Consider the following 57,362-nt stretch of genomic DNA (forward strand, 5'->3'; position numbering starts at 1 on the left):
AAGCCGTTGTAGTCGGGCGGGTTGTGGCTGCCCGTGACGACGATGCACGAATCGACGCGGCGCTCGCCGCCCTTCAGCGCGAGCGGGACGTTCGCCGCGAAATAGCCGACCGGTGTGGGCACCATACCGACGTCGACGACGTCGACGCCCGCCGCACGCAGGCCGTCGGCCAGTGCGCCGACGAGGTCCGGCCCGGACAGGCGGCCGTCGCGCGCGACGACGACCGCATCGCCGCCCTGCGCACGCACTTCGCTGCCGAATGCCCGGCCGATCGCGCGCGCGGTGTCGGTGTCGAGCGTCTTGCCGACCACGCCACGAATGTCATATGCCTTGAAGATGGATTGGGAGATCATCGATTCTCTCTGGTTTGTGTGCACCGAAACGGGCGGACTGTCACGTGATCGCGCACTGCGTTCGAATTCGGGATGCCGTCACGGAGCACGTGCGTGCATGCGTCCTGATGATGGAGCTGTCCCGATGTCATGGCGAATCGTTGCGGGCGGCTTCACGCACAGCCCGGCGCAAACTCGTCGCGAAACTCGCAAAACAGCTTGCCGCGCGACGCGAGGTGGTCGATCTGCGCCAGTGTCAGCGACGCGATACGCGATGCCGTCGTGTCCGAAATGCCGAGTTGTCGCGTGGCCTCGTCGCGGTTGACGAGGAGTAGCCACTTCGCAAGCATGAGATACGATCGATTGAACTCCGCGATCGCATCGGAAATGTCGAGTTGTTCGGCCATGGTCAGTCTTGAAGTGCCAGCGCATGCGCTTTGCCGGTCGATTCGCTTGGACCCGATGGTTCGGCACTCGCCGGATGTTCGATGACACACTGTACGTCTCGAACGCACCGCCGGACCGACAAAGCTCTGAACGGATCCGCCAGCACGCTCGGGCGCGCATCCAGCGGTGCGCACGTCGATCCGCGTGACATCGCCGTCGCGCCAGGCGGATCCGTTCAGTCGGCTTCGGCGAGATACGGCGACGTGAACGCGCGTGGCGGGAACGCCGACAGGCCGCCTTGCGGCGTAAAGCTGTAGCGCAGATAGACGGCCGCCGTCCACTCGCGGTACTGATATGCGTTGCCGAACGAAGCCGCGCCGCCGACGGCAAGCTGCGGCGCGAGCTGGTATTCGCTGCGCGCGGCGAGCGCATATGCGACGCCCGTCTTGCTGCGGGCCGGATACACTGCCCCGGCGTCCAGCCCGACCGCCTGACTGGCGGCGACGTTCGCGGCCGCCTGCGCCTGCATGCCGGGGTCGAGGGGGAAATACGGCACCGCGTTCTGCCGGTAATGCTGCACACCGAACGAACCGCTCAAATCGTACGCAAACGCGCCCGTTCGTCCCGCGTACTCGACCGGAATATTGAGGATCACGTACTGCTGGGGACTGAAATAGCCGCCCTGGCCGTACGTGAAATACGACTGGTTCTTGCTGAAGCGCATCCACGTCGCATTGATGCCCACGGTGAGCGTCCGGTCGGCGTCCCGCATCAGGCGCGTATAGGCGCCGCCGCTGCCCTTGCCGGAAAAGTTGCGTTCGACATGATGACCGTCGTAGTAGTCGAACGCGCCCGCGACGTACGCACCGCTGGTTCCGTCATCCCAGTTCAGCGAGCCGCGCGCGCCGCTGCGCGTCACACCGCCCCATTTGAGGCCCGCGCTCGCATCGCGTGCGCCCGCGAACGAAAGCAGGCTGTCGGTCACCGCACGGCGCGTGACGGCCAGCGAATAGGCCGCCCGATCAGTGATGGTGCCGTTGTAGCGCACGCCGCCGACCACATCCTGGTACGAGAATCCGACCGGTGTTGCGCCGATGTCGGCCTTCAATTGCTTGCCTTCGTAACCAACGGACAGGCCGACGCCGCTCGCCGTCTGGGAACCCGGCGAGCTGCCGCCGGCCGCCGTCGCGAGCCCCGCGCCGAACCGGGCGAGGGTCGGCACGTCGGTCGCCGAATTGCCGCCGTCGAGCATGACGGGCGTGGCGGTCACGACGACGTGACCGTTGCCCGCCTTGATACGCCCTTCCATCGGTGCCTCGATGTCGGTGAGGCCGGACAGCCCCGCTTCGCCCGTCCGGTTTCGGAACACGAGACCGCCGGTCGCGGTGCTGGTCCGCTCGCTGTTCACCTGGGCCAGCTCCGACGCGACGTCGAGCATCTGGCCATTGGCGTCGGCAGCCGCATCCCGCTGCGGCGCGCGGGCCACGGCCTCGCTTCTCGCATAGCCGGCCGGCGGCTGCGGGATGTAGCGAGGCGACGCATCGCGCTGCTCGTATGCCGACGAAAGAACGGGCGACCGCGCAGCTGCGACCTTCGTGCCGCCGCGGGTCGGCCGGCCCGGCCCGGAACTGGACGCGGCCGACGTCGTCCGCGTCGTCGCCGCGGCCCGCGACGCGGGCGACATCGGCCACGGCGTGGCAACGTAGCCCGCACAATCGTCGTTCGAGTCGGACTGCGACACACATCCTGCAAACGCTCCCGGCGGTGATGCGTCAGCGGCAGGCGCGCGATAGGGCCGATAGCGCCGCGCGGTCGCTGGCCCACCCGATTCGTCGGCACCGGCGGCCTCCTGGCCGTAGCCGCCGGGATCACGCGCGGCTGCCTGAAGCGGCATGTCGGACGGCGCCATCCGCGCGGCCGGTGCGGCGGACGGTGTGACGTAGGTCGCGGGAGGCGCGGGAGGCATCGTATAAGGCACGGCGGGCGCAGAAGAAGAGGGAATGAACCACGAAGGTCCGCCTGGCGACGGCGATACCGTCGCGCCCGAAGCGGTCGACGGGCGCACGACGTCTACGGCGGTCTTGCCTTCGAACGGATTGGTACCGGGCAGCGGGTTCTGGCCGATGTGCCGCATCGCGTCTTCCCAGCTGCGGGCAACGTTCGGCTGGCGCGGCTTCCCGCTCGCCGGCGGCGTGTTCGCGGCCAGCAGCGCACGCTGCAGATACTGCGCGGCGAGCGAAAGATTTCCCTCCGCGCGATACAGTCGGCCGGTCGCGGCAAGCAGCCCCGCGTCGTCGGGCGCAACGCGCAACGCGGCGGCCACGAACGCTTCGCCGTCTCGCCACGCCTTCGCGCTGCTCGCCGCATAGATCGCCGCGACCAGCAGGCCCGTATCGTCGGGCCGGCGGGCCAGCGCGATCCGATAGCATTTCAGTGCGTTCGGTGCGTCGCCGGCCGACGTGTACAGCCGCGCGAGCGCGGCCTGCAGTTCGGGACTGTCGGGCATCGCGGCCAGCCAGGGCGCGATGACGGCGTAGCCGCCGGCTAGGTCGCCTGCCTCGCGTACCGCATCGGCCTGACGCACGACGAGTTCGAGGTTCAGGCGTTCGAAGTCGCCACGCTGCGCGGGTGACAGCGGCATCGCGGCGAGCCGGCGCATCGCATCGCCCAGCAGTGCATCGTTGCGCACGGCCAGCAGCGTCCGCGCATATTGCAGCAGCAAATCCGCGTTGCCGGGCTCCCGGGCCAGCCCGCGCTGCACGATCCAGAGCGCACGCGACGTGTCCCCGGCCGACGCATAGCCTGCCGACAGCTGCGCCGCGAGCGACGGCACCGATTGACCGATGCCGTCCGCGTCGTGCAGCACGCCGAGCGCCTGCGCACGGCGGCCCTCGCGCGCCATCCGTGTCGCGAGTGCAACCTGCTGGCCGACCCACAGGCGGTGCTGCAGCGTCGTCATTGCCGCCGTGCGTTGCGCGGGCGGGATGCGCTCCAGCCGCTGCAGCCCGATGCTCCAGTCCTGCGTCTGCTCGGCCAGCAGCGCGCCGGCATAGAGCGCGTCCGGCAGGTCGGGGCGCTCGGCCAGCAATCCGTCCATCATGCTGCGGGCCGATGCGATCGCGCCTTGCCGCACGTACACGCGCGCCAGGTCCAGCCGCAACCACGGATCGCCCGGGTTGCCGGCGAGCGCATCCTCGAACAGGCTGCGCGCCGCGCCCAGATCGCCGCGCGCCTCGGCCTGCCGCGCCTGCGCAGCCTCGGCCGTACGACGCAACCGGTCAAGACCGCCCGCCTTCGATTGCTGCTCGGCGCTCAGTTGCGTGGCGAACTGCAATGCTTCGTCGCCGCGCCCCTGCGCGGCCAGGGCCCCGACCAGGCCGCGGATCGCGTCCGGGTGGTCGGACTGGCGCCGCAACGCCATCCGGTACGCCTGCTCGGCGCCACGCGCGTCGCGATTCTCCAGCAGCGCGTCGCCGAGCAGCACCTGCGCGGTGACGTTCGACGGATCCGCGAGAATCGCGCGCTCGAACAGTGCTTTCGCTCGCGCGAAATCGCCGTTGCTTTGCGCGCCAAGCGCGTCGCTCGTGTAAGACCAGTAAGTCGCACTGCCGAGCGCCGAGCGCCAGCGTGCCGCATTCCCGCCGCGCGATGCGCGTTCGAGATCGCTTCGCGCCTGCGCGAAGCGCTCCTGCTTCAGCTCGACGATGCCGCGACCGCCGAGCGCGTCGCTGTCGTTCGGCGACGTGGCGAGCACGGCGTCGAAGCGGGCGCGCGCCGTGTCGAGATCGCCGCGCTCGAGTGCCGCGAAGCCGTCGCCGATCGCATGGCCGCGCGCTTCGTTCGACGCGTCCCGCCGATCGTCGCCGCCCGCGGCTGGATCCTGTCGCACCATGCTGTCGTAGCGAGCCTTGACCGGCGGATCGTCGGGCGCCACCTTCAGATAAGCGAGATAGCGCGCCTGGTCCGACGGCCGTGCCGCGAGCCAGAGCAGCGCCTGGCGCCAGCTCTGGCGCGCGTCCTTCCCGACTTTCCCGTCCGTGGACAACTGCTCGAGCCGCGCGATGCCGTCGCGGCGCGTCGCGTCACGATAGGTCAGGTGCTGCGCATACGCGAGCGCATAGTGCGGATCGTCGGGGTTGTCGCGCGCGAGACGTTCCAGGCCGCGCCGCGCTTCGCTCCATCCGCTCGGCGTGGCCGCGAGCGCCTGGAAATATTCGAGCTGCAGCGCGGGCGACGACGGCGCGCCTTGCAGCGCGTGCTGATACTGTTGCGCGGCCTGGGCGTTCTGCCCCGTTTGCGCAAGACGGCGAGCGTCGTCGATCTCTCTGTCCCGCACGCTCGCGTCGCCCAGACGCCGGCCAAGCTCATCGATCCGCGCAAATCCCGGCGCGATCTGGCGCAACTGCGCCAGGTAGCGGCGCGCGCCGTCAAGGTCCTTGCGATCGGCGAGCACCGTGCCCATGCCGAACAACGCGTCGGGCTGATTCGGATCGACGCCGAGCACCTTCTTCCAGGCCTGCGCCGCGAGGTCGCCTCGGCCGTGTGTCTGCCAGTATCGCCCCTGATCGACGAGCGCCTTCAGCGGGTCGCTGCCGGCCGCGACTGCATGCGGCAGTGCCAGCGCGAACAGCAGACTCGCGACACCGCCCGCGCGGGCGGCACCGCGCCCGCGTAACCGTCGGTTTCGCATGTCACTCCTTCAGCCGGCGCGCCGCACGCGCACGCAGCAGACGATAAAAGAGCGCCGCCGCGACGAACGCGGCCAGCACGCTGAACAGCGCAAGGAACAGCGGACGCCCCGACAGCAGCCAGCGCAGGTACGTGAGCGGCGGCAGCGCACCGACGTGGTACGACGTTTCGTCCGACGTCACCGTCACGGTGCGGTCGCGAACCACGACCATCGCGCCGTGGATCGACGTGAGCATGTCGTCATCGAGCAGCGCGCGACCGAGCGCCTCGTCCGCATGCCCGGTCGCGCTGATCAGCGCGACGGCGCTGCGTGACTCGCGCAACGGCGACTCGAAGCCGGCAATCAACGCGCGCGTGCCGTCCGAGACGATCGAGAGCCCGGCGCGCATGCGTTCGCGCTCGGTGCGTGGCGACGGCGCCGCCTCCGCGCGGCCGAACAATTCGCCGTCGCGATCCTCGCGGAACGGCATGTGCGCCGCCCAGCGGACCAGCAGAGGCTGAGTGTCCGGCGCGCCGAGAATCAGCAGATCCTTCGACGCGAATGCGCCGACCCCCGTTGCGTCCGTCACCGTCACATCGCTGACCGGATAGCCCGTCGACGCGCCCATGCGCCCCATCGCGAGCAGGTACAGGCTGTAGACGTCCGCGGTCGGTTCCGCAGGCAGGACGACGGCCGTGTCCGACAGGTCGGCCATCCGCGTGAACGGGAAGCCGCTGTTCGCAAATGCGGCGAGATCGGGCAGCGCCTTGTAGTGCGGAAACGACGACACGTCGATCGTCGAGTCCGGGTCGATCGCACCCGCAACGTTCTGCAGCAGCCGCCCCGTGCATCTGCCCATATCCGGGATCTCGTAGAAGAAGTGCAACTGCAATGGCGTGCGCGGCGTGAGCAGCAGCGGCGGCACGTGCAGCGTCGCGCGGTCGATACCGTTGGCGACGAACGGCAGGTAGCGACCCAGGCTCCAGCGGGATGTTTCCCGTGCCGGGATCGGCAGCGCCTTCACGAACGTGTCGCCGACGCTCACATTGAGCGACGAGCGGTCGGCGCGCAGCGTCGGCGTGTATCGATAACGCAGGTCGATCGGTGCCCCGCGCGTCTCCCATGTGAACAGATCGGGGGCGACGCGAAGATCGATCCGGACGGCGCCTGCGTCGTATCCGGACACGCTGAGCGCGCGTTCGTCAGCCAGTTCGCCGAGCCGCACCGGACGCGTCGACGACAGCCAGTTCGGCGCGTCGTACGGCACGCGCGGCGCGACGTTCTCGAGCCGGCTCACCGTGGCATGGACACCCGCAAGCGTCTTGCTGCCGAGCGCGAGCGTGAGCGCCGCGACCTTCACTTCATCCGGCGTGCGGCCCAGCACCAGCAACAATTGGCCATGAGCAGGCGCCTGCCGCTCGACGACAGCCAGCGTCGGCCCGTCGATGGCCGGCAGCGTCACGCCGGCCAGACGATCGTCGGCCGTCGCGAACACCACCGCGTCGCCCGATTCAGGCAGGCCGCCGGGCCGGACCGGAAACCGCGCGCCGCGATACGACGCCAGCGCGCCGAACCACGAAGCGACGACGCCCGCCGCTTCCAGTGTCTCCCGCGCCGGTCGCGCCGCGAATGCGAAAGGCAGTTCGAGCCGCCGCACGTCCCGCGAATCGAAGAACGGTGCGGGCAGGATCCCGAGTTCGGGCCGCTCCGGCAACGACGCATAGGTCAGGTCGAGCCGGCTCGCGTTGCTCACCGTTGCCCACAGCGACGAGCTGGCGGGATCCTCGCAGCCATTCGTGTAATGACCGATCAATTGAATGTTGAGATGGTTGTATTCGGTGACGAAGCGCGGATCGATCGACACATCGCGCGCAACCATCATCCCGGCTTGAGCGGCCGGCAACGGCAGCGTTGCCGCCACTTCGCCGTTCACGAGCACCTTGAGCTGCGACAGATTCGGCAGCAGCGCAGGCGAGTAGCTGTAGACCAGATGCAGCGTCGCGCCCGTGACGACCTCGTCGCGACGAACCGAGAACGCGATGCCGTTCTGGCCGTCCGTCCCTCGCAGCTGCAGCGGATCGCGCGCCCCAAGATCCGCAAACGTCAATGCCTGTCGCCGTCCGCCGGGCACGAGCGTGCCGGGCTCGGCGGTGGTCGGGAGCGTGCCGGCGCGGCGCCGTTCGCCGGCGGCCGCGGGCACGGGCTCGGCGAGTAGCGGCGGTCGCGCCGTCACGGGCCCGACGGTCACGGCCGGCGACGGCGGAGCCGCGTCGCCCGACGACAACGCGTTACCCGCTGCCCGCACCGCGCCCGGTGCCTGCATCTCGGTGGCCGCGGCCCCGTTGCCCGATGCGATGCCACTCGCGATTGCCCAGAGCAGGACCGACAGCATCCCGCGCGGCACGCACGCATGCCAGCCGGAACGTGCAGAAACCGCGACAACCGCGCCCTGCGAATTGCACGCCTTGCGGCGCGTGCTGCCGCGCTGTCGCGACGACCACGTCATTCTTTCCGCCTCTCGCTATTTCTTGTCGTTGCCGCGGCCGCCGCGCCCGTACACGCGCATGTCCGCGTACAGGCGCGCGATCACGCGAAGTAAGCCTTGTACGCCGACGGTCGACAGATGCAGGAACGCTCGCGACGGCGCATCGGGCCGGCGGCCGTCCGTCCAGTCGACCCATGCATCCGCGCGGGCGAAGGTCGAACTGACGAGATCGAACTCCTGCTGTTGCGACAGGCTCTCGAACCGGATGCCGAGGCGGCCCGGTTCGGCGTATTCGATCGTTCCGGGAAATGCGTACTCCTCGACACCGCGAAACAGCGACACCGTCACCGTTTCGCCGCGCGGAATGCGTGCATCGTCGGGAACCGCCACACCGATACCGCCCTCCGAGTAATCAAGCGTCTCGCATGCCAGCGTTCGGCCGTTCGCAAAGCTCAGCATGACTGGAATCCGCGCCGCGACGCGATGGGTTTCGCGTATCTGCTTGTGTTCGTTCGACGCCGCGACGGCAAGACCCAGAATCAGGATGTTGTAGGCCGTCCACGCCAGGTTGAACGCCATCGTCTGGACTTCGCTGCCGACGTGGCGGTTGAGCAACAGGTTCAGGATGCCGATCGCGAGGCCGACCGCATTCAGGATCACCAGGGTCAGATACGGCCTCGACACGGCCCAATCGAAGTAGCCCCGATCGATACGTCCGCCCTTGGCCGTCACGTTGAACTTGCCCAGCCGGGGATTGATCAACGCGAGCATCGTCGGCAGCGCGATGTACGACGCCAGCACGGCTTCGTAGACTTCGGCCCAGAACGAATGCCGGAACCGCCCCTGCATCCGCGAGTTCGTCACGTTCGCGTGGATGACATGGGGCAGCGCATAGAGCGCGAGCAGCGTGGCCGGTGCGTGGATCACGTGTGCGTCGAAGAGCAGGAACGACAACGGTGCGGTCAGGAACACGAGCCGCGGGATTCCGTAGAAAAAATGCATCATTGCGTTCAGGTAGCACAGCCGCTGGCTCAGCGTCAGTCCGCGCCCGAACAACGGGTTGTCGATACGGAATATTTGCGTCATGCCGCGTGCCCAGCGGATTCGCTGGCCGATGTGCCCGGCCAGACTCTCGGTGGCCAGGCCCGCCGCCTGAGGGATCGCAAGATATGCCGTCGTATAGCCGCGGCGATGCAGCTTGAGCGCGGTGTGCGCATCCTCGGTGACCGTCTCCGTCGCGATGCCGCCGACCTCCTCCACCATCGAGCGGCGCATCAACGCGCACGATCCGCAGAAAAACGTCGCGTTCCAGAGATCGTTGCCGTCCTGTACCAGTCCGTAGAACAATTCGCCTTCGTTCGGCACCGCTCGGAAAATGCCGAGGTTGCGCTCGAGCGGATCCGGCGAAAAGAAGTGATGCGGCGTCTGCAGCATCGACAGCTTCGGGTCCCGAATGAACCATCCCAAGCAGATCTGCAGGAACGAACGCGTCGGCATATGATCGCAATCGAAGATCGCGACGAACTCGCCGTCGGTAATCTTCAAGGCTTCGTTGAGATTGCCGGCCTTGGCATGGCGATTGTGATCACGAATCGTCCAGTGCACGCCGACCGACTCGCAGAACGCGCGGAATTCCGGGCGACGTCCGTCGTCCAGCACGTGGATCGACAGCTTGTCGGCAGGGTAATCCAGCGCGAGCGCCGCGTAGATGGTCGGTTTGACGACGCTCAACGGTTCGTTGTACGTCGGAATGAACACGTCGACGCTCGGCCAATCCGCGCGCGACGCGGGCAACGGCAGCGGTTTGCGCCCGAGCGGCCACGCGGTCTGGAAGTAGCCAAGGACCAGCACCGCCGCCGCATAGACTTCCGCCGCCACGAGCAGCGCGCCCCATACCGCGTCGAGCGGATGCAACCACACGAGCGTGTCGGACAATCGCCAATACATATACCGGCTCGTGGCCACCACCGACAGCATGATCATGACCAGCGTCGCATAGCGGCCGTCCAGGCGACGGACCACCAGCGAACAGGCGACACAGCAGGTCGCGAACACGAGTTGCCCGGTCGGGTCGAGCGGCACGGTACACACGAAATAGAGCGCCAGCAGCGTGCATGCAGCCACCGGCAGCGCGACGAACCAGCCGCTTGCGGGCAACGCATCGACGAACCGGTCGATCGCCGAGGGCCGCGCGACCTCCGCGCGGGCGCTCACGCGATGCTCCGCGCGGTGTCGCGCCGATCGAGCACGCGTTCGAGCCATGCACCGCACGCGTTCAGGTCGGCGGCGGCCTGCGAACGCGGGTCGTAGCGATTCACGGTCGTCCGGGACGCAAGCGATTCCGCAACCCCCTCGTCCCGATGAATCACGCCGCCGAGCCGGGCCGCGCCGAGGCTGTCGCACAGCACGCGCAGCACATCGCGGCCCAGCTCGCGCGACTGATCGACCTGATTGACCACGTAGCCGTCGCCCACGAAATCCGCGCGGCTCGCGGCATAGGCGTCCAGCATCCGCCGCATCTGCGGAATCGTTGCGTACGACGCCGCATCGGCAAGCACGACCTTGAGCACGAAATGCGCGGCCGTGAGCGCGGCGCGCATATACACCGACGTGCCCGGCGGCGTGTCGATGATCACGATGTCGTCATCGCCGAGCCCGAGCGCGACAAGCCCGTGTGCGAGCCACGACGGTTCGCGATCCAGCAGGCGCTCGAAGCGGCGCTGATCCGTTTCGCTGACCAGGCCAAACGGAAACACCGTGATCCCGTCGACGACCACGGCCGGCCAGTTCAGTCTGTCGAGCGCGGCATGCGCGAGCCCGTCGGTCATATCGAGCGGCACGCCGAAATGCAGCTTCAGTGCATTCTGCGGATCGAGATCGACCACGCTCACGCGCCGGCGTCGCGACGCCGCCATCACGGCCGCGAGGTTCGCCGCCAGCGTCGTCTTTCCGACGCCGCCCTTTGCCGAAGCGATCGCGACGATTTTCATGAGCGGCTCGTCCACACCGATTGCATCGCCTGCGCCTCTCCCGTCGCGTTCGTTCGCAGCCGCTCGAACAGCCGAACGAGCGGCTGCGACGAACCTTGCGCATCCGGGCCCTCCGATGACGCCGGCCTGCTGACCAGCTTCTTCAGCGCACCGGGCGCCTGATGCCGCGTGCCGGCGTCCGGCGCAGACACGGGCGACGCACGCTTGTCGGCCAGGACGATCTTGCGCAGCGTATCCGCGCCATCCGGCGACCCGGCCCCCGGCTGACCCTGCGACTCGCGCTCGCGCAACTCGACACCACCGAGCAGCGGCCAGCGCGTGCGGGCCGCGTCGGCATCCGCTTCGGCACGTACTTCGTGATAGCGCCCGGCATCGCCGCCAAAGCGCTTGAACAACGATTCGATATCTCGTGAGGTCGGTCGTGAGGTCGGCATAGCGTGCCCATTTGTTGTCGAGGAAGTTCCGGTCGGCCCGGCGCCTCAGTTCTGTGCGCGCGCAACACGCAGTTCGATCCGCGAGTCATCCGTCGGCACACCCTCTTGCGTCACTCGCAAACCGGTTGCGCCGACGCTATCGAACCAGCCCTGATAAACGCCTTCCAGGAAGGCGGAGGACCATGCGAGACGGTCTTCGCCGAACGCGCGCAACGGTGCGGCGTAGTGAATCACGCGCAGGAAATCGTGTTCGTCGGACAGTTCGGCGTAGCCCCACTGCCTGTCGCGCCAGTGGGCATTCAGTGCATTCGCGAGGTCGTCTGTCGACTCGCAAGGGCCAAGCGGATGGGCGGCTGCGAAGCGCATGCCGATGCGCGCCATCAATTGCCGCAGCTCGTCTCGATCAAGCTGATCGGCGAATTCACCCGCCAATGCCTCCAGGAAGCCGCGCCATTGGATCGACACATGGCGCTCGAGTAAATGAGCCAACATTCCCTGCATGGACCACGAATCCCCGGAAAAAATAATTGTCGGCGTGGCCGCATCGAGTGCTTCGCGTGCGGACATCGTTGCTACAGCGTATTGGCACATCGTATCGAATCCGATTGAACGAATGGGATTCGACATCTAGCCGAAAAGCGCCAAATTACCGACCACCGCCGACAATTGCCGGGTGCGGCCACGGTGGCAGCCCGCTGCGACCGGTCGCACGGACAGGCAAGGCGATATTCGGCGAAGAACGTGCGCGACGCGACACAGCAAACGTTGGAAACGATCGCAATATCAGGCGCGGCCGGGCGAGGATTCCGCGCGGAATTCGCAGAACAATTCGCGACGCTCCGCGAGTTCGTCGATCTGTGCCGGCGTCAATGCGGCGACGATGTCGGCCGTCTCATCCGACATGCCGAGTTGTTGTTTCGCCTCTTCGCGATCCACTTGCAGCAAGCGCTGGGCAAGCGTCAGATACGAACGGTTGAATTCCGCAATCGCGTCGAAGATGTCGTCCTGTTCGGGCATGGGCGTTCCTGAGCTCGGACGGCGATTGCATTCAGCCGACCGCAGGGCGCGTATTGGCAATACGCGGAGTTTTAGCCGCCCACTTTAATTGTCCGACGCATCGATGAGCAGACAAAACCTAGCAGCAATCCGCCACATCGCGGGTTGCCGATCATTGCGTCAAAGACGACGGTAAATACACATCGGCGGAGGAGCCGTCGACGCGACAAGGCCAATGCGGTCGGATATAGACGGTGCGGCGCGACTGCCGCGGCCTGCAGATGCCTGCTATGCCGGCCGTATCGCGCGCTCGCGCCAGAAATCGCCGCGGGCGCCGAAAATCTTGCTGCACCATTGAGTGCCGTCCCAATACACGGGAAAGCCGTGAATATGTCCGGGCCATCTGCCCTCGCACCACATCGGTTCCGCGGGAGGCTCGGTGCATGGCAGCCAGACACCGGCCCAGCGGGGGCGTTGCCGTTGTTCGGATATCGTCATGGGGTCTACGGTCGAATTCGTCACGATGGCTCCACTTTCACGCTTCACTTTTTAAATTTCATTTCAACGCCAAATATATTTCGTTCAGTTCCTTTTCTTGCTTCGCATATGACAGGACCGGCGGGCAGCGCCAGCCGTCCCGGCTAAGGCTGCGACCGGCGGCCGACGAGCGCTTCGATCTCGGTTGGCGTCAGCGCGATGATCCGTGACGCGATCTGATTCGATATGCCCAACTCGCGTGCCGCGACCTCGCAATCGATCTTCAACATCTGCTGCATCAGTTCGAGATAAGCAGGATCGAGCGCGTCCAACGCGCTGCAACCATCATCCTCTTGCGTCATCATGCTCTCCTAATGACATTGCCTTGAACGGGATGCATCGGCCTGAACACGTATCCGCAGAATCCGTCCGACATCCCTGGCTTCCGCGTCGAACCGGATCCGAGCCGAGCAAACGCCTGTCGAAAAACGGCGGCCGCCATCCGCTATATAACGCCGAGCCGGCCGCTTGCATACCGTTTTCAAAATAATTCTTGCGCCAATACAGGGTCTCGCAATCAGCCTGTCGGATTTGCCCAGGATTCAGTCGCCGCTTTATTCCTGAACACACTAGGATTTCCGGAATCGCAGGTGTGCGCCGCAGCAATTGCGCGCTGTGCGACTTCGCATCTTTTGTTGTTCCCGGACACCGCCATCGGACATCGACGTTGTCTCCACTTCATTCCGAACCCATGGAATTACCACTATGTTGAAAGTGACAAAAGCCGTCTTTCCGGTCGCCGGCCTGGGCACGCGGTTCCTGCCGGCTACCAAGGCCAGTCCCAAGGAAATGCTGCCGGTCGTGGACAAACCGTTGATCCAGTATGCGGTCGAGGAAGCGATCGAAGCCGGCATCACGGAGATGATTTTCGTGACCGGGCGCAGCAAGCGCGCGATCGAAGATCATTTCGACAAATCGTACGAGATCGAGGCGGAACTCGAGGCGCGCGGCAAGGACAAGCTGCTGTCGCTGGTGCGCAGCATCAAGCCAAGCCATGTCGATTGCTTTTATGTGCGCCAGGCCGAAGCGCTCGGGCTCGGTCATGCCGTGCTGTGCGCGGAGAAACTCGTCGGCGACAATCCGTTCGCGGTGATCCTCGCCGACGATTTGCTCGATGGCCCGACACCGGTGCTGCGACAGATGATCAACGTGTTCGATCACTATCATGCGTCGGTGATCGGGGTCGAGGAAATCGCTCCTCAAGATTCGAAATCCTATGGCGTGATCGACGGCAAGCGCTGGGAAGATGACCTGTTCAAGCTATCCGGGATCGTCGAGAAGCCTGAACCGGCGAATGCGCCGTCGAACTTCGGCGTCGTCGGCCGCTATGTGTTGAAACCCAAAATCTTCGAACATCTTCGCGGGCTCAAACCCGGCGCGGGAGGCGAATTGCAACTGACCGACGCGATCCAGTCGCTGCTCGCCGACGAACAGGTGCTCGCGTACCGCTACGACGGCACGCGGTTCGATTGCGGCAGCAAGCTCGGGTATCTGAAGGCCACGGTCGAGTTCGCGCTGCGGCACCCGGAGGTTGCGGGGGACTTCGAAAGGTATTTGCTGGCGCGCCTCTCCGAGGCGATGGTCAGCATGACATGAGCGCGAGACGACCATCGGCCACCATTACGCTACCGACGCGGTCGTTACAGCGCGTGACGGCGCCTGTCCTGCCCACCCGAACAGGCGGCGCCCGACATGTGGACGTCGATTAGTCGCCTTGGCGACGCGGCACTGACTATCCCGCTCGCAGCAGTTTGCGGCGCATGGCTTGCGACGTCGATGCACGGCTGGCGGATCACCGCATCATGGTTGATGCTGCTTGGCGGCGGCATGTTGGCGGTCGGCGTAACCAAGGTTCTGTATGCGGGCTGCGGCATCGAGATCCGTGCGATCCATTTCCGCATGATCAGCGGGCACACGATGCTCGCCGCATCGGTATGGCCAATGGCCTTCCTGCTCGCGCTTCACGACGGCTGGCATGTACGCGCCCGTATCGCATTGCTTCCCGGCTCGGCGCTCGCGGCGGCCATCGCGACAGCCCGCGTACTCGATCATGCGCATACGGTATCCGAGGTGGCCGTCGGCTGGATCGTCGGCATGCTCGTCATGCTGACCCTGCTACGCTGGAAAGCCGCGCCGTTGCTGCTTCCCTGGCGCCGGTTCCCGGCGGCCGCGTCGATGCTCGTCGTCTCGAGCATCGCCTACGGATACTGCTCGCCCATCCAGGCCGCGATCGAGACTTACTCCCCGTTCCTGTGCACCGCATTTCGATGAGGTGCCGGCGCACCCGCGCGCCGATATCGGGATTGGGCGGCTGTCGTCCTATCGGCTCGCCGCGTACGTGTCGCGCCCGACGCGCGCGCGTGGCGGCACGCGCCAACATTCTGTCGGACCGATTGGCCGAGCATTCCGCACAATGCTGCCATTGCGCACCGCACCATTTCTCTCGAAAGCACGCGTCGATTCGATGAAAATCCTTGTCTACGGAATCAACTATGCCCCCGAACTGACCGGTATCGGCAAATACACGGCGGAAATGGCCGAAACGCTAGCCGCCAAAGGCCATGCCGTGCGCGTTGTCTGTGCGCCGCCGTATTACCCCGAATGGCGGGTCGCAAACGGCTATCACTCGGCACGGTATGCGACCGAGCAGCGCAACGGCGTCAGGCTTTGGCGAGCGCCGCTGTGGGTTCCGCGCCGGCCACGCGGCGCCCTGCGCATCGTGCATCTCGCAAGCTTCGCGCTGACGAGTTTTCCGCTCGTGCTGCGCCATGCCTTCTGGAGACCGGACGCCGTCATCTGTGTCGCGCCCAGCTTGATGAACGCTCCCGCGGGATGGCTCACGGCCAGACTAAGCGGCGCACATGCGTGGCTTCATATTCAGGATTACGAAGTCGATGCCGCATTCAATCTCGGCATGCTCGACGGCTCGCTGTTGCGACGCGCGGCGCTCACATTCGAGCGGATGCTGATGAAGCGCTTCGATACCGTCTCGACGATCTCCGGAAAGATGGTCGAACGCGCGCTGCATAAAGGCATTTCTCCCGCCAAGCTCGTGCGTTTCTCCAACTGGGCCGACACACGCTCGATCTACCCGCTTGAGCGTCCAAGCGAGCTGCGCGCCTCGCTCAGTATTGCTCTCGACGCGACTGTCGTGCTTTATTCCGGCAACATGGGAGCGAAGCAGGGGCTCGACGTACTGGCGGATGCCGCACAACGTCTTGAATCACGCGACAACCTCGTATTCGTGTTCTGCGGCAACGGCCCGGCGCGTGACGATCTCGTCGCGCGCTGCGGCGCGCTGCGAAACTGCAGATTCATCAATCTCCAGCCCGCCAACAGACTGAACGAACTGCTGAATCTGGCGGACATACACGTACTGCCCCAACGCGCGGACGCCGCGGACCTCGTCATGCCCTCGAAGCTGACCGGCATGTTCGCGAGCGGCCGGGCAGTCATCGCGATGGCCAGTGCGGGTACCGAATTGCACGACGTAGTGTGCCGCCGCGGGGTACTGGTCGCGCCGGGCAACCCGGAAGCACTGGCAAGCGCCATCGATGCGCTCGCTGCCGATACAACCCGCCGCATGCATCTCGGACGCGCAGGGCGGGATTTCGCGGAAGCCGTCCTGTCACGCGAAGCGGTATTGCGCGAATTCGAGGCGAGATTGTCCGCATTGTGTCGAACGCCGCCCGGTACCTGAGGGCGTGGACGGAAACGACGGTCCAGCCCGCGCCGCCCCGGCAGCCGGCCACCCTGCCGCCGGCCGCTCACGGTATCCGTCTTCCGGTTCACCACGCTGCAGGATGTTCAACGACGGCCGTCGGACCGCTGAAGTTCGACGGCTTTTACCGATATCAAATATTCGTAGACGCATTGCAGGAATGTGTAGTGCCACCCTGCGCGCCCGTCTAGAAACGACCGGCGAACGGCCATCATGTAGAAAAACTTGAACACCGGCCGACACGGCATCCTGTAGAACAGCGCCTTCTGATGAAATCGTCGAACATTGAAGTCGCGAGCGAAAAGCGCCTTGGTGATCGAAAAATCGGCCTGCCGCCGGCGCAGCAACTCGCCTGCTTCCATCGACGAATAGACGTTGTGCTTGCCGATCCAGTGAGCCATGCCTTTCGAGAAAGGAAAGTGATCCAGCGGGCCGGCCAGTTCATGAATTTCGCCGTCGACGATCAGAACCTCGTTGACTTCGCGTTCGTAATGCACGCGCGACGGACGCACGAACCGAATGAAGTATGGCGAGATTTGCGCATGCTTCAACCAGCGACCCAGGAAGTAGTCTCTACGCCGCATCCTGGCTGCCCCGATTTCGTCGGGCGCATCGGAAGCAAAGCGGCGGAGTTCATCCAGCAGTTCCGGCGACGGTCGCTCATCCGCATCCAGGATCAACAGCCATTCGTGCCTGAAGCCGAAATTCCGTAACGCGTGGTTACGTTGCGCGGCGAAACCGTCGAATTCCCGCGCCACGACATGCGCGCCGAACGCGTTCGCGATCTGCACGGTGTTGTCTTCGCTGATCGAGTCGAGGACCCAGATGTCATCCACGCCATCGATACTCTTCAGGCATCCCGGCAGGTCCGCTTCCTCGTTCTTCGTCAGGATCAGGACCGAGAATCCGTAAGTCATTGCACCCCTCTGCGCACGCGCGAGTTGATTCGGCGGGCAGGCATACCGGCATACACCGCCCACGGCTCTTCGAGCGGCCGCGAAACAACGGCCCTCGCCCCCACCACGGCCCCCTCGGGTACGACCGCACCGGGCGCGAGAAAAGCCTCGGCACAGACCCATGCGTGATCACCCACTGCAATCGGACGCGTCACGAGCTGGAAATTAGCGGAATGGATATCGTGCGAGCCGGCGCAGAGGTGCGCGCCTTGCGAAATCACGGCATAGCTTCCGATCTTGATCGTGGCCATGCTGTAGAGCGTCACGCCATCCGCTATGCCGACATGCGAACCGATTTCGAGCATCCACGGCGCCCAGATCCTGACGCGCGGATACACATGGACATGCGGGCCCAGTTTTGCGCCGAACGACCTGAGCAACAGCGCACGCCATCCATGCAGCGGCCTCGGACTGAATCTGAACAACAGGACATAAGCCACGCCCCAGACAGCGCGACGCAGCCGATTCGATAAATTGAATGACGGCTCGGTGAAGGGATCATTACCGTCGATAATCATGCGATCGAAAAATGAGCGAGAGGCGAATCCGCGCCGATCGGCACGGGCACACATCACGTCGGCGCTCTGTTGCAGCCAATAGCGACCGATACGAACATGCGAGCCGTAAGTCTACCGCCCCGCGTGCCCGTTCAAGTCGCATCATTCCGCCAAAATCTAGTTGTTCGCGCACATTGCTCCCGGTCCTCCCGGGCTGCGAGGCTATCATCGAATCGGTCGAATTACGTTTCGACGCGCTTCAATTTTACCGAGAGCCGAATCATGAAGGTTAGCGTTGCGGTGTGCGGCCGGTTTCATTTTCACAACTATATCGATCGACTCGACGAACTCGGAATCCTGGACACCTTCTACTATTCTCACAGGGCGCGTGCCTCATCGTTCTCGCTGGCGCACGGCCGGGCAGTCAATATCTGGGCGAAGGAATATGCGGTTCGGGCCCACGCGAAACTGTTGAAGGGCCGGCTGAGCGACCAGCTCTTCCCGGCCTACCACGATCTGTGGCAGTTCGGCGTGCAACTCAACTGGCGGCCGACACCGCTTCTGCATGTCATGGCCCATGGCACTTCACGACACATCGTTGCCAGGGCAAAGCGCGAAGGTTCGATCGTGGTTGGGGAGGTCGTCAACACGCATCCACTCTATCGCGACCGGCTCCTGTCGGAAGAGGAGGACAGGCGCGGACTGCCGCGCATTCGGCGTATCAATCGGCAACAAAGGCGGTTGATCGATGAAGTCGGTCTCTACGACTACGTCCTGGCACCGTCGTCGATCGTGCGGGAATCGTTCATTCAGCACGGCGTTCCCGCCAGCATCATCAAGTTGATTCCGTATGCCGCCAATGTGAAGCGATTTCGTCCGCTGGAACAGCGCGGGTTGAATTCAAATCGCTTTGGGATCCTTTGCGTCGGACAGATCAGTCTGCGCAAGGGGCAGCTCTATCTCCTGGAAGCCGTCGAGCGCCTCGGCGACGAGCGCGTCCATGTCACGTTGATCGGACAGATCGATCCGACGGTGGAGCCGTTGCTCGCTCCGTACCGCCACCTCTTCACGCACATTCCTCGCGTCGACAACGCGCAGCTCAACGCCTACTACAACGCGGCGGACCTTTTCGTCCTGCCGTCTCTCGAAGAGGGGCTCGCCGTCGTTCTATGCGAGGCGCTCGCGACCGGCCTGCCAATCGTCGCGACCAGGGAATCCGGCGCCGCCGAGATCATCGAGCATGATCGCAGTGGCACGATCGTCCCATCCGGCTCCGTCGAACGTCTGACCGATGCCATCGGCGAGATGATCGCGTTGCCGGACAAGCGCGCGGAGTTCTCCCGTCACGCGCGCATCGCGGCAGCCGGCACGCACAATTGGACCCAGTATGTCGACAAGTTGCAGCAAGTCTATGCCGGCTGCCTCCGGTCGGTGCGCGATGTGCATACACGCACGTGAGGGCTGCGCCCGGTGCGCATTGAGAGGGTCTATCGACTGATCCGCGGAGCGACGCCGGGAATCCCGACCGACAAGCCCTGCACACCCGGAAGCACGCCGAGGGCCGATCTTCCCATCCCCGCACCCCGCGCGGAGCGCAGGCTCGATACCGAACCGGCGCTCATTCCCGAGTACATACTGCCGTGAACGTATCCCATCCGCTCCACGTCGTCGGCGTACGGATTCTTCGCGCCGGCGGCCGCCATCGCGAAAGTCCGCAGCTCGCTCGTGTCCGATCCGGATTTCCGATACGTTCCCGCGTTGCCTGCCAACGTGTTTCCAGCCGGTTCGCCGTAGATCACGCTTGCCTGCTTCGCGGCCGTGCTGGATCTGGACTGCCCGTGACACCCAGGCAATGCACAGGCGGCGAACGACGTTGCCGGCGCCATGATCGCCGCCGCGGTCGACACGACGCAGAGAAGCGGTATTGCTTGACGTACATTGAACATCCCACGTGGCTCGTCCATCTCATTTCACCTCATCGGTCAGTCGAATTTTCACTTTCACGTGTGTCGCCGGTGCAGAATGGTCGGCGTTACATACGACTCTCAATCGCATGATGCGAACGTTCGGCAAAGCAGCCAGCTGATCACGTGGCATCCCCGATACCTCCTGCTCACCGATCGTCCGTCTACCTGGCGTCGACATGTCGATGACACCGCGCCACGCCGGGCGACCGGTGTAATCCAGTCCCGTCAACACGAGCGTTTCGCCGGGTTCGCGTCCGGGCGTCGCACGCGCGTCGGCGATCTCGATGGTCAATTCACGCGCTCCACGATGGATCGTGAGGTCGAACGGACGTTGACGCGCGCCGCCGCCGAAGTCGAAACCGGCGTCGATGGCGTCATCGTTGTGGTGAGCGTCACGAATGTGCGCGTCGTCGACGTTCAATTGAACGGCAACATCGAACGATGCTTCCGAATTACTCCGTGGGCTCGAGAACCGGGCTTCCATATCGGATTGCGCCCCGGCGATCACCGGATCGACGATCGTCAAGTTCTTGCAGATATTGGCGATCAATATCTGGTTGACACGGGCCGTAACCGTGGAGTCTCGCGCCTTGACGCCGATTGCCGTGCGTCCGTTCTCGAGCCATATTCCCGTCACATCGAATTGCGGTTGACCGCTTTCGTTTCGAAGCACGGAGCCCATCGTCAATCCACGGGGCACCGGGTCGTTGATTCCGGAGAAATCGGTATACAAGACGCCCGATCTCGCTCCGGTCACCTTGACCCTCACGACGCCACCTCCCGTCGTCAACGGCATGAGGGTGCCCTGAGCGCGAACCAGCCTGGGTCGATTGAACACGACCGACTCCATCGGTGTCGAAAAACTCAGCGTCACGAACGCGCTCGCTGCCCGTCTCGCTCCAACGAACGTGACGTCATTGAACTCGACGTTTCGGCAACTGATGATCGGAATCGGTTCTTCAATCGTCGAATCGTTCACGACGATTCGGTTGACCGCCGGACCGTTCGAAAAGAAACCGATCCGGCAGCGGTTGTATTCGATGCTGTCAACGAGCTTGTCGTTCTCGACGAAGCGGATGTATGAGTCGTTGACGACGATGGTTCCACTCGCGGACGGATAAAAATAACCATTGACCCGAACGCGATTGCATACGATCAGGTCTGAAGAGAATGCGTACAGGCTGCCGTCGAGGGAGCTGACATCGGCGTCACGACGATCACGTGACGACACGAATTCCAGATCGTCGAGCACGATGCGTTTCGCGACGCGAAAACCGGCCCGATCCAGGCTAAGGATGCGGGCGGCGCCCGTCGCACCGGCCACACGATCCGTCTCGGCGCCGTTCTGCACGATATCGGCCCAGCGTGCGTCGTAGGCGTTCCGCAGCGGCGCGGCGAGCTCGACGGAGTCGGCGCTGACTTTCGCCACCACGTTCCGCTCAAAATATCGAATCGACGGCGGATAGCCCTGCGAGTCCTGGTTGAAGCCATAGACCAATACCGGCATGCCCGCGCGATACTTCGATGCGGCACCGGCGCTCGACAACCGAACATGGGATGCGCCGGCGGCTACCGATCCGATACGGTCGCCGTTCACAAACTCTCCGAAGCCGGGTATCGAGCCGGCGTGATCAAGAAAGTAGTCCTGGTTGACAATGAGCGGCACGCGTTCGGTCGTCGATTGCGAAGTCCCGACGTTGCACAATTGCGTGCCTCTTCCGCCTCGTACGTGCACGTCCGCGACGCCTTGCAGCCACCTTCCGGTCAGGATATTCAGCCTCCCGTCCGGCAAGATGAGATCGAAGGCAGCGTCTGCGCCCCGCATCTTCTCGCGAATCGTCAATAGTCCGCGGGAGTTCTGTTCCGCGGATGCATCTGCCGATACGCCATATGCTGCGGCTTCGATCACTTCACGGGCCGATGGCGCCGGGCCCCGGTCGAATGTACCTGCGTCACTTGGAAACGCTTCGGCACCCGCGGCGGAGGCAATCAGCTTCAGGAACGCGCGTCTGGATTGCTTCACGATGTCGACTCCGGTATGGGATTCGTGGTCATGCCCGGAACGACTCGCCGGCGCGACGCTTCTCGCGATTCATACCGATCGTTCGCGTCATGCCACCGAACCGACCGTACCCGAACGTACCGAGCCCGTATTGGCCGCCGGCGCCTGGATCCGTGCCATCCTGATCTTGCCGGCGGTCACCAGAATATAAACGGCGACGAACGAGAACCCGAAGAAATATGCCATCGGCACGCCGCCATCGCGAAACAGCGTCGAGATGTAGCCGTTGAAAATCCAGTACGACGCAAACAGTTTCGGGCTCGCCGTCCACGTGACGCGGTGATGAAACCGGTACAGGAACAGGCCAACCATGAACATTCCGCCCACCAGTGACGGGAATCCGAATATCGAATACAGATCCGCATGCAACGACCAGGTCAGCGCAAAGAAATTCCCGTATTTCAACAGGTTGATCCTTTGCGTCGTCGTCGGCTTGTCAGGCCAGATCGCGCGGGGGATTGGCCATACGAGCAGCCGCAGGTACTGCGTTCCCCAGTTGAACCCCGTTCTTTCCGGTACCAGCTCGTAAATTGCCGACGACACGTCGAACTCCTGGAAGTCGCTCGTTCCGGCGCCGACCGCTCGTGACTTCTGGTACCGATCCACGATCTCCGAAATGCTCGTGTCGCCGGTCAGCATCTTTCGTGCCGCGAGACGATCCGACCCGACGACATCGAATACGAGGATCAGGCAAACGCCGATAATGATCGTCTTCATTGCGAAGCTGCGGCGACCACGCCGCATCAACCCGATGGTCAATGCGCTCAGCACGACGATGACGAACGACAGCCGCTGCGCGCCAACCAGTATGCGCAACAGCACGAATGCACCGATCCCTGCAGCCATCGGCGGCGTCACGCCATAAGCGAGGATCAGGATCAGCAGCGCGGCCGGAATGAATTCCGCAAACGCCATCAGATAGCCGGACACCCCCACCAGGCGTTGGCCGCCATTCGAATCGACCTGCACCTCGAACGACTGGACCGAGTCGATACCGGCAGTCCCGTACGCGACATGCGTCGAATACAAGCCGAGCGCGACGAGCACGATCAGGGCCGCGAAAAATCGTACCTTGTCGGTGATGACGAGGCGGGTCGGTGGAATCCTGAGCTGCCGAAGATTGCGCGGCTCCACAAGTGCCGGCAGGATAACCGCGGCGAGCAGCGCGCAGTTGATATTGAGGCACGTCAGCCAGAGCGTTCCGTCCGATGGAGTCAACCCGATCGTGTTCCACAGCAGGGATCTGCCGATCAGGTAAATGTTGATCGGGCGTATGACGTATCCCAGGAAGTGATAGATCAGGTACAGAAAGATCGGATGATAAATGGGCATGCGCATCGCCAGCACGAACGCGAAGCAGATGCCCCAGCACAACAGATTGATTACCGCGATATAGCCTATGATTTCCATGTCATCCCTTCGCCTGTCGGATACTCAATCGATGACGCAGGGCGGCTGGTCGCGAAGCCCCATCAGCCAGCCATAAACGTCGGCCATTTGCGTGGCAACCACATTCCACGTGAAATGACTTTCGACCAGCGATCTCGCCACATTGCCCATTGCCACGAGCCGTGCATCGTCGATGGCATGCAGGTCGCCAAGGAATGCGCGCAGTCCCTCGACCGAATTGAGAATCTCGAATGCGGCGTGTCGGGAAAATCCGATCGACAGATTGCATTCGCGCGTCAGCGCGACGGGTTTCCGGAACGACCATGCCTCGAGCGGCACCATCGGCAGGCCTTCGCTGAACGACGGCAGGATCACGCAATCGCAGGCCGCGTAGGTTTTTTCCTTGTCCTGGCCGAATTGCGGACCGATGAAATGGACCCCGTCGCCGTTCACGCCCTCGCTGACCATGCCGCGCAATTTATCGACGTAGGAAGGATCCCCCCAACCACCGACGATCAGGTTCCAGCGCGCATTGATCGAATCCGTCATGACGCACCCCTTCCAGGCGCTCAGCAGATTCTCCACGCCCTTCTTGGGATGCAACCGCCCGAAATAAAGCAGCAGTTTCCGGGATGCCAGTTCGCCGGTCCACCAGGACGGCAACCCGGGATTGTCCAGCTCCGGAATCGTCACACCGTTATGCACGATGGCGATCGGCTGTTTCAGACCCACGGCCCGGATCGCATCCGCCTCCTCGCGATTCAGTGCATGAAAGCACGCGGCGCGATTCAAATGGCTGTGTTCATAGGCCGCGAGCGCGACCCACTTCTTCAGTTTCGAACGCTTCATGATCCATGGATCGAGCATGCCGTGCGGCGAGATGATGTAGGGCTTGCGTCGACGCCGATGCCACGCGACGACATCCGCCGAAGGGTGCATCCAGATTCCGTGCGTGTGAACGATTTGGGCATCGGATGCCAGCAGCGAAGTGCGCAAGCCCGGGGAGTAGCCGAACATCGCGGGACCGACCGCGTCACGGGTCGTCACCCGCGTCCCGCGCCATTGCGGAAGGTCGGTCCTGGTGTTCGCGTCGTTCAGTGCGAATACGCGCGGTACGAACCCGTTGGACGGCAGCGCGAGTGCGAGGCCACGTACCGCGTCGAACAGGCCGCCAGCGGTTCTGGACGCGGACGCCGTTACGAACCCGACCTGATGGCCCGGCGCCTGCGCAGGATGGAAGTCGGCCGTCCCGGTCACGCGGCCTCCCGCAGAAGATCCGCAAACCGCGGATACAGGCGACGATAGCGCTCTACCGCGCGATCGATCTCCGCCTGCCCCCGCGACGGCGCCCGATAGTCGGCGATCATCGTTCGCGCGATTTCATCCACATTGAAACCGTCGATGTCGTATACGCGGGCGCTCAAACCCAGGTCCGTCATGATGCCGCTCGTCTTGGGCAGGTAGGAGAGCGCCACGAGCGGCCGTCCTGCCAAAAGTCCAAAGATGCATGAGTGAAAGCGGCTACCCAGAAATACCGAGGAGCCGGCGATGATGCTCCTGACGTCCGCCACGGGTCGGTCTTTCTGATCCAGGATGACGAATTCCCGACACCGCTCGGCGATCTCGCGGCCCACCGGCAGATCGGCCGCGACCTGGTTGACGATGACGATCCGCACGCCCAGCGTGTCGTGCAGGATATTCAGCAGTTCGCACAGGCTGCGGACATACCGTTCCTTGGCCTGCGCCTGGTCGGCGGCAAGCGGAAACGCCCATTCGATCACCGAAACCGCGATATAAGGCTCGTCCGGATCGATTCCGAGTTCCGCCTTCATCGACGCGGTCGCGGCCGGCGTCGCAGCATGCCAGAAGGCAAGATCGCCGGTCCTGGCGACTCGCGCTGCCGGCAACGCGAGCGTCTCGACGACAAAATGGTACGACTCGCTTTCCCGTACGCAGATGAGGGATGCCTTGGCGAGCACCTTTGCGGCAAACCACCGGCCGCGCCTGGAGCGGATCGGACCGACGCTCTGCGGCGCCAGAACCACGGTGGCGCCAAACTTCGAAGCCGCCCAGATCTGGATCAGGTTCGCGTAGTACGACGGATTGGAGTCTTCAAGATATCCGCCGGGACAACTGACGACGACATCGGCTTTCCCGAGCGCGTCGATGGCACGTCGTTGCTCGACCGGAATCAGACGGCCGAGCAGCCACGGTCGTCGCAACGATACATAGCAGATCGTGATGGCCTGGCGGACGACATTGCACAGACGGCGGCGCCACATGTGCTTCGATACGCAGTTCCCGAGTCGCTCGTGCCACGTCACCCGTGGCAGATGAGCGCGCTGCGTCGACGGCTGGTATGCGATACCGCTGAGAGAGGCGTTCGGGAAGGCTTCGAGGATTTCGTCGATACACACCTCGATGAGCGCCGCATCGCCTTTGTTCACCGCGCCGAAGACATTGGCCACCACGACATGATTCACTTGCATTTCGAGAACCCGTTCACGAAGTTCAACACATTTTCGGAAAACCGCTGCAAATTCCAGTCATCGAGATTCCACGGAAAGTTGCGCCTGAGTGCAGACAGCTTCTCGTCGTCAAGCAGTATCGCGACGCCGCGGTCGATGTCTGCATCCGTTCCATCCGTCACGAACCCGTTTTCGCCGTGGCGGACCAATTCGTGCGCCGCTCCGCAGCCGTCGCTGCACAATACGGGCGTCCCGCACGCAAGCGCCTCGTTCAGACACAGGCCCCACTGGTCATAGTCACTCAACAGCATCATGAAATTGGCAAGCGACAGGTACACCGGCATGTCCTGGTTGGGAACCAGTCCTTTGAACACGACGTAGCGCGCGATTCCGAGGCGCTCGCAGCGCTCGCGCAGCGACGCCTCGAGCTCGCCGGCGCCGATAATCAGCAGCGAAACACCGATCGCCGTTGCCCGCGAACGCGCGTACGCGTCGATGACTTTGTCGACACGCTTGCGAGCCACCAGGCGCGACACGCAGACGATGTACCTTTCCGGCAACCCCATCTGCGCGCGGAGCTCGGACGGCCGGACGCGTGCCGCGGCGGCGGCCGTCGTGAACCGACTGTTGTCGACCACGTCGTAGCCTACGTGGATGCGCTCCGCTGGAATGCCGAGGAACTGGAAGTACTGACGCTGCCGGCGCCCGGCCACGATCGCGCCGTCATACAGGCACGCGAGCCGGGCCTTGAGCAGTTCGCGTCCCGGCCGGCGCACGCCGTCGTCGAACTTGCTGTCCGCACAAAACACGATTTTCGTGCGACGCGCCAACCATCGGTAAATCAACCCGACGATCGAATATGGAAAGTTGTATCCGATCGTCACGATCATGTCCGGCTTTTCACGAACGATTTCCCTGAACAGGCGCGCGAGCAATATCGGCCGCTTGAACTGCGCACGCTCCTGCGCCACGTAACGCCAGCCGCTTGCCGGCGCATCGCACCCGGAGTGCCCTGCGTCTCGATGGAGGTAATCGGACGATTTGCGATTCATCACCAGCACGCGAAATTCGACGTTCGCCTGCACGAGACGGCGCTGCGCATCGTTCAAACGCGCGGTATGGTAATCGCCGATGCTACCGATCAAGAACAGAACCTTCATATTCCTTCTCGCGATACTCTTGAAATACCTCGTATTCGCCGAAGAGAACCAGGAATACGTCGAGGCCCAGCAGACAGATCGCGACGGATACGATTCCCCCATGCCGCACAGCCAACAGTCCGACAACGATCGTCATGCCGGCGGCAAACAAATAGGCAAACGCAAAGCGGATATGGCGATTGATCGCAATCACGAAGATGGACGCGGATTGCCACAGCGAATTCGCGACCATCGAGAGCAACAGGATGTCGAACAGCGTCGAATCGAAAACGACGTGCTTGCCGGTCCAAGCGGTATAAAACCGCTCTCCGTATGCGCTCATTGCGACACCGACCGCGCCCGCGACAACCACGGTCACGATCGTCAGTCTGCGCTTGATACGTATGACGTCCGCCTTTCTCCCCACCGCGGCAAGCTTCGACACTTCCGACCAGACCGAGTTGGACAACAGGTTCATCATTTGCACGGCGACTCGCGTAAGCGTTCGCATCGTCGAAAACGCCGCCACCTGTGCCGGGCCGAGTGCCGTCCCGATCACCCAGAGGATTCCCTGGAAATTCAGCCCGTTGCTGAGCGGGAATCCGAGGAACGCCAGGGACGGAACCAGAGATTTCCTGAGCCAGCCCCAGTCGATCGTCAATGGAAATAGCGTGGCCCACGGGCAATAGCGTTTCTTCACGACGTGCTGCGCGACGAAGCCGGCAATGCGCGCGAGGAGCATGCCGGTGGCGACGGCAATCGGTGTCTTGAATATCACCAGCGCAACCAGCCCGAACGCCAGCGCGACAAAACGCGTCACGTTCAGAATGCCGACCGACAGTGCATAGCAATTGGCGCTTCGCAACGCGGCTGTCTGGGGGCCATACAGCACGCTCAGGCATACGTCTCCGATCAGAATCAACGCGACGAACCTGACCTCGTCCCCCGTCATGTACCGGAACACGTGGCCGCCCGAACCCAGGACCCACCACGCCGCGCCCGACACGATCAGCACGATGAGCACGAACATGGCGACCGTGGCAGCGAGCGTCCGGTAAATCACCTGAAGGCGTTCGTGATCTCCGACCGCTGCCCGCTGGTCCATCTCGTTCGCCGCAACGGTCGACAAGCCCAGATCACTCAAAGCGAGGTAGGTCGGAATCGTCGAGATCAGTATCCATTCGCCGTATTTCGCCGCGCCCCACACCGACAGAAACAGGGGAACCGATACGATCTGGGCGAACACACTCACGGCCTGTCCGAGACCGTGAGCGAGAAATGCCTTGATGATGCGTTGTGCCGACATGGTGGGTTCGAATCGATAGCCGGGCTAGGCTGGTCGTCCGGGCCCGGTCTTGAAATTATTGCCGTGGTGCGTATTCGTACTGATACGCGTACTTGTATTTCCCGTATGCGTACCCCGCTGTGTTCAGGGGCAGATCGTTGAAGATCACGCCTTTCAGCGTCCCGCCCCCCTGGCGCAACTGCTTGATTGCCATTTCCACTTCCCGCGGTGGATTCGCGCCGAAGCGCAACACCAGCAGCGTCACACCGGCGTAGCGACCTATGATGGCGGGGTCCGTGACGGCCAGCACGGGTGGGGTATCGACGATTACGTGGTCGTATCGGGACGAGAGCTGACTCAACACCTGTTCGAAGTTGGGATGCAGCAGGAGCTCGGCCGCATTCGGCGGCAGTTCGCCGGTAGGAATGAAGTCAAGACCCTTCACGAGCGTGTCGGGCTGGATGAATTCGCCGGCGTCGCCACCCGATCTGATCAACTCGGTCAATCCACGTCCTCGCGCCGCCCCGACGTAGCGGTGCAGGTAGCCGCGACGGAGGTCTCCGTCGATCAGCAGCACTCTCTTTCCCGAACTCGCCATCAACGCAGCGAGGTTGACGGCAATGAACGACTTGCCCACGCCCGGTGCGGGGCCGGTCAGCATCAGTATGTTGTTTCTGGCATCGAACTGAGCGAACTGCAATGCGGTGCGCAAGCTGCGAATGGCTTCGACGGCAAGATCGGTCGGTGCGGCCCGGGCGAGCAACGGCGCATTGTTACCGCCCGCTCGCTCGATGCGTCCGAACGTAGACTGTTGATCAGAGTGCGGAATCGTCGCATAGACGGGAATCCCGAACTTGTCTTCGACTTCGGCCGGATCTTCGATTCCGCTGCGCAGTGCCTTGAACGCGAAGGCGGTGACCAGGCCCACGAATATGCCGAGCGTGGTGGCCACGAGGATGATCAGACCGGGACGCGGCCATACCGGCACCGTAATCAGCTCGGCGCCGTCGAGCAGACGGACATTACCGGTCTTGCCCGCCTTCAGTACCCTCAATTGCTCGACATTGTTGAGCAGCGTGGTATAGATTTCCTGCGCCACCATCGCGTCACGAGCGAGGCCGACGGTATCCTGCTCGTTGGCGGGAATCGCTTTCAGTCGCTGGTTGAATGCCGCGATCTGAGCGTTGACGGTATCGAGCTGCCGATTGACGGCGTCGACATTAGGATGCCGCGGGGTGAAGCGCTGAAGCAGTTGATCACGCTGAAGAACGAGCTGACTCTTCTGAACCTCCGCCTGCACGATCTGGTTCAGCAAGCTCTGGGCCTCGACCGGCAGATCGACGATGGTGTTTTTAGTCCTGTAATTGTTGTACTTCGTTTCCGCCTTCGTCAGATTGTCCTTCAACCCGGGCAACTGGCGGTCGAGGAACCGAATCATGTTGTCCGCCTCCGCCGACTTTCTGTCGACGTTCTGCTTGACATACAGCCGTGCGATCTCGTTGAGCACGGCCTGAGTCTTGTGCGGATCGTCGCTGCGCCAGACCGTGCTGATGATGCCGGAATCTTTCCCTTGCTCGGAGATGTTCAGAGACTTCTGAAGTCGCGTGATGACATCGAGACGCTTCGAGTGAACGAGCTGAAATCGCGTCCCCGGCCGCCCGACGAGGCGCTCGACCGTGACCGTGACCACGCCGCCCGGGACCGTCGCACGGCACACCCTGGCAACGTCGCAATGGTCGACCACCGGTTCGTCGTCGGGCGAACGCAGGCTGTACTGGCCGTTCGGCAGCGCGGTCACCGTCCAGATGCGACCGTTGTACTGTGACGGCACCTCCATCTGCGTGACGTCGATCACTTCGTTGCCCCAGGCGAAGGAAGGCATATTCAGGCGTGGCGCTCCATCGACGGGTGCCGGTACGCGGGACGCGAGGAAGCGGCCAAACAGCGGGAAATAGGTCGGTTTCGCGTCGATATCCAGATGCACTGCATCCACGGTGGGGCCGAGAATCATGCGCGACCTCAGAATCTCGATCTCCGTCGTCGCAGCCGTCTTCAGTTCGAACATGCTCGCCAGATCGCCCAGGGCCGATCCGATCGAATTGCCGTTCTCTTCGACCTGAACCAGGATGTTCGACTCGTAGGTCGGTTTCGTGATCAGCGCATACAGGCCGCCCAGCAACGCTGCACCGAGCGCGAACGCGAGAATTACGTTCCTGTATTCCAGCAGCGCGGCCAGGTGCTCGCCGAGACTCGTGCTTTCCTCAGTTGAAGAGCTGCGTTGCCTGGACAGGAATTCATCTGCTTCTTGCATGGGCTTGGTTCGATTAATTGAGTTGCTGAAACGTGTCCGATTGGGGGTCTTTCATTCCCCTCACCGGCGTGGCCGGGATGCCAGTTGCCTAGCGCGTCTGCACTGCATCCGGTTCGGTGATGCGCTGGCCGGAAATCGCAATCCTTTCCGACCATGCGCTCACGCCTTTTTCGATCGAGTCGAGTGCCGTTTCGAACGCCTCCCGACCGCGCCTGAACGGATCCTGAATATCGGCGTCGCCGAACTCCCCCAGGCGAAACACCCGCCCTCTCGACAGCGGGTTCAATCTTTCGACATAGCGCTTCTGCTCCATGTCCATGACGAGCATCAGATCGGCGTGCATGCAATGCGAGCGCAACAGTTGCCTTGCACGATGACCTTCGATGTCGAAGCCTCTCTCCCGCATCAATTCCCTGGCGAACGGGTCCGCCTGCTCCCCGACCAGCGCGCCCACCCCTGCGGATTGCACGATGCAATCCGGTAGCGCGCTTGCCAGCATGGCCTCGGCCATCGGGCTGCGACATATGTTTCCGATACAAACAACCAAAATGGATCGAATCATCGATATTTCCCGGTATCGTCCAGCGTTACGCCGGACGTCCACTTCACCGCGTGCGAGACATCAACATGAAAATGCTCCGAGGCAGTCGGAGGCGCATGACGTCATTCAACCTTGTCCGTCCCGGCACGCTGGGCGAACACTGCGTTCCGCGACGTCGCGGATTCCGCATATCTCGCTTGATAATCCGCGTACGCGATGGCCAGCCCCTCTTCGAGGCCAGTCGTCGCGCAAATCCCGAGCGAATGCAGTTCGCTCACGTCGAGAAGCTTTCGAGGCGTGCCATCGGGTTTCGACGTGTCGAAGACGATCTCGCCGTCGAATCCGACCACCTTGGCGATCGTCCGGGCCAGCTCGGCGATCGACAAGTCGACGCCCGTGCCAACATTGATATGCGCGGCCGGCGGCCGTCTCGCCTGCTTCCACGGTTGCGCCGGGATCTGCATGATGGCCACGGCAGCAGTCGCGAGATCGTCCACGTAGAGCAACTCGCGCTTCGGGTTCCCGCTGCCCCACACCGTCACCGACGCACTGCCGCCTGTCTTCGCTTCATGCATCCGGCGTATCAGCGCCGGCACGACATGACTGTTCTCGGCGTGGTAGTTGTCGCCCGGACCGTACAGGTTGGTCGGCATGACGCTACGAAAATCGGTTCCATACTGCCGGTTGTAGCTCTCGCACAGCTTCAGTCCTGCAATTTTGGCGATCGCGTACGGTTCGTTGGTGGGTTCGAGATACCCGGAAAGCAGCGCGCGTTCCGGGATCGGCTGCTCCGAGAATTTCGGGTAAATGCATGACGAGCCGAAGAACATCAGCCGATGGACGCCTGCGCGATACGCATGGTGAATGACGTTCGCCTCGATCATGAGATTGTCGTAGATGAAATCGGCCGGATACGTCGCGTTGGCCTGGATTCCACCGACCTTGGCCGCCGCCAGGTAGACGTGATCGATCGCCTCGCTCTGGAAGAACGACTCGACCGCATCGCCGTCCGCGAGATCAAGTGCTGCTCGCGTGCGAGTGATGACCGTGCAGGATTCGATTGCCGACAGCCGGCGGACGATCGCACGTCCGACCATGCCATTGTGGCCCGCGACGAATACTCTGATGTGTTCGCCCATTGCGTTACTCGTTGTATGCAAACGCCGTGAAACCGGCCAGTTTGATCAATGCATCGCGCTTGGCCGCCTGGTAGTCGGCACGCACCATTTCCTTGACCAACTGTTCGAACGAGATCCTGGGCGTCCAACCGAGTTTCGATCGCGCACTCGTGGCATCGCCAAGCAAAGTCTCGACTTCGGTCGGACGGAAGTAGCGCGAATCGACACGCACGACCACGTCACCTTGCTTGACCTTGAGATCGGCATTCTCGACCGCTTCCACGATGGCGATCTCGTCGACACCCGCTCCCTCGAAGCGCAGAACGATTCCCAGTTCGAGCGCCGCGCATTCGACGAACTTTCGAACGCTGTGCTGGATTCCCGTCGCGATGACGAAGTCTTCCGCGCTTTCCTGCTGGAGCATCAGCCATTGCATCTCGACGTAGTCGCGTGCGTGCCCCCAGTCGCGCAGTGCGGACAGGTTGCCGAGATACAGACAATCCTGCAGGCCCACCGCAATTCGCGACAGTGCCCGGGTAATCTTTCTCGTCACGAAGGTTTCGCCGCGCACCGGGGATTCGTGATTGAAAAGAATGCCGTTGCATGCGTAGATGCCATAGGCTTCGCGATAATTGACGGTGATCCAGTACGCGTAAAGCTTGGCGACGGCGTACGGGCTGCGCGGGTAGAACGGTGTCGTCTCGCGCTGCGGCGTCTCCTGAACGAGCCCGTAGAGTTCCGATGTCGACGCCTGGTAAAAACGCGTCTTTTCCTCGAGAGACAGGATGCGAATCGCCTCGAGCACACGCAGCGCGCCGATACCATCGGCGTTCGCCGTGTACTCGGGCTCCTCGAACGACACGGCGACATGGCTTTGTGCAGCGAGGTTGTAGATCTCGTCGGGCTGAACGCGCTGGACGATGCGCACGATGCTCGTCGAGTCCGTCAGATCGCCGTGGTGCAGCACGAATCGACGATCCGATACATGCGGATCCTGGTAAAGGTGGTCGATACGATCCGTATTGAACAGTGATGCGCGGCGTTTGATGCCGTGCACCTCGTAACCTTTTTCCAGCAGAAGCTCCGCCAGATACGATCCGTCCTGCCCCGTCACACCGGTGATTAGCGCTACCTTGCGTGTCATGTTTTCACTCCGCATCCCCTGGTCGCCGCCGGGGGGATTGCAAATGTCCTGCTGATTTTCAGAACCGTTCGCTCGACGAAATGCCGCGAACGCCCACCGCATTCATTCGGCTCCGTATCGATTACTTGGTCACCACCGCCGCCGTCAGGCCGGCATTCACGGCCGGCAACAGCAGACTGAGCACCCGGTTCAGGCGAACGAGCCCATTGCCGTCGACATAGACGACGTCATTCGGCTGAAGCTGAAACTGGTTGGCCAGCACCATCGCAACAGGCGAACGTGCGTCGAGATGAAAGACATGCGGGTCGGCATTCAGCGCGCCGCGAATCACATACATTTGGGCGGCGTCGGCCGTGTTGACGTTGATGCTGCCCGCCTGCGAGAGCGCGTCGCTCAGTGAGAGCGACCCGTCGCGCATCGGCAACGCCGTCATCGGCTTGTTGACCTCACCCATCACGTACACGCCGTTCTGATCGCGCGGCAGCACGCGCAGCAGATCGCCGTTGCGCAGCACGACGCGCGCCGGATTCTCCCCGCGCGCGAGCATTGCCGTGAGATTGATCGGATAGGACTTTGCTCCGCGCACGAGCACCATTCGACTCTGGTCGGCTGTGGCGCTGAATCCGCCGGCCCGCGTGACAGCCTCGTACAATGTCATCGGTACATCATTGACCGGCACTGCCCCTGGCGCATGTACTTCGCCATCCACGTAGACCTGCTTCGACCGGAACGATGCGACGCGTACCGTCACCTGCGGATCGCGGAACACGCTCGCCAGCCCGGCCGTCAGCTTCTTCTGAACCTCTTCGGGTTGAAGCGACGCAACGTGCAGCTTGCCGATATACGGAAACTGAAGGTCGCCGTTCTGATCCACCAGGTGCCCCGGAGCGGGGTCGAACGGCCGCGAGCTCGGCGTGGAAAGCTGGGGCCCTTGCGACTCGACCAGTTCCGGGTGATCCCACACGGTAATTTGCAGGACATCACCCGGACCGATTACGTACGGTGCGGGCTTTGAAAAGAGCGCGGCATATTCGGGGGTGCCGGAGCCCTCACGCTGCTCCCTGACCTGCCTGATCAGATCGACGGTAATTTCGGTAACGGGCACGTCCGCTCGCGCGGCCGGACGCTGGCTGTCGGCTGCGCTGACGGCAATCGACGCAGGCGCTTGCATGCGCATGCCGGGTGCGAACGTGCAAGCAGATAGCACGCTACATGATGCAATCAGAAACGTCGCCGACATGCGGCCGATCGGATACCCATACCGGTTGCGCTCGCTGCGCGTCGCCATCATCAAAATACCTTCAGCAAGTTTCATCCGTTTGCCCTGGACGCGCGTCGTTGCACAACGCACGTTGAAAATTTCGAAACCATCCGAACATGCGAATCCCGGGATATCAGCTCAATAAGCATTCGAATTCACCAACCCCTTCGCCACCGTCGCCAACACGATCCGCATGTCCAGCGCAAACGACCAGTTCCTCAGGTAATAGAGGTCATACTCGACGCGCTTCTGCATCTTCTCGAGCCGATCGGTCTCCCCGCGATACCCGTTCACCTGAGCCCATCCGGTGATCCCTGGCTTGATCCGATAACGATGGATGTAGCCGTCGACGACCTTCTGATAAAGCCGATCGTGTTCGATCGCATGCGGCCGCGGCCCGACCACCGACATCTCGCCGCGCAGCACGTTAAGAAACTGCGGCAGCTCGTCGAGGCTGGTTCGCCTGAGAAAGCGCCCGACCGGTGTGATACGCGAATCGCTCTTCGTCGCCTGCGTAACCACGCCTTCCTGTTCGGCGTGCACGCGCATCGTGCGGAACTTGATGATCTGGAATTTATGCCCGTCGGCACCCTTGCGGTATTGCTTGAAGAACACCGGCCCACGCGACGACAACTTCACCGCGATCGCGATCACCACCATCAACGGCATCAGCGCCACCAGCGCGACCGCCGCGAACAGGCGATCGAACACTTCCTTCTGCCACATCGCATGGCGCGGCATAGGCGACGCAACGAGATTGATGGCCGGTGCGCCGATGAGATCGATCATCGCGCCGTCGAACAACGCAACGCTGCGCATATCAGGAATAAAGCGGACGTTCACGAGATCGTCGGCGAACGTATTGACGAACCGCAGAACGGTCGCTTCCTCCGACAAAGGCAGCGCGAGCCAGATTTCCCGCACACCGTTCTCTCGAACGAACTGCGCGAACGCATCGAGCTCCGTGAATGCCGGCACGCGATGCGCAGCACTTGCGAGAACCGGACGCAGGTCGAATACGGCCGCCGGGCGGAAGCCGCTCGCCGGCGACTCCTCGATGTTCCGAATCACCTGCTGGCAATGTTGAGCGTAGCCAACTACCGCAACACTGCGCAGGTTGATGCCCGCATGACGAACGCTGCGCAGAAACAGATGCGTGCCGATTCGCGACGCGATCAGCGCGCTCCCCGTCATCGCGGTCCAATACACGAACCACAGCCTCGAAATCACATCCGATCGATGGAGCGAGAACATCAACACGATCCCGCACGCCTGGACGACGAGCCACGCGAGCGAGATCTTCCCGCTCAACCGCAGCATCGACCGTCCCCGCCACGATTCGTACACGCCGAACACCGGGAACATCACCAGTGCGAACGCGATCGCGAACGTGACGAGTGCGCTATCGAAGTGCCCCTCCGAAACCGTCTGATAGCGAAATTGCGATGCAAGCAACGAGCCGCCGACGATCAACGCGATATCGACGAGTCGCGCCACCAATCCTTGTAGACCGAACATTTCAATCTCCCGTCTGACGCCAACGATTTGAGTCGAATCGGCGCATCACGCTCGCCCGTACGTATCGTCGAACCGCACGATGTCGTCCTCGCCGAGATACGATCCCGATTGCACTTCGATGAGCTCGAGCGGCAGCTTTCCCGGGTTCTCGAGCCGATGCGTCACGCCAAGCGGAATGAAGGTCGACTGGTTTTCGCCGAGCATGAATTGCTCGTCTCCGCGCGTCACGAGCGCGGTCCCGCTCACGACGATCCAGTGTTCGGCGCGGTGGTGGTGCAACTGGAGCGACAGACGTCCGCCCGGATGCACGACGATGCGCTTCACCTGGAACCGCTCGCCGCGATCGATCGAGTCGTAGTAGCCCCACGGGCGTCGCACCTTGCGGTGCGTATTGGCTTCCGGCGCCTGCTGCGCGCGGATCCGGGCCACGAGGCCCTTCACGTCCTGAACGCGCGAGCGGTCGGCCACCAGCACCGCGTCGGCCGTTTCCACCACCACGGCGTTGGTCATGCCGACACATGCGACGAGCCGCCCCTCGGAATGAACGAAGCTCGACGTCGCACCCTCGAACACGACCTTGCCGCGTCCGACGTTGCCGTCCTCGTCCTTGTCGAGTGCTTCCCATACCGCATCCCACGAGCCGAGATCCGACCAGCCCGCATCGAGCGGCACGACCACGCCCCTCACACCGCTCGCTGCTGACGCAAGGCGCTCCATCACCGCATAGTCGATCGAATCGGCCGGCGACTGAAGAAACGCGTCCTCGTGCGGGCGAAAGAACGGACCGTCGTGCTTGCCGTGCATGTGCGCGGCGAGACACGCGGCATGCATGTCCGGCTGCAGCACGCGCAACGTGTCGAGCCAGACGCTCGCGCGTACGACGAAAATTCCGCTGTTCCACCAGTACGCGCCCGACTCGACATATTGGGCAGCGAGCTCCGCGGCCGGCTTCTCGACGAATCGCTCGATCCCGTGCGCGCCAGCGCCAAGGGCTTCACCGATCTTGATGTAACCGAAACCCGAATCGGGCCGGGTGGGTGGCACACCCAACGTCGCGATCGAGCCTCGCCCCGCATGTTGGACCGCCAACGCGATCGCACGATGAAACGCGGACGCATCGGCAATCGCATGGTCGGCCGGCATCGCGACGACGATCGCGTCCTGGCCGTCCGCGCAAGCGACGGACGCAGCCAGCGTCAGGGCAGGCGCAGTATCGCGACGCGCGGGCTCGACGACGATGCTGGCCGCAAGCCCGCTTGCGCGAAGCTGCTCCGCGGTGACGAAGCGATGCTCGTCTCCGCAAACGACGATCGGCGGCGATACCTCGCTGTCGTCAGCCTCGAATCCCGCCATACGCTGGACGGTTTCCTGAAGAAGGGAATCCGCACCGAGTACCCCGATCAGCTGCTTCGGGTATTGCTCGCGCGACATCGGCCACAAGCGTGATCCCGATCCGCCTGCGAGAACGACCGGCGCTACGCGAACCTTCACGTCCACTGCGTCGCCGAGGCCGGACGCGATCGGCCCGGCCGTGCCATATTCAGTCTCGATTGACGCCGACATAATTTGGACTCCTATTCTCTCGGGCAATGATCCGATCCGAAAAAACGAAAGGGTGAACCTGTCCCTTCGCTGACGCTCATCCAGCCGTTTCTACACGACTCGCTCCACCGCGCTCGAGCGCGCTCTGGACCGGTATTCCGACGGTGTCACGTCGAGGTGTCGCCGAAAAATCTTGGCCAGACGATCACCGTTCCCCCACCCGCATTGCCGCGCGATCGTACCGATCGGAAAATCCGTTTCCATCAATAGCGTCACCGTCCGATCGAGGCGAACCTGCAGCAAGAACTCGGACGGCGTCATGCCGATTTCCTGCTTGAAATGCCGCAGAAAATTTCGCTCGCTCATTGCCGCGACACGTACTGCATCGCTCACGGATATCGCTCGACCATAGTTATTACGCAGCCAGATTGCAGTCGCTCGGACCCGGTCGACAGGTGTGCCGTTGCGCACATCACCATCCTGCTCGGCCGGATCGGCGGCATCGTCCAGATCGAGCCGTGCGGCAATTCCACGCGCCGCATCGCCGCCCAGGTCGCGCTCGACGATCGCCAACGCCGCTCGCGCTGCTCCCAAGCCACCGCCCCCAACGCGCACCCTGCTCGTCACATCGATCGCATGCGGCCCCGCTCGCGCCGCATCGATCAACATTCGGCCTTCGCCGATTGCCTCGACCGCGGCCGCTTTCGGCAGCACGATTCGCAACCAGTCAATCACCCGAGCATCGCGCGCAGCGCGCAGCGCCCCTTGCCCGCCCGCAACGAACAGCGCATCGAATGCATGCGCCGAGCCGGCATCGCATGCAAATGTCCGCACACTGATGGCCGAAGACCAGACGATGTTTCCGCCTTTCGACGAATAAAAGCGAATGTCGTACAGCGGATGTCCGGTCGATCGCTGCGCATGGATTTCGTTGGCGACCGCGAACACCTCGAACAAGGCGCCAGCTGCGGACAACGAGAATCCGTCGAACACGAGAACGCCAATATCCCGATTTTTGCGTGACCGCCTCACATCAACTTCTGCCGCCGCATCTCCCGAATGATCGACACTCGTTTGCGTCATAGCGTGCTCTCGGACATCCAGTCCATTCAACTTCTGTCGTTCCGGAGCGACGTTTTTGCTCCATTGCGATGCATCATACAGATGGCGCCGAGTGGCGTTTATACGCTGGCCGATTCAAACAAACAGTCGTCGGATTAGTCTGCGGGATTTCCCTGATCGGCCAAATGTTGGCGGTTTCTGACTATGCCGTCACCGCAAAACAGAATGACGATGAGCCTTCGAAAGCCGCAGCACATACATGTCAAGTGCATGCAATCCGACGGCGGCGATTCGGCGATCGCGGCGTCGTGACATGCATGGCCGGCGGTCTTTCGCTCGGCAAGATGCACGGTGCATTCACGCAATGAACACGATGTGTCGCGATGTGACGGGACACGATTCCGCACCCACGGGTGTCGTCGTGAAGAAGGCGATCTGCAATGGCCACAGTCACGAGCACGACGACGCGACGCGATCGGCATCGTGACGATCAGCCTTCATCGATACGTCATCTTCGGCCATGAGGTCCGCCTGTGACCGAATAGCCCGGATCCGCCATCCCGGTGGCCGGCGAAACGCACGAACCACCCCATGCGGCACACTGTTCGTTCTGCTTCTCGTGATGACGAACACGCGCGGAAAACGGCTACGACATCGCCGCGCTGGCAACGAACGACGCGATAGAAACGGGGAGTGCGAACATGGCCGACAGCGCCATCCTCCTCAAGATGCGAGCACGCGCCACTTCACGCGAGCCACGGGCGCGGTGAGGCTGGATTTCGAGCAGCAGCAGCGCCCGGCCGTGTCGTGCGCCGGCCCAAATTCCCGACGCGACACTGAATGCGAGGTAGACGAGGATCCACACCAGACAGATCCGCGAGAAAACGAGAAGGGCGACGCTCATGCCAGCCATGCTCCGCTATCGTCAAGGGTTCGCGCAAAGACCGTGCGCAAGTCGATGACGCTAGCGTACATTGCAATGCAGCATACCGGACATGACAATCGTTCCGCTGATTCCGCCAATCGGTGGGTGCAGGTTTCCGTGCCGCAGGCTCAATCGCGCCGAAAGCCCGGAGCGAAGGCTCGTCGCGACGTCGAGAGAAATTCGCGTGATGTGCGAGTCATGAAGCGCGGCGGGTGACGGCGCCGCCGAAGTCAGCGCCGCTCTCCGTCACGACGATGACGACTTGTCGATATCGTTCGCATTGCCATCCATTTGCGATACCAACCGATACCAATCTTCTTGCGGCACGATTCGAGCAACGGTGGCAGGCATTCCACGCACGTGCTGCTCGACCCGAGATGAATAAAAAGGCCCGCGCGCCAGGCAGCGCACGGGCAAAGTTCCGAGGAGAGTTCCGGGGTGAACGCGCCTCCTCGAAAGGCCAGACCAAAGACTAACGTCGATTCCATCGATTCGAAACGAGATGGCGGCTGCGGCCATGATCATGGCCGAATGAAAATGTATCGATGCGTGCGCGCGCTTCCTCGCAGGGATCGCGCCGTCACTGCCGGCCCGCGTCAGGCAATTGGCGGATTGCTTCGGTGTTTTGGCCGACACGCGCAATCGAGGCCGGCCATGATGCGATGCATGCAGACGGACATTCACCGATCTCGCCGACGAAGCCGACACGTCACTGCGGTATCCGTGTTGCATACGGATGCGAGAAGCTGTGCCGGCGCAACTTAACGGATTTCCGGGAGCCCATTCGCCATGCTCGAGCTGGACACTTTCTTGCGCGTCATAGACGCAACCCCGCTTGTTGCGATCGACCTGATCGTCGCGAATGGCGATGGTGCGTATTTGCTCGGCCACCGTGTCAATCGTCCCGCGCAAGGTTACTGGTTCGTGCCGGGAGGCCGGATTCGCAAGAACGAACGTCTTGACGATGCGTTCGATCGTATCGTTCGAGACGAACTCGGAAGCAGCGGCCTGGAGCGGAGCGATGCCGAACTTGTCGGCATCTACGACCATCTCTACGACGACAACTTTGGCGGCGCGCCGGGCATCTCGACGCATTATGTCGTGATGGGATACAAGCTCAGGCACAAATTCGACCTGGTGTCGCTGCCGAATGCACAGCACACCGCATACCGTTGGGCAACTGCCGACGAGATCGTCTCCGATCAAACGGTGCATCCGAACACGCAAAACTATTTCAACGGAACACGCTGAAATCCGCATGCCGACCAGTGGATCGATGCGATCGAACCGCAAGTGCCATGCGAATGCCGGCGCGCTGGAACGTTCAGCTGCGGGAAGTACCGTTGCGCCATTGAACACCGTCCACCGGCGCGAACATCTTGTCACGCGCAGCCCCGCGATACTCGGTCGGCGACATCGACAGGTGCTGGCGGAACAGCTTCGCGAGCCGGTCTCCGCTACCGAGGCCGACACGTCGTGCGACCTTGTCGGCCGGCAAATCGGTCTCGACAAGCATGGAGCACGCCTTTTCGAGCCTCACCCGCAGCACGAACTCGGTTGGCGTCACCCCGATTTCGCTCTTGAAGCGCCGCAGAAAATTCCGCTCGCTCATCGCCGCAGCCTGGGCCGCATTGGCGATCGAGATGCGATTTGCGCTGTTCACGCGGAGGTGATGCGCGGCCGCACGGATCAGTTCGCTGGCTCGCGCTTCCTGCGCGCCGAACAGGACGCTCGCAAATTTCCTGTTCGCCCCGGGCATCATGCAGGAGACGATCTCTTGCGCGGCCTCGTAGCCGGCGTCGCGTACGACAATCGACAGCGCGGCCGCGAACATGCTCTCGTGGTCATCGTCGGACGGCCCCGATTCCCCGGCATTGCAAGCGGCCAGCGTCGCCTGCATCGCGCGCGGGATGCCGTCAGGAAATTTCTGGTTCAAGCGAATTGCTGTCAGCATCCCGGCGCCGCCGCTATCGCCCTTGACCACGCGCGCTCGCTGATGGGCATGCTGCAGCCAACCGATGAACTGATCGTCGAGGCCGCTCGCTCGCCCTTGACCACCCAGTACGAACATCGCCTGCACACTGCTTGCATCGAGTAGGCGAGGCGCATCCGTCCAGATCTGTACGCCGGATGACGAACGCACAGCGCCACCACGGCTGGAGTAAAGCCTCAGTTCATAACGGTCGGCAAATGTGGAATTGGCACGCTCGAGTTGATTGGCGAGTTCGAATACTGCAGCCAGCTTGCCCATTTGCATAATCGAAAATCCGTCGAGCAACAGGATGATTATGCTGTCGCGTCGACGATCGATACTTCTCGTTCGATCACCGCCCACTCTTAACCCCGTTGTCGTTACATTTGGCACTGTCAGCATCATCTCGGCCCTTAACAATTTTTTGCATTTTCTGCAGCGCATCATATGCGGCTAAATCGGCGGCCGTTCGATCAGTGTCCGATCTCGCCTCATTCTTGACGGAATCAGTCAAGGCATCGATCAGTCACTAATTATTTGAAGAGAATCAAGGAAACGGGGTGGGCAATCGACGAAAAGTCGTTCCAAATTGATCCAGATCAGTGCAAAATATTTTGTAACAAGATGCGTCCGGACGGGTCACAATATGTCCTTATGCCGATGACGCAAGCACTGTGCTCCGGTCCATGCAAGCCACGCGAATCGACGACATACAATAATGGCAAGGCTCGCAGTGGCGGTGCCCTTCGTTATCACGGGCCGGGAAAATAGCAGCGACACAGCCTGCTATGCAATGGATTCCGCTGCCAAGCCAATTGTTTAAGTGCGACCGAAAGAGTCCATTAGTGAACATTTTAACGTTTGCGGGCCTTTTCCAATACTCGACACCGGAATCGAGAAAACGCATTCACAGTCAGCTTTCCTCCGATCAATGCTGGGCCGCTTTGTTGGTTGGTAATAATTTGAAATATCAGGCACGCAGAGCCGCCGGCTGCAGTTGCGCCAGTCTCGTCGAGGCTATCTCTTTTCGGCATACCCGAATAGAACAGAACTGTCGTCGCACGGAGAGCGCCATCGAACCCGCGAGGCCAATCCGACGCCGAAGCGCAGCGTGATAGAACTGTCCGGGTGCGGTGCGGGCCGAGGTTGAACGGCCGCACGCGGTGTCCGCGCGGTGCCGGTCACTACCACCGCGCGCGGACGATCGACGCCTCACTACCGGAAGACAGGCCCGGAGATGCCCGTCGACACCTCGACTGAAGAAAAAGATTCGACGCACCGAACTCGACGTGCACACGAGCCAGCCATATCAATATGGACTCCGTACAAACTGAGCACTTACCGCAACCGAACACATTCATGTTCGCGCGTGGCGACAGGCATGGTGGGTCATGCCGATCAACAATCAACTGGACCGGCTGTGTTCCGGCTCTTCCTTTGTCGATGGAACATTACCTCTGTATATCGACTCATCGTCTTTTCACGCTAGATGTCGACAATCAAATCCTTTCATGCTCGTTACGCATACCATACATGCCTGATCGACATGAAAAGATACATTCATCATGCGCCAACGTCTAAATGGGGCTACAGTCCGTCACCGCAACATGCCACGTATTTCTAACAACCGAATATCACGCATGTCCTGCGCGTGTTCTTTCGACACATCACGGTTACGACTTCAACATGAAGCAGATCTGCGAATCGGAAATCTCACTCTCACCGCTACGCCAGGGAACTTCGCCCCGGACCGATCTTAACAAATCATTGATGAGGTACGACGCCATGCGCTGGACTTTCAACAGTCCGATTCAACCGGTTCATTGACGGATCATTCCTATTCTGATCGATTGCCTTTTTATTTATCCACCAAATGAACGATTCACGTCCGGCCTTAGCGATTCCATTACATTCACGAACATCACCAATCGGCCGAATCCATGAGAGACCAAAAAAATCGATGGCCGTTTCTTTTTCGAGACACTTCGCGATTTCAAGTTCTGCAGAAAAATATCTCGATGTAGGCTGCGCTGATTCATTTCAACACAAGCACGCTAACGAGAAGGAGAGAACATGAAACCCGCATTTATCGCGATCCTGGCAGTCGCGCCGGTCGCAATGGCCGGCGCCGCTCACGCACAATCGAGCGTGACACTGTACGGCACGATCGATACGTCGCTTACGTACGTCAATCACGCCGATGGCGGCAAGAACCTCTGGGCGCTCGGCAACAGCAGCGCGGGCAACTTGTCCGGAAGCCGCTGGGGGCTCAAAGGCACCGAAGATCTCGGTGGCGGCCTGGCAGCGATTTTCCAGTTGGAAAACGGCTTCAATCCGAGCACTGGTGGACTCGGCCAGGGTGGCCGGATATTCGGTCGCCAGGCCTTTGTCGGCCTCGCCAGCAATCGATATGGATCGCTGACACTCGGCCGCCAATACGATCCGCTGATCGATCTCGTGCAGCCGATTACCGCGGACAACTACTTCGGCAGCGCGTTCGCCACCGCCGGCGATGTCGACAACTACGACAACAGCTTTCGCGTCGACAATGCGGTCAAATACACGTCGCCCGTCATTGCCGGACTCCAGTTCGAGGCGATGTATTCGCTTGGCGGTGTCGCGGGCAGCACCGGCTCGAAGCAGTCGTATTCGGCAGGCGTGGCGTACAGCAATGGTCCGCTGAGTCTCGCCGGCGGCTACTTCTACGCAGCGAATGCGAATCCCGTCGCGGGCGATCGCTCGACGTGGTCGAGCACGTCGGACGGCACGTTCGATGGCGCAATCAATACGGGTTACCAGACGGCACACTCGATCGGCATCGCTCGCGTGGCAGGCCAGTACGTGGTCGGTCCATTCACTGTCGGCGCCGGCTACAGCAACGCGCAATATCGACGCGACGGCGCGTCGGTATTCACGAAGGACGAACACTACAACACCGCGCAAGGCTTCGTGAACTATCAGGCATCGGCGGCGTTACTGGTCGGGGTCGGCTACAGCTTCACGAAGTCGGGCGGCAACACCGCGGCGAACTACCATCAGGCTTCCGTCGGCGCGGACTACAACCTGTCGAAGCGCACCGACGTATACATGACGGCCGCCTACCAGCACGCGAGCGGAACGACCGCTGACGGAGCGGGCGGTGCGATGCCGGCACAGGCCTCGATCGGTTCGTACGGCTACAACGGCACGAAGTCCCAGACGCTCGTCAATCTGGGCCTGCGTCACCGGTTCTGATAGCGGGTTCGACTCGCCCGCCAGGCGGGCGACCGCGTCGGACGCTCGTGGCGATCGCTCGCTGCGGCCAGGTGGTCAGCACCAGCATGCAGCGAGCGCCGATGCCCGAACGACATCGGCGCCCGCCATGGGTTGCCTCGTGTCCGTGCATGCGAGCGCACGCGCTCGTCCGGCAGAAGCAACGCGGCCCGCAGCGTTACCGCACGCGCCCGGCCATGTTCGAACGGTCACGCGCGTGACGCTCGGCCGCGACTGCTTACTTCCGCAGCGAGATCTCCACGCGACGATTGCGCGCGCCCTTCGGCGGTAACGTTCGATGCGGCCGGGTTTGCTTCCCCGTGGCCGCTCGTGGCAAACGCATCGGCCCTCAGCCCGTGCTCGCGCAGATAGCTGGCGACGGCATCCGCCCGGCGCTTCGACAGCGCCTGATTGTGCGCATCCGAGCCGGTCGCGTCGGTATAACCGTCCACTTCCACACGCGAAAAATGCCTGTCGGCCTGCAGGTTCAGCAACGTGTCGAGCACAGCGTGGGCGGCTTCCCCCTTCCCCACGTCTCGCTCGCGCAATAGAGCCGGCCGAACAGGCGCCCCGTTGCAGGCTGGTTCGCTGCGGTTATTGGGCGCGCACTGCAAACCATTCGAATCACCCCGTCGCCGGCTGACGACCGGTGCAGCCGCCCTGCCCTGTAGCGCTCGAAAAAGTTCACTTGTAGATATCGCAACTTATTAGTAGCATTGTCTACATGAGTACTTCATCGATCTGGTCACTCCTTGTACTGACCCTTCCAACAGAAAACGCGACGGCCCGCATGCGGTTCTGGCGCGCGCTCAAATCGAAGGGCTGCGCGGTGCTGCGCGACGGCATCTACCTGCTGCCGTACACCGCAGAGCATGAAGCGACGCTGCGCGAACTCGCGGACGCCATCGCCGACAGCGGGGGCACGGCCTACCTGCTGCGCGCGCCCAGTCTCGACGCGTCGCAGGAACAGGAATTCCGCGCGCTGTTCGACCGCGACGACGACTACACAACCTTCACGCGCACGCTCGTCGACGCGCGCAAGACACTTGCCGGGCAGTCCCCCACGGAACTCACCCGCCTGCTGCGTCGCCTGCGCAAGGATTTCGACGCCATCCGGGCGATCGACTATTTCCCGGGCGATTCGGCCACCCGTGCCGAAGTCGCGCTGCAGGATTTCGTCGCGCTGGTCGACACCGTGCTGTCGCCGGGCGAGCCGCACGCCGCCGACCGCGCCATTCGCCCGCTGGCGATTGGCGAGTACCAGGGTCGCACGTGGGCGACGCGGCAGCGGATGTGGGTCGATCGCGTGGCCAGTGCGTGGCTGATCCGCCGCTTCATCGACGCGCAAGCCAGCTTCATCTGGATTGCGTCGCCGACGGATTGCCCGGCCGACGCGCTCGGCTTCGATTTCGACGGTGCGACGTTCACGCACGTCGGCGAGCGCGTGACCTTCGAGGTATTGCTGGCCAGCTTCGGGCTCGACAACGACCCTGCGCTGATGCGGCTCGGCGAGATCGTGCACGCGCTCGACGTAGGCGGCCCCGCCGCGCCTGAAGCGGTGGGCTTCGAGGCCGTGATGGCCGGCACGCGCCAGCGCACGGAAAACGACGATCAGTTGCTCGAGCAGATGGGCGCCGTACTCGATGCCCTGTACGCGCACTTCTCATCGAACGGCAAAAACCAAACTGCGGCCAGATCATGACCACTACCGTCGCCACCACAGAACCGACCTACTCGCTGGGCGAGCTGGTCGCCTACATGCTGCGTCTCGGCACCTTGGGTTTCGGCGGGCCGGTCGCGCTCGCGGGCTATATGCGTCGCGACCTGGTGGAGCGTCGCGGCTGGATCACCGAGGCCGACTACAAGGAAGGCCTCACGCTGGCCCAGCTCGCCCCGGGGCCGATGGCGGCCCAGTTGGCGATCTATCTCGGCTTCGTCCACTACCGCCTCCTCGGCGCGACACTGGTCGGTTTCGCGTTCGTGGTGCCGTCGTTCCTGATGGTGGTCGCGCTCGGGTTCGCGTACGCGCATTTCGGCGGGCTGCCGTGGATGCAGGCCGTCTTCTACGGCGTCGGCGCCGCGGTGGTCGGCATCATCGCGATGAGCGCCTACAAGCTCACGACCAAGACCGTCGGCAACGACAAGCTCCTTTGGGCGATCTTCCTGACCCTGGCCGCGGTGACCTTCATCACGGAATCGGAAATCGCGTGGCTGTTCGTCGCGGCCGGCCTGATCGGCTGGCTGTGGCGCGCGCCACCCAAGTGGCTGCACAAGGGCGGCCTGAATGCCGTTGCCGCCGCCAATCTTCCCGCAGCCAGCGGATGGCTGAGCGGCATCGATTTACCGCAGCTCGTTCAGATCGGTGCGTTCTTCATGAAGGCAGGGGCGTTCGTGTTCGGCTCCGGGCTTGCGATCGTGCCGTTCCTCTATGGCGGCGTCGTCACCGAACATCACTGGCTGAACGACAAACAGTTCGTGGATGCCGTCGCGGTCGCGATGATCACGCCCGGCCCGGTCGTGATCACCGTCGGTTTCATCGGGTATCTGGTCGCGGGATTCCCGGGCGCACTCGTCGCTTCGCTCGGCACGTTCCTGCCTTGCTACCTGTTCACGGTCATCCCCGCGCCTTACGTGAAAAAATACGGGCACCGACCGGGCGTCAAGGCGTTCGTGAACGGCATCACCGCCGCAGCCGTCGGCGCGATCACGGGCTCCGTCCTCGTGATCGCGAAGCGATCGATCGTCGACGTCCCGACCGCCCTGCTCGCCGTCGCCACCGTGCTGCTGCTGTGGCGTTTCAAGAAGCTCCAGGAACCGGTGATCGTGACGGCAGCCGCCGTGATCGGGCTCGTGGCGTTCCCGCTGCTCCATCATTGACTTGCGTCGCCGGCAGGCGAACGTGATGGGTCCGATTGCCGAAACGCTGCGGCGGATGCCCGCTGGCGAACCCCGACCGAGAGACCACTCCCCCTTCGCTACGCCTTTTTCGTATAACTGTTGCACCAGCCTTTCGCATTGACCTGCTTGCCGCCGAAAACCGCGCACGGACCCGTCGCGGCGCCGGCCTTGCCCTGGAAGAACTGGCAATTCGCACAGGCGTCGCCCGCGTGGAATTTCGGGTACTTCGCATGGTCCACCCGGCCGGCATCCGCCTTGTAGCCGAGCGCCAGGGCATTGGCATCGGTTTCCTGCACGACACCGGCCGCGGTATCGGCGGCCGTCGCGCGGCGTCCAACCGCGAGCGCGGAAGCAAGCACGGTGGTGACTTCAATAAAACGTCGACGTGAATATTTCATGGAGTCCTCACTTCAGCTTTGCATGAACGGATGTCCGGGAAGCGCCGCTCCCCGATGACGGGACGCCACCCGCTCCGAAACGGCACCGGCCAATCGCGCACGTATCGCGCCCATCACACCGACGCATGATCGACGCCGGAATCAGCGAAAGAACAACTCCCGCATCCCGAACGTGTGATGCGCTTCGGCCGCCATCAGCACCATGAGCACCAGCAGGCTCAGCGGCGGGATCAGGATCGCGTACACGAGCGCCAGCCGCTCCCACATCATGTGCATGAAGATCGACACGATCAGCCCGGCCTTCGCGATCATCAGCACGACGATCAGCGCCCAGCGGATCAGGCCCTGCACGTTGAAGTAGTCGACCAGGTACGACAACGTGCTCAGCACGAACAGCAGGCCCCAGATCTTCAGGTAGAGGCCGATCGGATGCTGCTGGCCGTGCGCGGCGTCGGGTCGATCGGCGGGATCGATGTGCTCCATGGCTGCCTCACCACAAATAGAACAGCGCGAAGATGAACACCCACACCAGGTCGACGAAGTGCCAGTACAGCCCGGCGATCTCGACGATCTGGAAGTTGCCGTGTTCGGTAAACCCCGGCTGCAGGATCTTGCGCGCGATCAGCAGCAGGTAGATCACGCCGCAGGTCACGTGAAAGCCGTGGAACCCGGTGATCGTGAAGAAGCACGCGCCGAACTGCGCGGCGCCCAGCGGGTTGCCCCACGGGCGGATGCCTTCACGGAAGATCAGGTTGCTCCATTCGAACGCCTGCAGCGACACGAAGGTCGCGCCCAGCAGCGCGGTGGTCAGCAACAGCGCGGCGGCGGGCCGTGCGTTGCGCCGGTAGCCGAAGTTGACGGCCATCGCCATCGTGCCGCTGCTGCTGATCAGCGTGAACGTCATGATCGCAATCAGCAGCAACGGCACTTCCACGCCGCCCACGCTGAGCCCGAACACTTTCGCGGTATCGGGCCACGGCGCGGTGGTCGACATGCGCACCGTCATGTAGCCGATCAGGAAGCTGCTGAAGACGAAGGTGTCCGACAGCAGGAAGATCCACATCATCGCCTTGCCCCACGGCACCCTGAAGGCTTCGCGGTCGGACGACCAGTCGGTGACGATGCCGCGCCAGCCGTCGGGCCGCGCATCGGCGTGCGGGCCCGCGGGCGATTCGGCTGCGGATTCGGTGTGGACGGTAGGCGCGGTCATGGCGCGGCTCCATACAACGGCCCGCAGATGGCGGCGACGATCCCCGGGGTCAACCACCACATCGCCGCCAGCAGCACGAGCCAGACCGCGAGCAGGAAATGCCAGTAGAGCGCGCACAGCGCGATGGCCCGTTGGGCCCGGAACGGATCCGCGCGCCGGAGCTGCTCGATCGTCACGCCCCACGCCGCCAGCCCGCCCAGCACATGCAATCCGTGCAGGCCGGTCAGCAGGTAGAGGAAACTGTCGGACGGATTGACGGTGACGGTCTGCCCGGCTGCCGACAGCACGTGCCACGCAATCAGTTGCCCGATCACGAACACGGCCGCCAGTATGCCGCCGGATACCAGCCACACCGCGCGGTACGGGCCTATCCGCCGGGCTCGCTGTAGCGCAATGCCGGCCAGCGCCAGCGCGCCGGTGTTCCACCACAACAGCGCCGGATGCGGGATCGGTTGCCAGTCGGGTTCGCGCATGCGCATCGCATAGGCGAGCAGCAGCAGCGAAAACAACGTCGTCGCAACCGCCATGAACACGACCAGGCCGGTGCGACCCGTATTCGGCAAGCCGGGTGGCGCATCGGGAACGAAGGGGCGCGGCAGCGTAGTCATTCGTGTGCCTCGCCCGGGTGCAGCGTCGGATGAGCCGCTTTGGCTTCAGGCGCCGTCGCCGGCGGCTGATTCTGCGGCACGAAGTCTTCTTCTTGCCGCGGTGGACTGTATTCGTATGCCCAGCGGTAGACGACGGGAAGCGTCGGCCCCCAGTTGCCGTGCACGGGCGGCGTCTGCGGCGTCTGCCATTCGAGCGTGGTGGCCCGCCACGGGTTGCCGTCCGCACGCCGGCCGTGCCCGAGGCTCCATGCGAGGTTGAACAGGAACAGCAACTGCGCCGCCGCGACGATCAGCGCGACGATCGTGATGAACGTGTTGAGCGTCTGCGCCGAATGCGGAATGAAGCTGTAGCCCTGATACGCGTAATACCGCCGCGGCATGCCCAGGATGCCGAGATAGTGCATCGGGAAATAGATCGCATAGGTGCCGACGAAGGTGATCCAGAAGTGCGCGCGACCGAGCGTGTCGTCGAGCATGCGGCCCGTCACCTTCGGGTACCAGTGATACAGGCCGCCGAACACCACGAGGATCGGCGACACGGCCATCACCATATGGAAGTGCGCGACCACGAAATACGTGTTCGACAGCGGGATGTCCACGCTCACGTTGCCGAGGTAGAGCCCGGTCAGCCCGCCCAGCACGAAGGTGCTGACGAAGCCGATCGCGAACAGCATCGGCACGGTCAGGTGGATGTCGCCGCGCCACAGCGTCAGCACCCAGTTGTAGACCTTGAGGGCGGTCGGGACGGCGATGATGAGCGTCGTGGTGGCGAAGAAGAAGCCGAAGTACGGATTCATGCCGGCGATGAACATGTGGTGCGCCCAGACCACGAAACTCAGCGCGCCGATGATGACGATGGCCCACACCATCATCCGGTAACCGAAGATGCTCTTGCGCGCATGCGTGCTGATGAGATCCGACGCGATGCCGAAGGCCGGCAGCGCGACGATGTAGACCTCTGGATGCCCGAAGAACCAGAACAGGTGCTGGAACAGCAACGGGCTGCCGCCGGCGTGCTTGAGCGTCTGCCCCATCGACACCACGGCCGGGATGAAGAAACTGGTGCCGAGCGTCCGGTCGAACAGCATCATCACCGCCGACACGAACAGCGCCGGAAACGCCAGCAGCGCCATGATGGTCGCGATGAAGATGCCCCACACCGTGAGCGGCATGCGCATCAGCGTCATGCCGCGCGTGCGCGCCTGCAGCGTGGTGGTCACGTAGTTCAGGCCGCCCATCGTGGCCGCGACGATGAAGATCGCCAGCGACACGAGCATCAGCACGATGCCCCATTCCACGCCCGGCGTGCCCGGCAGGATCGCCTGCGGCGGATACAGCGTCCAGCCCGCGCCGGTCGGCCCGCCCGGCACGAAGAAGCTCGCCACCAGCACCAGCACGGCCAGCAGGTAGACCCAGTAGCTCAGCATGTTGAGAAACGGAAACACCATGTCGCGCGCGCCGAGCATCAGCGGGATCAGGTAGTTGCCGAAGCCGCCGAGGAACAGCGCCGTCAGCAGGTAGATCACCATGATCATCCCGTGCATCGTGACGAACTGGTAGTAGTGGTTCGCGTCGATGAACGCAAACTTGCCCGGAAAGCCGAGCTGCAGCCGCATCAGGTCCGACAATACGAGGCCGACCAGGCCGATCGCGATGGCCGTCAGCGCGTACTGCACGGCGATGACCTTGTGGTCCTGGCTCCACACGTAGCGGGTCCAGAAGCTGTGCGGGACGTGGTCGGTGTGCGCGTAGGTCATGGCGTCTGCTCCGTCTGCTTCGTCCGTGCGGCTAGGGCTGGGCCGCGGTGCCGGCGGACGTCCCGCCTTGCGCCTTGATGTAGGCCACCAGTGCGGTCAGTTCCTGCTCGCTCAGGTCGAAGTGCGGCATGATCGGCGAGAAGCCCTTCACGACGCGGGCCGTCGGATTGCGAATGAACGCGCGCAGATAGGCCTCGTCGACCTTCGCGGTGCTGCCGTCGGCCATCGTTTCCGTCTTGCCGTACAGGCCCTTCCAGGTCGGGCCTACGAGCGGGCTGCCGTCCACGGTATGACAGGCGACGCAGCCCTTGGCCGCCGCGAGCGTCTTGCCCAGGTTGGCCAGCGCCTGCGCGCTGCCGCCTGCCGCGGCCGGTGCGGCCTGCACGTGGGCCATCTGCTGCTGCGCGAACGTGGTCTGCTGCGCGAGCCAGCGCGAGAACGCGGCTTCGTCTTCCACCACCACCACGCCGCGCATGCCGGAATGCCCGATTCCGCAGAGCTGCGCGCACAGGATGTCGTAGCGCCCTGCCTTGGTCGGCGTGAACCAGAAAGTGGTGACCATGCCCGGCACCATGTTCATCCGCGCGCGGAACGGCGGAACGTAGAAGTCGTGCAGCACGTCGCGCGACCGTGTCAGGACCTGGACCGGCCGGTTGAGCGGCAGGTGCACCTCGGGACTTTCGATCAGGTAGTTGTCACGGCCGTTGGGGTCGGCAGGGTTCAGGCCGAACGGGTTGTCGTTGCCGATGTAGCGCACGTCGGTCGTGCCCAGCTTGCCGCCGGGCCCGGCGAAGCGGAAGCGCCATTGCCATTGCTGGCCGAGCACTTCCATCTGCAGCACGTTGCGCGGCGGCCGGATGTAGTCCGCGTAGACGAACAGCCCCGGCGCCAGCAATGCCGCCACGCCGACGATGGTCAGGCCGATCAGCCACCATTCCAGTTTCCGGTTGTGCGGTTCGTAGGCCGCACGATGCCCGCTGCGGTGGCGATAGCGCACGAGGGCGACCACGATGAACAGGTTGATGGCGATGAAGAATGCGCCGGTGATGACGAGCGTGATCGTCAGCATGTCGTCCATGCGCACCCAGTTCGACGCGATCGGCGTGATCCACCACGGACTGGCAAAGTGAAACCCCACCGCCAACAGGATGATCAGGACCAGGGCAATCGCAAGGGCCATAGGCCGCCTCGCTGCATGTCACACGCCGGAGCCGCCGACACCAGGTTCCGCGTCTCCCGCGGGCGACGCGTGTTCACGGTCGGCGCGGCGGGAAACGCGACGGGTCAGTCGTCCATGTTCTGCTTGCGCAATCGCTCCAGCCTGCCGTAGGTGATGGCCGCAACCACGCCGAACAACAGGTTGGCCAGCAACGGCCCGGAACCGCGCTCGGAGACGAACCACGGAAACACGGCCGTCATCACGTAGAAGTTCCACCCGTACGCGACGATCCCGAACGCCAGCCCGATGGCGGCTTCCATGCCCACGCTCGAATCGAAGCGGAAAGGCGCCATGATCGCGGCAAGCATCATCCCCATGATCGCGCCGAGCACGTAGTGCAGCAGCAGCGCCATCGCCACGATTTCAAGGTTGAATTGCGTCATCTGGCCGAGCGCGCTGCGGCCCATCACCATCGCCGCGATCTTGTGGGTCGGTTGCCACGGGCTCGAGCCGAGCACCAGGGTCGACCAGACGAACTCCAGCGCGATCACCAGCGCGCCGCCCGCGAGGCCAGCCACGGCAGCGGCGACCCAGTCGGGCGACCGACGCTCCCAATGGTGCGATTGAATGTGCAGTTCCATACGGCCTCCTTGCCGACGGTTCGACGTTGGCACTTCGATTCCCAAGGCATCCCGCGCGTCCGGCCTGCGTCGCTTGCGCGATTCGGCATGGCCGACAGGATTGCCTGCGCAACGTGCGCACGCCCCGCTCCCCGCGCGGCTCGCGGCCGCGGCCGTGCGCTCGACGAAACGCGTCGATCGACGCGGTTGTCGGGCCAGCCGATTTGCTGTCGTGTGTCAGGGGAAGATCGGTGACGTAGGCTCGGCGCCCTCCAGGTCCGCCTTCGGAAAATGCTGGGCGACCATCTCTTCGATTTCCTGTTCTCGCAATGCCGGCACGTCGGCCATGATCAGGATCTGGCCTGCCTGGATAGCCTCGCGAAATCGCTGGAGTCGCGCGTTCGGCTCGGCGATGCCGATCATCGCGGCGGTCCACGCCCCGAAACCCGCGCCGGCCAACGTCAAGCCGACGACGGCGCCGCCCGCGATCACGAGCTCCGCCGGAGGAAAGACGAGCGCGACGAGGCCGATCAGCGCGCCGGCCGCCCCGCCGAGCGCGACACCGCGCTCGAGCGCATGCACGACGTCGCTGCTTTGCAGCAACGATGCTTCGGGTAACTGATCGAGTGTGACGCTGTGGTCGGCGAGAACGTGAATATGGCGCCAGGTGATGCGTGCGCGCAATAGATCGTCGACGATGGCCTTCGCCATCTGGGTATCGGGTACGAGGAAATAAAGGCGTCTCATGTTGGCACCCCTTTTCTTGCCATCAACGCGTCCAAGGGACTGCTTTATATTCTATGTCAGCATCGGCAACGTGCCAGGTGCATGCGGGCCACGGACGGGGTCGCATGCGAGCATTCGGCACGCGTGGCAGGGGTGGTTGAAGCTCGGTGGGGATCGCGGTCGATCGATGCGGGGGAACGGGACGTTCGCCCCCGAATGGCGCTATCCGCACTATCCGCGATTTCGCAACGGCGCCAGCAAGTCCCGCAGACCGTTGTGGTCGATCTCGTGCATCAGCGCGAGCTGCCGCCCGATTTCGCCGCGCGGAAACCCTTCGCGCGCCAGCCAGTTGAGGTAAGGCCCGGGCAGGTCGGCAAGCAACCGGCCCTTGTATTTCCCGAAGGGCATGACGACGGTGACGAGTTGTTCGAGGTCTGGATTTTGCATGCGGGTATTGTGCACGGCTTTTCGGTCCCGTCGCAGACCTCGCGAGAAGGGTTCAGCGAACCACCTGCGCCCCTTTTCTCGCCTGCTAGACTGGAATTCCCCCCTGCACACGATGGAGGGAATCATGATGTCCGTCTACGTCGTGAAGACCGGCGAGCAGTTCCTCTGCACCGCCGAGGATGGCGATATCGGCATGGCACCGGCCGTTGAGGATGCCACGTCGTTTGGTTCGTATGAAGAAGCTGAGAAGGCGGCGCACGTGCATGCCGACCCCGGATACGAAATCGTGGCCGTCTGCGTGATCAGGCACTGACAGGGCGCCCGGCGACGGGCGCCCTGCGCGCGTTCCCCCGGATGCGGCGCCGCAAGGAATCGGAGCGTCGTTGCGCCGCTTTTATCGTCTGGGCCCTTTCATGCCCTCCGACTCCATGGCCGCGTGCCACTCCTCATTCGCCTCGATCGGGTCCATCGCTTCGTCGACGGAGGCCGTCGCGCGCTCGGCGGCCGCTCTCGTCTCGTCTGCCGGAGAGGCGAAATCATCGTCGCCATCGCGATCGCCATCGCCGTCGCCCGGGGGATGCAGCATGTCCTTGAGCATCGCGCTCAGTTCCGACGTGTCCCATGGCAGCCCACGCCGAGTCCGATCCTTGATGTAGTGCCTCACTTCCGCGTCCTGCTCCACGGTCAGCGGCAGCCCTCGGAAGGTGCTTTTGGGGCCAGCGTCGATCATCGCATTCTCCTGTTTCTAGGGCATTTTCAGTGTACTCGCCCTTGGGAACGCGGGCGCCATAATTGCTGCGCGCTTGCGGCAGATCAGGCGGGCGGGCTCGACAGGCGAGCCGGTTCTTCGGAGGCGATGCACACCGTGAGCATCGATGATTTGAACGCCGGCATGGGCGGTGTTCGCGCTCGCGTCACCTGCCCACTGCGAAGCCGCTGGACTGGCGTGTTTTCCCCGATAACGATCAGTCTTCCTGCGCCAGCCGAAACAGGACGTCAGCGAGGGCACGAATCTTGGACTGTGCGGCTCGTTGGGATGGGTAGACGACGAAGTACGACAAGCCGTTTTGCGCCACGTCGGCAAAAGGCGTCGTCAGTGTCCCCGCCTGCAGGCGGTCCGTCGCCATCCGGGGATCGCCGATTGCCACTCCATGCCCTTCCGCCGCAGCGGAGAGCGTCAGTTCGAGGGTATCGAAAACGAGCCCACGGCTCGCGTCGATCTGCCGTGCTCCCACGCTTTCCAGCCAGCATCGCCATTCCTCGTGGCCGTGTCCGGGATGGAGCAATGTGACATGAGCAAGGTCGGCTGGCGAGCCGAGCGATGCGGCCATTTCGCTGGTACACATCGGCGTGAGTCGCTCCGCAAACAACGGCACCGCGTCCATACCCGGCCACTGCCCGGTTCCACGCACAACGATGGCGTCGACGTCGGGTGTCGTGAAATCCGGCGTGTCGTCCGCCGAGGTGGAGATGCGAAATTCTGTTCCGGGCAACGCGTGATTGATGTCCGTCAGCCGTGGAAGCAACCAGCGAAGCGCAAACGTGGATGGCAACCGCAGCGTGACGACAGGCGCTGCCTTGGCGTGAATGTCTGCGTGCTGAACGAGTTGCGTGAGAACGCTGACGGCCACGGTCAACAGTTCGCTTCCTTCCGCCGTCAGCGTCAACCCTGACGCATGGCGCACGAAAAGTGCACACCGGTAGTGCGATTCCAGTTGCTGGACCTGACGGCTCACCGCACCCTGCGTTCGACACAGGTGGTCGGCGGCCCTGCTGATGCTCCCGAGTTGCGCCGCGGCGACGAACGACTGGAACGCTGTCAGCGGCGGCAGCGGCCGTGTCAGGTCGCCCAATGGGTATGCATGGGTTGCATACCCGGGTTGCGGATTTTTCGATTGTTCGGTCATCGGGGCATCGCTATCTTGCCTGTACCGGATGCGCGCCCGTCCGAATGCGCGGCGTTGTCAACGAATGATCGGAGAAAAAAGATGGTCTCATCGTCGGAAGCACTATACACCCGGCAGGTTCGCAACTATCTCGCGGAGCTGGAGCGCGGCGATGTCGCGGCGATCTGTGCGTTGTTCACGCCGGACGCCCAGGTCTTCTCGCCGTTTCTCGGCTGGATGAACGCCGCGCCCTTCTTTGCGAAGGTCAATGCCGCGTCCGGGGCAAGCAAGATAACGCCCATCGACATCTGCGTCAGCACGACGGGGGCTCGACGGGCGACGGGTTACTTCGTCTATGACTGGGGGCTGAAAGATGGATCCGCGGTGCGTTTCGAGTGCGTCGATGTTTTCGAATTCGACGACGACGGGCGCATCGAGCGGATGATCATCGTCTACGACACCCATCCGATTCGCAGTACGGTGGGCGACAAATACGCGTGATCGACGCGCGGCACTTCCTGCGCGGCCGCGACAAGCCGCTCACCCGGAGGCTCCAATCCTTCTTCCCGTCAGAAACGTAGGGAATGCGAATCGACAACCGGCAAGCTATGCGTTCGCATCGGGGTGCTGGCTGTCGAAACTCCGCCTCGCTTGCCGGAAGCGATCCGCATTCTCGACGATCCAGGTCCACAG

At 63.1% G+C, this 57,362-nt stretch carries 51 protein-coding genes and 2 pseudogenes (1 of these 53 running past the window's edge); 10 read left to right on the plus strand and 43 right to left on the minus strand.

Annotated features, from left to right (window positions below):
* The 10 genes and pseudogenes from FFS49_RS26480 to FFS49_RS26525 all read right to left on the minus strand — a co-directional run.
* Positions 1-353 (minus strand): annotated as a pseudogene (locus tag FFS49_RS26480) (phosphomannomutase/phosphoglucomutase); the annotation flags it as partial.
* Between the two features lie 152 nt (positions 354-505).
* Positions 506-739, minus strand: coding sequence for a flagellar transcriptional regulator FlhD (locus FFS49_RS26485; RefSeq protein ID WP_075686981.1), 234 nt, complete (start codon positions 737-739; stop codon positions 506-508).
* Between the two features lie 215 nt (positions 740-954).
* Positions 955-5,409: a cellulose biosynthesis protein BcsC gene (locus FFS49_RS26490; protein WP_105817656.1), complete on the minus strand. Its 4,455-nt coding sequence runs from the start codon at positions 5,407-5,409 to the stop codon at positions 955-957.
* A 1-nt stretch (position 5,410) separates the two neighbouring features.
* Positions 5,411-7,894 (minus strand): cellulose biosynthesis cyclic di-GMP-binding regulatory protein BcsB, encoded by a 2,484-nt coding sequence (gene bcsB, locus FFS49_RS26495; RefSeq protein WP_105817657.1) that lies wholly within the window; start codon positions 7,892-7,894, stop codon positions 5,411-5,413.
* Positions 7,895-7,909: 15 nt separating this feature from the next.
* Positions 7,910-10,087: a UDP-forming cellulose synthase catalytic subunit gene (bcsA, locus tag FFS49_RS26500; RefSeq protein WP_226285415.1), complete on the minus strand. Its 2,178-nt coding sequence runs from the start codon at positions 10,085-10,087 to the stop codon at positions 7,910-7,912.
* A complete protein-coding gene (gene bcsQ / locus FFS49_RS26505; RefSeq protein WP_105817722.1) occupies positions 10,084-10,863 on the minus strand; it encodes a cellulose biosynthesis protein BcsQ in 780 nt (259 codons plus the stop codon). Before bcsQ ends, bcsA begins: the two co-directional genes overlap by 4 nt.
* Positions 10,860-11,297: a cellulose biosynthesis protein BcsP gene (gene bcsP, locus FFS49_RS26510; protein WP_105817659.1), complete on the minus strand. Its 438-nt coding sequence runs from the start codon at positions 11,295-11,297 to the stop codon at positions 10,860-10,862. The genes bcsQ and bcsP overlap by 4 nt, the downstream gene beginning before the upstream one ends.
* Before the next feature lie 45 nt (positions 11,298-11,342).
* Positions 11,343-11,798: a cellulose biosynthesis protein BcsD gene (gene bcsD, locus FFS49_RS26515; RefSeq protein WP_105817723.1), complete on the minus strand. Its 456-nt coding sequence runs from the start codon at positions 11,796-11,798 to the stop codon at positions 11,343-11,345.
* Between the two features lie 282 nt (positions 11,799-12,080).
* Positions 12,081-12,314 carry a flagellar transcriptional regulator FlhD gene (locus FFS49_RS26520; protein ID WP_105817660.1) on the minus strand — a complete coding sequence of 78 codons (234 nt, stop codon included), beginning with the start codon at positions 12,312-12,314 and terminating at the stop codon, positions 12,081-12,083.
* A 620-nt stretch (positions 12,315-12,934) separates the two neighbouring features.
* Positions 12,935-13,132 carry a flagellar transcriptional regulator FlhD gene (locus FFS49_RS26525; RefSeq protein WP_105817661.1) on the minus strand — a complete coding sequence of 66 codons (198 nt, stop codon included), beginning with the start codon at positions 13,130-13,132 and terminating at the stop codon, positions 12,935-12,937.
* A 403-nt stretch (positions 13,133-13,535) separates the two neighbouring features.
* Between FFS49_RS26525 and galU the strand changes: the two genes are divergently transcribed.
* From galU to FFS49_RS26540, 3 genes are all read left to right on the plus strand, one after another.
* Complete coding sequence (gene galU / locus FFS49_RS26530) at positions 13,536-14,426, plus strand: UTP--glucose-1-phosphate uridylyltransferase GalU (RefSeq protein ID WP_105817662.1); 891 nt, start codon at positions 13,536-13,538, stop codon at positions 14,424-14,426.
* Between the two features lie 96 nt (positions 14,427-14,522).
* Positions 14,523-15,101, plus strand: coding sequence for a phosphatase PAP2 family protein (locus tag FFS49_RS26535; RefSeq protein WP_105817663.1), 579 nt, complete (start codon positions 14,523-14,525; stop codon positions 15,099-15,101).
* Positions 15,102-15,294: 193 nt separating this feature from the next.
* Positions 15,295-16,530 (plus strand): glycosyltransferase WbuB, encoded by a 1,236-nt coding sequence (locus tag FFS49_RS26540; protein WP_105817724.1) that lies wholly within the window; start codon positions 15,295-15,297, stop codon positions 16,528-16,530.
* A 107-nt stretch (positions 16,531-16,637) separates the two neighbouring features.
* Here FFS49_RS26540 and FFS49_RS26545 read toward each other — a convergent pair whose 3' ends face one another.
* Complete coding sequence (locus FFS49_RS26545; RefSeq protein ID WP_105817664.1) at positions 16,638-17,468, minus strand: glycosyltransferase family 2 protein; 831 nt, start codon at positions 17,466-17,468, stop codon at positions 16,638-16,640.
* The gene (locus FFS49_RS26550; RefSeq protein WP_105817665.1) at positions 17,465-18,025 is read right to left on the minus strand and encodes a putative colanic acid biosynthesis acetyltransferase; all 561 of its coding nucleotides are present in this window, start codon (positions 18,023-18,025) and stop codon (positions 17,465-17,467) included. Before FFS49_RS26550 ends, FFS49_RS26545 begins: the two co-directional genes overlap by 4 nt.
* Before the next feature lie 261 nt (positions 18,026-18,286).
* Here FFS49_RS26550 and FFS49_RS26555 point away from each other — a divergent pair, with 261 nt between their 5' ends.
* Positions 18,287-19,462: a glycosyltransferase family 4 protein gene (locus tag FFS49_RS26555; protein ID WP_171026837.1), complete on the plus strand. Its 1,176-nt coding sequence runs from the start codon at positions 18,287-18,289 to the stop codon at positions 19,460-19,462.
* Between the two features lie 29 nt (positions 19,463-19,491).
* On the opposite strand, the gene FFS49_RS26560 is transcribed toward FFS49_RS26555, so the two are convergent.
* The 17 genes from FFS49_RS26560 to FFS49_RS26635 all read right to left on the minus strand — a co-directional run bounded on the left by FFS49_RS26560 (position 19,492) and on the right by FFS49_RS26635 (position 40,420).
* Positions 19,492-19,968, minus strand: a complete 477-nt coding sequence (locus FFS49_RS26560; protein WP_105817667.1) for a hypothetical protein — start codon at positions 19,966-19,968, stop codon at positions 19,492-19,494.
* 1 nt (position 19,969) lies between these two features.
* Positions 19,970-21,994 (minus strand): hypothetical protein, encoded by a 2,025-nt coding sequence (locus tag FFS49_RS26565; protein WP_137909923.1) that lies wholly within the window; start codon positions 21,992-21,994, stop codon positions 19,970-19,972.
* Positions 21,995-22,081: 87 nt separating this feature from the next.
* Positions 22,082-23,443 (minus strand): O-antigen polymerase, encoded by a 1,362-nt coding sequence (locus FFS49_RS26570; RefSeq protein ID WP_105817669.1) that lies wholly within the window; start codon positions 23,441-23,443, stop codon positions 22,082-22,084.
* Positions 23,444-23,467: 24 nt separating this feature from the next.
* The gene (locus FFS49_RS26575) at positions 23,468-24,679 is read right to left on the minus strand and encodes a glycosyltransferase (RefSeq protein WP_105817670.1); all 1,212 of its coding nucleotides are present in this window, start codon (positions 24,677-24,679) and stop codon (positions 23,468-23,470) included.
* Positions 24,676-25,905, minus strand: coding sequence for a polysaccharide pyruvyl transferase family protein (locus FFS49_RS26580; protein WP_171026838.1), 1,230 nt, complete (start codon positions 25,903-25,905; stop codon positions 24,676-24,678). The genes FFS49_RS26575 and FFS49_RS26580 overlap by 4 nt, the downstream gene beginning before the upstream one ends.
* Complete coding sequence (locus FFS49_RS26585) at positions 25,902-27,050, minus strand: glycosyltransferase (protein WP_171026839.1); 1,149 nt, start codon at positions 27,048-27,050, stop codon at positions 25,902-25,904. The genes FFS49_RS26580 and FFS49_RS26585 overlap by 4 nt, the downstream gene beginning before the upstream one ends.
* Positions 27,025-28,335 carry a hypothetical protein gene (locus FFS49_RS42120; protein WP_171026840.1) on the minus strand — a complete coding sequence of 437 codons (1,311 nt, stop codon included), beginning with the start codon at positions 28,333-28,335 and terminating at the stop codon, positions 27,025-27,027. Before FFS49_RS42120 ends, FFS49_RS26585 begins: the two co-directional genes overlap by 26 nt.
* Positions 28,336-28,390: 55 nt before the next feature.
* The gene (locus tag FFS49_RS26590; RefSeq protein WP_105817673.1) at positions 28,391-30,625 is read right to left on the minus strand and encodes a polysaccharide biosynthesis tyrosine autokinase; all 2,235 of its coding nucleotides are present in this window, start codon (positions 30,623-30,625) and stop codon (positions 28,391-28,393) included.
* A gap of 88 nt (positions 30,626-30,713) precedes the next feature.
* The gene (locus FFS49_RS26595) at positions 30,714-31,187 is read right to left on the minus strand and encodes a low molecular weight protein-tyrosine-phosphatase (RefSeq protein WP_105817674.1); all 474 of its coding nucleotides are present in this window, start codon (positions 31,185-31,187) and stop codon (positions 30,714-30,716) included.
* Between the two features lie 101 nt (positions 31,188-31,288).
* Positions 31,289-32,305 carry a GDP-L-fucose synthase gene (locus tag FFS49_RS26600; RefSeq protein WP_105817675.1) on the minus strand — a complete coding sequence of 339 codons (1,017 nt, stop codon included), beginning with the start codon at positions 32,303-32,305 and terminating at the stop codon, positions 31,289-31,291.
* 4 nt (positions 32,306-32,309) lie between these two features.
* Positions 32,310-33,428, minus strand: coding sequence for a GDP-mannose 4,6-dehydratase (gene gmd / locus FFS49_RS26605; protein WP_105817676.1), 1,119 nt, complete (start codon positions 33,426-33,428; stop codon positions 32,310-32,312).
* 121 nt (positions 33,429-33,549) lie between these two features.
* Positions 33,550-34,668: a polysaccharide biosynthesis/export family protein gene (locus FFS49_RS26610; protein WP_224755636.1), complete on the minus strand. Its 1,119-nt coding sequence runs from the start codon at positions 34,666-34,668 to the stop codon at positions 33,550-33,552.
* A 159-nt stretch (positions 34,669-34,827) separates the two neighbouring features.
* Positions 34,828-36,207 (minus strand): undecaprenyl-phosphate glucose phosphotransferase, encoded by a 1,380-nt coding sequence (locus FFS49_RS26615; protein ID WP_137909924.1) that lies wholly within the window; start codon positions 36,205-36,207, stop codon positions 34,828-34,830.
* 45 nt (positions 36,208-36,252) lie between these two features.
* On the minus strand, positions 36,253-37,770 hold the full coding sequence (locus tag FFS49_RS26620) for a mannose-1-phosphate guanylyltransferase/mannose-6-phosphate isomerase (protein ID WP_105817678.1): 1,518 nt from the start codon (positions 37,768-37,770) through the stop codon (positions 36,253-36,255).
* A gap of 90 nt (positions 37,771-37,860) precedes the next feature.
* The gene (locus FFS49_RS26625) at positions 37,861-38,832 is read right to left on the minus strand and encodes a helix-turn-helix domain-containing protein (protein ID WP_105817679.1); all 972 of its coding nucleotides are present in this window, start codon (positions 38,830-38,832) and stop codon (positions 37,861-37,863) included.
* Between the two features lie 625 nt (positions 38,833-39,457).
* A complete protein-coding gene (locus FFS49_RS26630; protein WP_137909925.1) occupies positions 39,458-39,715 on the minus strand; it encodes a hypothetical protein in 258 nt (85 codons plus the stop codon).
* A 267-nt stretch (positions 39,716-39,982) separates the two neighbouring features.
* The gene (locus tag FFS49_RS26635; protein ID WP_137909926.1) at positions 39,983-40,420 is read right to left on the minus strand and encodes a hypothetical protein; all 438 of its coding nucleotides are present in this window, start codon (positions 40,418-40,420) and stop codon (positions 39,983-39,985) included.
* Positions 40,421-40,525: 105 nt separating this feature from the next.
* Here FFS49_RS26635 and FFS49_RS26640 point away from each other — a divergent pair, with 105 nt between their 5' ends.
* Complete coding sequence (locus FFS49_RS26640; protein WP_105817681.1) at positions 40,526-40,987, plus strand: GDP-mannose mannosyl hydrolase; 462 nt, start codon at positions 40,526-40,528, stop codon at positions 40,985-40,987.
* 73 nt (positions 40,988-41,060) lie between these two features.
* Here the strand turns inward: FFS49_RS26640 and FFS49_RS26645 are convergent, their stop codons facing one another.
* Entirely contained in the window at positions 41,061-41,987 is a 927-nt protein-coding gene (locus FFS49_RS26645) for a helix-turn-helix domain-containing protein (RefSeq protein ID WP_224755621.1), read from the minus strand.
* A 1,794-nt stretch (positions 41,988-43,781) separates the two neighbouring features.
* Between FFS49_RS26645 and FFS49_RS26650 the strand changes: the two genes are divergently transcribed.
* On the plus strand, positions 43,782-44,942 hold the full coding sequence (locus FFS49_RS26650; protein WP_105817682.1) for a porin: 1,161 nt from the start codon (positions 43,782-43,784) through the stop codon (positions 44,940-44,942).
* A gap of 256 nt (positions 44,943-45,198) precedes the next feature.
* On the opposite strand, the pseudogene FFS49_RS26655 reads toward FFS49_RS26650, so the two are convergent.
* Positions 45,199-45,478, minus strand: a pseudogene (locus FFS49_RS26655) (OmpA family protein); the annotation flags it as partial.
* A gap of 206 nt (positions 45,479-45,684) precedes the next feature.
* On the opposite strand from FFS49_RS26655, the gene FFS49_RS26660 reads away from it, so the two are divergent.
* Both FFS49_RS26660 and FFS49_RS26665 read left to right on the plus strand, forming a co-directional pair.
* Positions 45,685-46,662: a chromate resistance protein ChrB domain-containing protein gene (locus FFS49_RS26660; protein WP_171026841.1), complete on the plus strand. Its 978-nt coding sequence runs from the start codon at positions 45,685-45,687 to the stop codon at positions 46,660-46,662.
* Positions 46,659-47,837, plus strand: a complete 1,179-nt coding sequence (locus tag FFS49_RS26665; protein ID WP_105817684.1) for a chromate transporter — start codon at positions 46,659-46,661, stop codon at positions 47,835-47,837. Before FFS49_RS26660 ends, FFS49_RS26665 begins: the two co-directional genes overlap by 4 nt.
* Positions 47,838-47,935: 98 nt before the next feature.
* Here the strand turns inward: FFS49_RS26665 and FFS49_RS26670 are convergent, their stop codons facing one another.
* From FFS49_RS26670 to FFS49_RS26710, 9 genes are all read right to left on the minus strand, one after another.
* On the minus strand, positions 47,936-48,256 hold the full coding sequence (locus tag FFS49_RS26670; protein ID WP_105817685.1) for a high-potential iron-sulfur protein: 321 nt from the start codon (positions 48,254-48,256) through the stop codon (positions 47,936-47,938).
* A gap of 141 nt (positions 48,257-48,397) precedes the next feature.
* Positions 48,398-48,739 (minus strand): cytochrome C oxidase subunit IV family protein, encoded by a 342-nt coding sequence (locus tag FFS49_RS26675; protein WP_105817686.1) that lies wholly within the window; start codon positions 48,737-48,739, stop codon positions 48,398-48,400.
* Positions 48,740-48,746: 7 nt separating this feature from the next.
* On the minus strand, positions 48,747-49,466 hold the full coding sequence (locus FFS49_RS26680) for a heme-copper oxidase subunit III family protein (protein ID WP_105817687.1): 720 nt from the start codon (positions 49,464-49,466) through the stop codon (positions 48,747-48,749).
* The gene (locus tag FFS49_RS26685) at positions 49,463-50,074 is read right to left on the minus strand and encodes a cytochrome c oxidase subunit 3 (RefSeq protein WP_105817688.1); all 612 of its coding nucleotides are present in this window, start codon (positions 50,072-50,074) and stop codon (positions 49,463-49,465) included. The genes FFS49_RS26680 and FFS49_RS26685 overlap by 4 nt, the downstream gene beginning before the upstream one ends.
* Complete coding sequence (ctaD, locus tag FFS49_RS26690; RefSeq protein WP_105817689.1) at positions 50,071-51,831, minus strand: cytochrome c oxidase subunit I; 1,761 nt, start codon at positions 51,829-51,831, stop codon at positions 50,071-50,073. Before ctaD ends, FFS49_RS26685 begins: the two co-directional genes overlap by 4 nt.
* Positions 51,832-51,862: 31 nt before the next feature.
* The gene (locus FFS49_RS26695; RefSeq protein ID WP_137909927.1) at positions 51,863-53,011 is read right to left on the minus strand and encodes a cytochrome c oxidase subunit II; all 1,149 of its coding nucleotides are present in this window, start codon (positions 53,009-53,011) and stop codon (positions 51,863-51,865) included.
* A gap of 104 nt (positions 53,012-53,115) precedes the next feature.
* A complete protein-coding gene (locus FFS49_RS26700) occupies positions 53,116-53,631 on the minus strand; it encodes a hypothetical protein (protein ID WP_039355680.1) in 516 nt (171 codons plus the stop codon).
* Between the two features lie 216 nt (positions 53,632-53,847).
* Positions 53,848-54,357 carry a hypothetical protein gene (locus tag FFS49_RS26705; RefSeq protein WP_039355682.1) on the minus strand — a complete coding sequence of 170 codons (510 nt, stop codon included), beginning with the start codon at positions 54,355-54,357 and terminating at the stop codon, positions 53,848-53,850.
* Positions 54,358-54,567: 210 nt separating this feature from the next.
* The gene (locus FFS49_RS26710; RefSeq protein ID WP_105817691.1) at positions 54,568-54,783 is read right to left on the minus strand and encodes a DUF3820 family protein; all 216 of its coding nucleotides are present in this window, start codon (positions 54,781-54,783) and stop codon (positions 54,568-54,570) included.
* A 124-nt stretch (positions 54,784-54,907) separates the two neighbouring features.
* On the opposite strand from FFS49_RS26710, the gene FFS49_RS26715 reads away from it, so the two are divergent.
* A complete protein-coding gene (locus FFS49_RS26715; RefSeq protein ID WP_039355684.1) occupies positions 54,908-55,096 on the plus strand; it encodes a hypothetical protein in 189 nt (62 codons plus the stop codon).
* Positions 55,097-55,177: 81 nt separating this feature from the next.
* Here FFS49_RS26715 and FFS49_RS26720 read toward each other — a convergent pair whose 3' ends face one another.
* Together FFS49_RS26720 and FFS49_RS26725 are read right to left on the minus strand one after the other, a co-directional pair.
* On the minus strand, positions 55,178-55,513 hold the full coding sequence (locus tag FFS49_RS26720; RefSeq protein WP_039355686.1) for a hypothetical protein: 336 nt from the start codon (positions 55,511-55,513) through the stop codon (positions 55,178-55,180).
* A gap of 235 nt (positions 55,514-55,748) precedes the next feature.
* Positions 55,749-56,690, minus strand: a complete 942-nt coding sequence (locus tag FFS49_RS26725) for a LysR substrate-binding domain-containing protein (RefSeq protein ID WP_105817692.1) — start codon at positions 56,688-56,690, stop codon at positions 55,749-55,751.
* An 81-nt stretch (positions 56,691-56,771) separates the two neighbouring features.
* Between FFS49_RS26725 and FFS49_RS26730 the strand changes: the two genes are divergently transcribed.
* Positions 56,772-57,170: a nuclear transport factor 2 family protein gene (locus FFS49_RS26730; protein WP_039355689.1), complete on the plus strand. Its 399-nt coding sequence runs from the start codon at positions 56,772-56,774 to the stop codon at positions 57,168-57,170.
* A gap of 105 nt (positions 57,171-57,275) precedes the next feature.
* Here FFS49_RS26730 and FFS49_RS26735 read toward each other — a convergent pair whose 3' ends face one another.
* A protein-coding gene (locus FFS49_RS26735; protein WP_105817693.1) for a helix-turn-helix domain-containing protein crosses the window boundary here: on the minus strand, positions 57,276-57,362 show its 3' portion. Its footprint extends 327 nt past the window's final position; the window shows 87 of its 414 coding nt (coding positions 328-414); its start codon lies beyond the right edge, outside the window; its stop codon occupies positions 57,276-57,278.

Origin of the sequence: Burkholderia sp. 4NA327C6 (assembly GCF_005502655.1) — a bacterium.
In the GTDB taxonomy this organism is placed as follows: Bacteria; Pseudomonadota; Gammaproteobacteria; order Burkholderiales; family Burkholderiaceae; genus Burkholderia; species Burkholderia contaminans.

What these genes read in the sequence shown, in the direction of transcription:
- FFS49_RS26485 (WP_075686981.1), bottom strand. Translation starts at nt 739, where the DNA reads ATGGCCGAACAACTCGACATTTCCGATGCGATCGCGGAGTTCAATCGA.
- FFS49_RS26490 (WP_105817656.1), bottom strand. Translation starts at nt 5,409, where the DNA reads ATGCGAAACCGACGGTTACGCGGGCGCGGTGCCGCCCGCGCGGGCGGT.
- bcsB (WP_105817657.1), bottom strand. Translation starts at nt 7,894, where the DNA reads ATGACGTGGTCGTCGCGACAGCGCGGCAGCACGCGCCGCAAGGCGTGC.
- bcsQ (WP_105817722.1), bottom strand. Translation starts at nt 10,863, where the DNA reads ATGAAAATCGTCGCGATCGCTTCGGCAAAGGGCGGCGTCGGAAAGACG.
- bcsP (WP_105817659.1), bottom strand. Translation starts at nt 11,297, where the DNA reads ATGCCGACCTCACGACCGACCTCACGAGATATCGAATCGTTGTTCAAG.
- bcsD (WP_105817723.1), bottom strand. Translation starts at nt 11,798, where the DNA reads ATGCAGGGAATGTTGGCTCATTTACTCGAGCGCCATGTGTCGATCCAA.
- FFS49_RS26520 (WP_105817660.1), bottom strand. Translation starts at nt 12,314, where the DNA reads ATGCCCGAACAGGACGACATCTTCGACGCGATTGCGGAATTCAACCGT.
- FFS49_RS26525 (WP_105817661.1), bottom strand. Translation starts at nt 13,132, where the DNA reads ATGACGCAAGAGGATGATGGTTGCAGCGCGTTGGACGCGCTCGATCCT.
- galU (WP_105817662.1), top strand. Translation starts at nt 13,536, where the DNA reads ATGTTGAAAGTGACAAAAGCCGTCTTTCCGGTCGCCGGCCTGGGCACG.
- FFS49_RS26535 (WP_105817663.1), top strand. Translation starts at nt 14,523, where the DNA reads ATGTGGACGTCGATTAGTCGCCTTGGCGACGCGGCACTGACTATCCCG.
- FFS49_RS26540 (WP_105817724.1), top strand. Translation starts at nt 15,295, where the DNA reads ATGAAAATCCTTGTCTACGGAATCAACTATGCCCCCGAACTGACCGGT.
- FFS49_RS26545 (WP_105817664.1), bottom strand. Translation starts at nt 17,468, where the DNA reads ATGACTTACGGATTCTCGGTCCTGATCCTGACGAAGAACGAGGAAGCG.
- FFS49_RS26550 (WP_105817665.1), bottom strand. Translation starts at nt 18,025, where the DNA reads ATGATTATCGACGGTAATGATCCCTTCACCGAGCCGTCATTCAATTTA.
- FFS49_RS26555 (WP_171026837.1), top strand. Translation starts at nt 18,287, where the DNA reads ATGAAGGTTAGCGTTGCGGTGTGCGGCCGGTTTCATTTTCACAACTAT.
- FFS49_RS26560 (WP_105817667.1), bottom strand. Translation starts at nt 19,968, where the DNA reads ATGGACGAGCCACGTGGGATGTTCAATGTACGTCAAGCAATACCGCTT.
- FFS49_RS26570 (WP_105817669.1), bottom strand. Translation starts at nt 23,443, where the DNA reads ATGGAAATCATAGGCTATATCGCGGTAATCAATCTGTTGTGCTGGGGC.
- FFS49_RS26585 (WP_171026839.1), bottom strand. Translation starts at nt 27,050, where the DNA reads ATGAAGGTTCTGTTCTTGATCGGTAGCATCGGCGATTACCATACCGCG.
- FFS49_RS42120 (WP_171026840.1), bottom strand. Translation starts at nt 28,335, where the DNA reads ATGTCGGCACAACGCATCATCAAGGCATTTCTCGCTCACGGTCTCGGA.
- FFS49_RS26590 (WP_105817673.1), bottom strand. Translation starts at nt 30,625, where the DNA reads ATGCAAGAAGCAGATGAATTCCTGTCCAGGCAACGCAGCTCTTCAACT.
- FFS49_RS26595 (WP_105817674.1), bottom strand. Translation starts at nt 31,187, where the DNA reads ATGATTCGATCCATTTTGGTTGTTTGTATCGGAAACATATGTCGCAGC.
- FFS49_RS26600 (WP_105817675.1), bottom strand. Translation starts at nt 32,305, where the DNA reads ATGGGCGAACACATCAGAGTATTCGTCGCGGGCCACAATGGCATGGTC.
- gmd (WP_105817676.1), bottom strand. Translation starts at nt 33,428, where the DNA reads ATGACACGCAAGGTAGCGCTAATCACCGGTGTGACGGGGCAGGACGGA.
- FFS49_RS26610 (WP_224755636.1), bottom strand. Translation starts at nt 34,668, where the DNA reads ATGTCGGCGACGTTTCTGATTGCATCATGTAGCGTGCTATCTGCTTGC.
- FFS49_RS26615 (WP_137909924.1), bottom strand. Translation starts at nt 36,207, where the DNA reads ATGTTCGGTCTACAAGGATTGGTGGCGCGACTCGTCGATATCGCGTTG.
- FFS49_RS26620 (WP_105817678.1), bottom strand. Translation starts at nt 37,770, where the DNA reads ATGTCGGCGTCAATCGAGACTGAATATGGCACGGCCGGGCCGATCGCG.
- FFS49_RS26625 (WP_105817679.1), bottom strand. Translation starts at nt 38,832, where the DNA reads ATGACGCAAACGAGTGTCGATCATTCGGGAGATGCGGCGGCAGAAGTT.
- FFS49_RS26630 (WP_137909925.1), bottom strand. Translation starts at nt 39,715, where the DNA reads ATGAGCGTCGCCCTTCTCGTTTTCTCGCGGATCTGTCTGGTGTGGATC.
- FFS49_RS26640 (WP_105817681.1), top strand. Translation starts at nt 40,526, where the DNA reads ATGCTCGAGCTGGACACTTTCTTGCGCGTCATAGACGCAACCCCGCTT.
- FFS49_RS26645 (WP_224755621.1), bottom strand. Translation starts at nt 41,987, where the DNA reads ATGGGCAAGCTGGCTGCAGTATTCGAACTCGCCAATCAACTCGAGCGT.
- FFS49_RS26650 (WP_105817682.1), top strand. Translation starts at nt 43,782, where the DNA reads ATGAAACCCGCATTTATCGCGATCCTGGCAGTCGCGCCGGTCGCAATG.
- FFS49_RS26660 (WP_171026841.1), top strand. Translation starts at nt 45,685, where the DNA reads ATGAGTACTTCATCGATCTGGTCACTCCTTGTACTGACCCTTCCAACA.
- FFS49_RS26665 (WP_105817684.1), top strand. Translation starts at nt 46,659, where the DNA reads ATGACCACTACCGTCGCCACCACAGAACCGACCTACTCGCTGGGCGAG.
- FFS49_RS26670 (WP_105817685.1), bottom strand. Translation starts at nt 48,256, where the DNA reads ATGAAATATTCACGTCGACGTTTTATTGAAGTCACCACCGTGCTTGCT.
- FFS49_RS26675 (WP_105817686.1), bottom strand. Translation starts at nt 48,739, where the DNA reads ATGGAGCACATCGATCCCGCCGATCGACCCGACGCCGCGCACGGCCAG.
- FFS49_RS26680 (WP_105817687.1), bottom strand. Translation starts at nt 49,466, where the DNA reads ATGACCGCGCCTACCGTCCACACCGAATCCGCAGCCGAATCGCCCGCG.
- FFS49_RS26685 (WP_105817688.1), bottom strand. Translation starts at nt 50,074, where the DNA reads ATGACTACGCTGCCGCGCCCCTTCGTTCCCGATGCGCCACCCGGCTTG.
- ctaD (WP_105817689.1), bottom strand. Translation starts at nt 51,831, where the DNA reads ATGACCTACGCGCACACCGACCACGTCCCGCACAGCTTCTGGACCCGC.
- FFS49_RS26695 (WP_137909927.1), bottom strand. Translation starts at nt 53,011, where the DNA reads ATGGCCCTTGCGATTGCCCTGGTCCTGATCATCCTGTTGGCGGTGGGG.
- FFS49_RS26700 (WP_039355680.1), bottom strand. Translation starts at nt 53,631, where the DNA reads ATGGAACTGCACATTCAATCGCACCATTGGGAGCGTCGGTCGCCCGAC.
- FFS49_RS26705 (WP_039355682.1), bottom strand. Translation starts at nt 54,357, where the DNA reads ATGAGACGCCTTTATTTCCTCGTACCCGATACCCAGATGGCGAAGGCC.
- FFS49_RS26710 (WP_105817691.1), bottom strand. Translation starts at nt 54,783, where the DNA reads ATGCAAAATCCAGACCTCGAACAACTCGTCACCGTCGTCATGCCCTTC.
- FFS49_RS26715 (WP_039355684.1), top strand. Translation starts at nt 54,908, where the DNA reads ATGATGTCCGTCTACGTCGTGAAGACCGGCGAGCAGTTCCTCTGCACC.
- FFS49_RS26720 (WP_039355686.1), bottom strand. Translation starts at nt 55,513, where the DNA reads ATGATCGACGCTGGCCCCAAAAGCACCTTCCGAGGGCTGCCGCTGACC.
- FFS49_RS26725 (WP_105817692.1), bottom strand. Translation starts at nt 56,690, where the DNA reads ATGACCGAACAATCGAAAAATCCGCAACCCGGGTATGCAACCCATGCA.
- FFS49_RS26730 (WP_039355689.1), top strand. Translation starts at nt 56,772, where the DNA reads ATGGTCTCATCGTCGGAAGCACTATACACCCGGCAGGTTCGCAACTAT.